General features: G+C 44.0%; 55 protein-coding genes and 1 pseudogene (1 of these 56 running past the window's edge). 37 read left to right on the forward strand and 19 right to left on the reverse strand.

The window, feature by feature from the left end; genetic code table 11:
- Positions 1-78: 78 nt before the first annotated feature.
- Together BCT11_RS17030 and BCT11_RS17035 are read right to left on the reverse strand one after the other, a co-directional pair.
- Positions 79-1,272 (reverse strand): class I SAM-dependent methyltransferase, encoded by a 1,194-nt coding sequence (locus BCT11_RS17030; RefSeq protein ID WP_042605434.1) that lies wholly within the window; start codon positions 1,270-1,272, stop codon positions 79-81.
- Between the two features lie 186 nt (positions 1,273-1,458).
- On the reverse strand, positions 1,459-2,862 hold the full coding sequence (locus BCT11_RS17035) for a methyl-accepting chemotaxis protein (RefSeq protein WP_039976836.1): 1,404 nt from the start codon (positions 2,860-2,862) through the stop codon (positions 1,459-1,461).
- A gap of 90 nt (positions 2,863-2,952) precedes the next feature.
- On the opposite strand from BCT11_RS17035, the gene yccX reads away from it, so the two are divergent.
- The gene (gene yccX / locus BCT11_RS17040; protein WP_038881962.1) at positions 2,953-3,225 is read left to right on the forward strand and encodes an acylphosphatase; all 273 of its coding nucleotides are present in this window, start codon (positions 2,953-2,955) and stop codon (positions 3,223-3,225) included.
- Positions 3,226-3,272: 47 nt separating this feature from the next.
- On the opposite strand, the gene BCT11_RS17045 is transcribed toward yccX, so the two are convergent.
- Positions 3,273-3,602 (reverse strand): TusE/DsrC/DsvC family sulfur relay protein, encoded by a 330-nt coding sequence (locus BCT11_RS17045; protein WP_038873035.1) that lies wholly within the window; start codon positions 3,600-3,602, stop codon positions 3,273-3,275.
- Positions 3,603-4,034: 432 nt separating this feature from the next.
- On the opposite strand from BCT11_RS17045, the gene BCT11_RS17050 reads away from it, so the two are divergent.
- Positions 4,035-4,391: an antibiotic biosynthesis monooxygenase gene (locus BCT11_RS17050; RefSeq protein ID WP_038873032.1), complete on the forward strand. Its 357-nt coding sequence runs from the start codon at positions 4,035-4,037 to the stop codon at positions 4,389-4,391.
- Between the two features lie 75 nt (positions 4,392-4,466).
- On the opposite strand, the gene BCT11_RS17055 is transcribed toward BCT11_RS17050, so the two are convergent.
- The 5 genes from BCT11_RS17055 to BCT11_RS17075 all read right to left on the reverse strand — a co-directional run bounded on the left by BCT11_RS17055 (position 4,467) and on the right by BCT11_RS17075 (position 9,660).
- Positions 4,467-5,129 carry a Bax inhibitor-1/YccA family protein gene (locus BCT11_RS17055; protein ID WP_005446774.1) on the reverse strand — a complete coding sequence of 221 codons (663 nt, stop codon included), beginning with the start codon at positions 5,127-5,129 and terminating at the stop codon, positions 4,467-4,469.
- 342 nt (positions 5,130-5,471) lie between these two features.
- A complete protein-coding gene (locus BCT11_RS17060; protein WP_038873031.1) occupies positions 5,472-6,221 on the reverse strand; it encodes an amino acid ABC transporter ATP-binding protein in 750 nt (249 codons plus the stop codon).
- Between the two features lie 23 nt (positions 6,222-6,244).
- Complete coding sequence (locus BCT11_RS17065; RefSeq protein ID WP_038881964.1) at positions 6,245-7,342, reverse strand: amino acid ABC transporter permease; 1,098 nt, start codon at positions 7,340-7,342, stop codon at positions 6,245-6,247.
- 1 nt (position 7,343) lies between these two features.
- On the reverse strand, positions 7,344-8,549 hold the full coding sequence (locus BCT11_RS17070) for an amino acid ABC transporter permease (protein WP_042605435.1): 1,206 nt from the start codon (positions 8,547-8,549) through the stop codon (positions 7,344-7,346).
- An 82-nt stretch (positions 8,550-8,631) separates the two neighbouring features.
- Positions 8,632-9,660, reverse strand: coding sequence for an amino acid ABC transporter substrate-binding protein (locus tag BCT11_RS17075; protein WP_038873022.1), 1,029 nt, complete (start codon positions 9,658-9,660; stop codon positions 8,632-8,634).
- Positions 9,661-10,121: 461 nt separating this feature from the next.
- Between BCT11_RS17075 and BCT11_RS17080 the strand changes: the two genes are divergently transcribed.
- Positions 10,122-11,042, forward strand: a complete 921-nt coding sequence (locus BCT11_RS17080; RefSeq protein WP_042605436.1) for an NAD(P)-dependent oxidoreductase — start codon at positions 10,122-10,124, stop codon at positions 11,040-11,042.
- A 105-nt stretch (positions 11,043-11,147) separates the two neighbouring features.
- Here the strand turns inward: BCT11_RS17080 and BCT11_RS17085 are convergent, their stop codons facing one another.
- Both BCT11_RS17085 and BCT11_RS17090 read right to left on the reverse strand, forming a co-directional pair.
- Positions 11,148-11,630, reverse strand: a complete 483-nt coding sequence (locus BCT11_RS17085) for a YajQ family cyclic di-GMP-binding protein (protein ID WP_042605437.1) — start codon at positions 11,628-11,630, stop codon at positions 11,148-11,150.
- Between the two features lie 32 nt (positions 11,631-11,662).
- Positions 11,663-12,715: a 3-deoxy-7-phosphoheptulonate synthase gene (locus BCT11_RS17090; protein WP_038873016.1), complete on the reverse strand. Its 1,053-nt coding sequence runs from the start codon at positions 12,713-12,715 to the stop codon at positions 11,663-11,665.
- Positions 12,716-13,111: 396 nt separating this feature from the next.
- Between BCT11_RS17090 and BCT11_RS17095 the strand changes: the two genes are divergently transcribed.
- Positions 13,112-13,603, forward strand: a complete 492-nt coding sequence (locus BCT11_RS17095) for a DUF4442 domain-containing protein (protein WP_102388814.1) — start codon at positions 13,112-13,114, stop codon at positions 13,601-13,603.
- 25 nt (positions 13,604-13,628) lie between these two features.
- Here BCT11_RS17095 and BCT11_RS17100 read toward each other — a convergent pair whose 3' ends face one another.
- A complete protein-coding gene (locus BCT11_RS17100; protein ID WP_038873010.1) occupies positions 13,629-14,981 on the reverse strand; it encodes a hypothetical protein in 1,353 nt (450 codons plus the stop codon).
- A 182-nt stretch (positions 14,982-15,163) separates the two neighbouring features.
- On the opposite strand from BCT11_RS17100, the gene BCT11_RS17105 reads away from it, so the two are divergent.
- A complete protein-coding gene (locus BCT11_RS17105; protein ID WP_038873007.1) occupies positions 15,164-16,000 on the forward strand; it encodes a S1-like domain-containing RNA-binding protein in 837 nt (278 codons plus the stop codon).
- Positions 16,001-16,324: 324 nt separating this feature from the next.
- Here the strand turns inward: BCT11_RS17105 and rsmF are convergent, their stop codons facing one another.
- The 4 genes from rsmF to BCT11_RS17130 form a co-directional block, all read right to left on the reverse strand.
- The gene (gene rsmF / locus BCT11_RS17110) at positions 16,325-17,761 is read right to left on the reverse strand and encodes a 16S rRNA (cytosine(1407)-C(5))-methyltransferase RsmF (protein ID WP_102388815.1); all 1,437 of its coding nucleotides are present in this window, start codon (positions 17,759-17,761) and stop codon (positions 16,325-16,327) included.
- A gap of 132 nt (positions 17,762-17,893) precedes the next feature.
- Positions 17,894-20,548 (reverse strand): MlaD family protein, encoded by a 2,655-nt coding sequence (locus BCT11_RS17120; protein ID WP_102388816.1) that lies wholly within the window; start codon positions 20,546-20,548, stop codon positions 17,894-17,896.
- On the reverse strand, positions 20,541-21,788 hold the full coding sequence (locus BCT11_RS17125; RefSeq protein WP_102388817.1) for a paraquat-inducible protein A: 1,248 nt from the start codon (positions 21,786-21,788) through the stop codon (positions 20,541-20,543). The genes BCT11_RS17120 and BCT11_RS17125 overlap by 8 nt, the downstream gene beginning before the upstream one ends.
- 24 nt (positions 21,789-21,812) lie before the next feature.
- Positions 21,813-23,609 carry an ABC transporter ATP-binding protein gene (locus tag BCT11_RS17130; protein WP_102388818.1) on the reverse strand — a complete coding sequence of 599 codons (1,797 nt, stop codon included), beginning with the start codon at positions 23,607-23,609 and terminating at the stop codon, positions 21,813-21,815.
- Positions 23,610-23,701: 92 nt separating this feature from the next.
- Between BCT11_RS17130 and BCT11_RS17135 the strand changes: the two genes are divergently transcribed.
- From BCT11_RS17135 to rmf, 14 genes are all read left to right on the forward strand, one after another.
- Positions 23,702-24,175 (forward strand): GAF domain-containing protein, encoded by a 474-nt coding sequence (locus BCT11_RS17135; protein ID WP_038881975.1) that lies wholly within the window; start codon positions 23,702-23,704, stop codon positions 24,173-24,175.
- 98 nt (positions 24,176-24,273) lie between these two features.
- Complete coding sequence (gene proQ, locus BCT11_RS17140; RefSeq protein WP_038872990.1) at positions 24,274-24,900, forward strand: RNA chaperone ProQ; 627 nt, start codon at positions 24,274-24,276, stop codon at positions 24,898-24,900.
- Positions 24,901-24,917: 17 nt separating this feature from the next.
- Positions 24,918-26,912: a carboxy terminal-processing peptidase gene (gene prc, locus BCT11_RS17145; protein WP_038872987.1), complete on the forward strand. Its 1,995-nt coding sequence runs from the start codon at positions 24,918-24,920 to the stop codon at positions 26,910-26,912.
- Positions 26,913-27,122: 210 nt separating this feature from the next.
- Complete coding sequence (locus BCT11_RS17150) at positions 27,123-27,788, forward strand: hypothetical protein (RefSeq protein WP_038872985.1); 666 nt, start codon at positions 27,123-27,125, stop codon at positions 27,786-27,788.
- Between the two features lie 232 nt (positions 27,789-28,020).
- The gene (pepN, locus tag BCT11_RS17155) at positions 28,021-30,627 is read left to right on the forward strand and encodes an aminopeptidase N (protein WP_102388819.1); all 2,607 of its coding nucleotides are present in this window, start codon (positions 28,021-28,023) and stop codon (positions 30,625-30,627) included.
- A 66-nt stretch (positions 30,628-30,693) separates the two neighbouring features.
- Positions 30,694-30,912, forward strand: coding sequence for a DUF2835 domain-containing protein (locus BCT11_RS17160; protein ID WP_078607003.1), 219 nt, complete (start codon positions 30,694-30,696; stop codon positions 30,910-30,912).
- 197 nt (positions 30,913-31,109) lie between these two features.
- Positions 31,110-35,951, forward strand: a complete 4,842-nt coding sequence (locus BCT11_RS17165; RefSeq protein WP_102388820.1) for an NAD-glutamate dehydrogenase — start codon at positions 31,110-31,112, stop codon at positions 35,949-35,951.
- A gap of 305 nt (positions 35,952-36,256) precedes the next feature.
- Entirely contained in the window at positions 36,257-37,267 is a 1,011-nt protein-coding gene (pyrD, locus tag BCT11_RS17170) for a quinone-dependent dihydroorotate dehydrogenase (protein WP_102388821.1), read from the forward strand.
- Between the two features lie 164 nt (positions 37,268-37,431).
- The gene (locus tag BCT11_RS17175) at positions 37,432-37,974 is read left to right on the forward strand and encodes a cell division protein ZapC (RefSeq protein WP_042603386.1); all 543 of its coding nucleotides are present in this window, start codon (positions 37,432-37,434) and stop codon (positions 37,972-37,974) included.
- Between the two features lie 512 nt (positions 37,975-38,486).
- Positions 38,487-40,613 carry a bifunctional 23S rRNA (guanine(2069)-N(7))-methyltransferase RlmK/23S rRNA (guanine(2445)-N(2))-methyltransferase RlmL gene (rlmKL, locus tag BCT11_RS17180; RefSeq protein WP_102388822.1) on the forward strand — a complete coding sequence of 709 codons (2,127 nt, stop codon included), beginning with the start codon at positions 38,487-38,489 and terminating at the stop codon, positions 40,611-40,613.
- A gap of 22 nt (positions 40,614-40,635) precedes the next feature.
- Positions 40,636-40,887: a glutaredoxin family protein gene (locus tag BCT11_RS17185; protein WP_102388823.1), complete on the forward strand. Its 252-nt coding sequence runs from the start codon at positions 40,636-40,638 to the stop codon at positions 40,885-40,887.
- Entirely contained in the window at positions 40,865-42,784 is a 1,920-nt protein-coding gene (locus tag BCT11_RS17190) for an ABC transporter ATP-binding protein (protein WP_038881986.1), read from the forward strand. Before BCT11_RS17185 ends, BCT11_RS17190 begins: the two co-directional genes overlap by 23 nt.
- Before the next feature lie 7 nt (positions 42,785-42,791).
- Complete coding sequence (locus BCT11_RS17195) at positions 42,792-44,525, forward strand: DUF3466 family protein (protein ID WP_102388824.1); 1,734 nt, start codon at positions 42,792-42,794, stop codon at positions 44,523-44,525.
- Between the two features lie 170 nt (positions 44,526-44,695).
- Positions 44,696-44,869: a ribosome modulation factor gene (gene rmf / locus BCT11_RS17200; RefSeq protein WP_005532367.1), complete on the forward strand. Its 174-nt coding sequence runs from the start codon at positions 44,696-44,698 to the stop codon at positions 44,867-44,869.
- A gap of 129 nt (positions 44,870-44,998) precedes the next feature.
- Here rmf and fabA read toward each other — a convergent pair whose 3' ends face one another.
- Both fabA and BCT11_RS17210 read right to left on the reverse strand, forming a co-directional pair.
- Positions 44,999-45,517 (reverse strand): bifunctional 3-hydroxydecanoyl-ACP dehydratase/trans-2-decenoyl-ACP isomerase, encoded by a 519-nt coding sequence (fabA, locus tag BCT11_RS17205; protein WP_038872958.1) that lies wholly within the window; start codon positions 45,515-45,517, stop codon positions 44,999-45,001.
- Positions 45,518-45,587: 70 nt separating this feature from the next.
- Positions 45,588-47,228: a Lon protease family protein gene (locus tag BCT11_RS17210; RefSeq protein ID WP_102388825.1), complete on the reverse strand. Its 1,641-nt coding sequence runs from the start codon at positions 47,226-47,228 to the stop codon at positions 45,588-45,590.
- A 211-nt stretch (positions 47,229-47,439) separates the two neighbouring features.
- Here BCT11_RS17210 and matP point away from each other — a divergent pair, with 211 nt between their 5' ends.
- From matP to BCT11_RS17230, 4 genes are all read left to right on the forward strand, one after another.
- On the forward strand, positions 47,440-47,889 hold the full coding sequence (gene matP, locus BCT11_RS17215) for a macrodomain Ter protein MatP (protein ID WP_038872954.1): 450 nt from the start codon (positions 47,440-47,442) through the stop codon (positions 47,887-47,889).
- 11 nt (positions 47,890-47,900) lie between these two features.
- The gene (locus tag BCT11_RS17220) at positions 47,901-48,212 is read left to right on the forward strand and encodes a DUF3634 family protein (RefSeq protein ID WP_038872952.1); all 312 of its coding nucleotides are present in this window, start codon (positions 47,901-47,903) and stop codon (positions 48,210-48,212) included.
- 113 nt (positions 48,213-48,325) lie between these two features.
- Positions 48,326-48,649 carry a hypothetical protein gene (locus tag BCT11_RS17225; RefSeq protein WP_038872950.1) on the forward strand — a complete coding sequence of 108 codons (324 nt, stop codon included), beginning with the start codon at positions 48,326-48,328 and terminating at the stop codon, positions 48,647-48,649.
- A 131-nt stretch (positions 48,650-48,780) separates the two neighbouring features.
- On the forward strand, positions 48,781-49,995 hold the full coding sequence (locus tag BCT11_RS17230) for an HDOD domain-containing protein (protein WP_102388826.1): 1,215 nt from the start codon (positions 48,781-48,783) through the stop codon (positions 49,993-49,995).
- 102 nt (positions 49,996-50,097) lie between these two features.
- On the opposite strand, the pseudogene BCT11_RS17235 reads toward BCT11_RS17230, so the two are convergent.
- Positions 50,098-50,550, reverse strand: a pseudogene (locus BCT11_RS17235) (helix-turn-helix domain-containing protein); the annotation flags it as partial.
- A 141-nt stretch (positions 50,551-50,691) separates the two neighbouring features.
- Entirely contained in the window at positions 50,692-50,958 is a 267-nt protein-coding gene (locus BCT11_RS17240; protein WP_102388827.1) for a helix-turn-helix transcriptional regulator, read from the reverse strand.
- 142 nt (positions 50,959-51,100) lie between these two features.
- On the opposite strand from BCT11_RS17240, the gene BCT11_RS17245 reads away from it, so the two are divergent.
- From BCT11_RS17245 to BCT11_RS17305, 14 genes are all read left to right on the forward strand, one after another.
- Positions 51,101-51,292, forward strand: coding sequence for a hypothetical protein (locus BCT11_RS17245; RefSeq protein ID WP_042602297.1), 192 nt, complete (start codon positions 51,101-51,103; stop codon positions 51,290-51,292).
- Positions 51,289-51,549 (forward strand): hypothetical protein, encoded by a 261-nt coding sequence (locus BCT11_RS17250; RefSeq protein WP_102388828.1) that lies wholly within the window; start codon positions 51,289-51,291, stop codon positions 51,547-51,549. Before BCT11_RS17245 ends, BCT11_RS17250 begins: the two co-directional genes overlap by 4 nt.
- Before the next feature lie 2 nt (positions 51,550-51,551).
- Positions 51,552-51,914, forward strand: coding sequence for a hypothetical protein (locus BCT11_RS17255; RefSeq protein WP_102388829.1), 363 nt, complete (start codon positions 51,552-51,554; stop codon positions 51,912-51,914).
- A gap of 2 nt (positions 51,915-51,916) precedes the next feature.
- Positions 51,917-53,773 (forward strand): hypothetical protein, encoded by a 1,857-nt coding sequence (locus BCT11_RS17260; RefSeq protein ID WP_102388830.1) that lies wholly within the window; start codon positions 51,917-51,919, stop codon positions 53,771-53,773.
- A 56-nt stretch (positions 53,774-53,829) separates the two neighbouring features.
- Complete coding sequence (locus BCT11_RS28150) at positions 53,830-53,988, forward strand: hypothetical protein (RefSeq protein WP_167371695.1); 159 nt, start codon at positions 53,830-53,832, stop codon at positions 53,986-53,988.
- Positions 53,989-54,300 carry a hypothetical protein gene (locus BCT11_RS17265; RefSeq protein ID WP_038889635.1) on the forward strand — a complete coding sequence of 104 codons (312 nt, stop codon included), beginning with the start codon at positions 53,989-53,991 and terminating at the stop codon, positions 54,298-54,300.
- Entirely contained in the window at positions 54,293-54,826 is a 534-nt protein-coding gene (locus BCT11_RS17270; protein ID WP_102388831.1) for a hypothetical protein, read from the forward strand. Before BCT11_RS17265 ends, BCT11_RS17270 begins: the two co-directional genes overlap by 8 nt.
- Positions 54,816-55,265, forward strand: coding sequence for a hypothetical protein (locus BCT11_RS17275; RefSeq protein WP_102388832.1), 450 nt, complete (start codon positions 54,816-54,818; stop codon positions 55,263-55,265). Before BCT11_RS17270 ends, BCT11_RS17275 begins: the two co-directional genes overlap by 11 nt.
- A complete protein-coding gene (locus BCT11_RS17280; protein WP_102388833.1) occupies positions 55,237-55,995 on the forward strand; it encodes a hypothetical protein in 759 nt (252 codons plus the stop codon). The genes BCT11_RS17275 and BCT11_RS17280 overlap by 29 nt, the downstream gene beginning before the upstream one ends.
- A gap of 123 nt (positions 55,996-56,118) precedes the next feature.
- Positions 56,119-56,247: a hypothetical protein gene (locus tag BCT11_RS28525; RefSeq protein ID WP_038889205.1), complete on the forward strand. Its 129-nt coding sequence runs from the start codon at positions 56,119-56,121 to the stop codon at positions 56,245-56,247.
- The gene (locus BCT11_RS17290) at positions 56,247-57,074 is read left to right on the forward strand and encodes a major capsid protein P2 (protein ID WP_198593962.1); all 828 of its coding nucleotides are present in this window, start codon (positions 56,247-56,249) and stop codon (positions 57,072-57,074) included. Before BCT11_RS28525 ends, BCT11_RS17290 begins: the two co-directional genes overlap by 1 nt.
- Positions 57,075-57,089: 15 nt before the next feature.
- Positions 57,090-57,401: a hypothetical protein gene (locus BCT11_RS17295; RefSeq protein WP_038889384.1), complete on the forward strand. Its 312-nt coding sequence runs from the start codon at positions 57,090-57,092 to the stop codon at positions 57,399-57,401.
- Entirely contained in the window at positions 57,401-57,544 is a 144-nt protein-coding gene (locus tag BCT11_RS17300) for a hypothetical protein (protein WP_102388836.1), read from the forward strand. Before BCT11_RS17295 ends, BCT11_RS17300 begins: the two co-directional genes overlap by 1 nt.
- A protein-coding gene (locus BCT11_RS17305) for a hypothetical protein (RefSeq protein ID WP_241909030.1) crosses the window boundary here: on the forward strand, positions 57,544-57,671 show its 5' portion. Its footprint extends 67 nt past the window's final position; 128 of the gene's 195 nt are visible here — the first part of the coding sequence; its start codon is at positions 57,544-57,546; the stop codon falls past the right edge of the window. The genes BCT11_RS17300 and BCT11_RS17305 overlap by 1 nt, the downstream gene beginning before the upstream one ends.

The raw sequence follows: 57,671 nt of genomic DNA on the forward strand, positions 1-57,671 counted from the left end.
GCGATGAACCATAAAAAAGGGCCAACTGGCCCTTTTTCTTTGCTTCAATTCTTTATCGTTGGCTATGACTAAGCCCGATTATAGAACCTTACACGCAAAACCTTTTAGGTAGAAACCTTCTGGGTAGGCCGTATCCGTTGGGTGATCGGCAGCTTGTTCAAAACGCTCTACAAACTTAACTTGGCGGTTTGCATCTACTGCGGCGTCAGCAATGATTTTTTGGAACAGAACTTGGTCCATTAAACCTGAGCAAGAGTAGGTCAGTAGTGTGCCACCTGGGTTTAGAATTTGCATCGCCAACATGTTGATGTCTTTGTAGCCACGACATGCACCGTTGAGCTGTGCTTTACTTTCTGCAAACTTCGGTGGGTCCATGATCACAACATCGAATTTCGTACCTTGGTCACGGTATTCGCGTAGCAGTTTGAACACATCAGCGTTTAGGAACACAGCGCGCTTTTTTGAGATATCAAACTCGTTCAGTTCTGCGTTGAACTTAGCAGTGTCTAGAGCAGGTTGTGATACGTCTGCGTTGATAACGCGTTTTGCGCCGCCTTTTAATGCGTATAGACCAAAACCGCCGGTGTAAGAGAAACAGTTTAGAACTTCTTTGTCTTTCACGTACTTCATCGCTTGTTGGCGGCTATCACGCTGGTCTAGATAGAAACCCGTTTTATGGCCACCGACGATGTCTACGCTGATTTTTACGCCGTTCTCTTCAATCACCACTGATTTTGGTGGCTCTTCACCGTGCAGAATGCCAGTGGTTTCTTTCAAACCTTCTTTCTTACGTACCGCGACATCAGAACGCTCGTAAACGTTGCAGTCAGGGAAGCACTCAACCAAAGCATCAACAATCGCTTGCTTATTGTACTCTGCGCCCGCACTTAGAAGTTGGCAAACAAAGAAGTTTTGGTAACGGTCGATGGTAACCCCAGGCATACCATCAGATTCTGCCGCGATAAGACGGTAGCCAGTTAGGCCATCGCGTTCGATAATGTCTTCACGAAGAAGCTGAGCGTTGTTGAAGCGCTTAACGAAGAAGGCTTTGTTGATTTCTTCTTTTTCAAAACTCCAGATGCGAGCACGAATTTGAGACTCTGGTGAGTACGCTGCTTTAGCTAGCCATTTTCCGTCGTGAGTGAATACATCAACGGTTTCGCCGAGCGCTGGTTCGCCCTCAACTTTACTGATGCCTCGAGAGAAGATCCAAGGGTGCTTGCGCTTAACCGATTTCTCACGACCTTTAACCAAATAGATAGCAGCTGTCATTTCTTTAGCTCTTGTTGAATTTTGAAAGGGGCGTATTGTCCGGGATGTTGCCCGCAAAAGCAATATCCATCGACAATCCAATCATTTGTAGAGGCTTTAATTATAAACTGATAAGTGGAGTAACGGATGGGTTTTCCAGACACAAAAAAGGGCCACCGAAGTGACCCTAGTTATTCGTTTTAGCGATTACGCTTTTAAGCCAGTCAGTAGCGACTCCATGGTGTCACTTTGAGCTCGAAGTTGCTCAACGTTTTGCGACGTTGTGCTGATCATCGTACATACATTGTTTGCTTGTATGCGAATCTCTTCAACGCTTGATGCGATATTGTCTGCCACGACACCTTGCTCCTCAGCTGCTGTCGCAATTTGAATGCTGCTGTCTGAGATAGTTTGGTTCTTGTCTGCTAGTGAGCCGATTTCGTGGTTCACTTCAGCCATCAGAGTTTGGCCTTCGTTCGCATTGTGAACCGTTACTTCCATCAGTTTAGTCAGTGATTGGCTGTTACGTTGTAGCGCTTCAATCATTGCTTGAATCTCAACTGTCGCTTGTTGAGTGCGGCCTGCAAGAGCACGAACTTCATCAGCAACAACCGCAAAGCCACGACCTTGTTCGCCTGCACGAGCCGCTTCAATTGCAGCGTTCAAGGCGAGTAGGTTAGTTTGCTCAGAGATACCGTTGATGGTTGTGACCACTTCATCAATCTGCGCTGCGTTTGCATCTAGCTCTTCAACCGCTTGAGATGCCGATTGGATCTCAGTAGAAAGATTCGAGATAGAGTGAAGGGTATTTTCCACTTTCACCTGACCTGATTGCGCGACGCTGCGAGCATCATCAGTTTGTGTGCTTGAGTCATGAGCCAGTGTTGCCACTTCACGAATCGTGGAAGCCATCTGCTCTGTTGCACTTGCTAGGGAGTTAAGGTGCTCTTGTTGGGTATTAGAGATCTCAGAGCTGTTGTGAATCGAAAGGTTAAGGTCAGAGCTGATTTGCTGCATCAGCGCTACGGATTCTTGAATCGACTGAACCATCTTTTGTTCGCGATCCGCTACTTTGTCGATAGTAATCGCGATTTCGCTGAACTCATCACGAACACGGAAGAAATTCATACGCGCGGTTAGATCACCATCTGCCAGCGTGTTGAGCGCTTTGTTCATCGTAAACATCGCACCACCGATGAAAGTCATGATGTAGTAAACACCAATCGCGATAATGAACAGAGTCACAAGAATAATACTGACTTGCGTTGTAGAAAGTGCGGTCCATAAAGACTGCTCATGGTTTGCTACAAGGCTAAATGCGCCATTCAGCACGGACACGGAATCTGGACCAGTACCAAAGGTAATGGTGTCTGAGCCAGCAATAAGGTTTGCAACTTGAGATTGCGAAAGGTTACCAGCCTCGATTAGCCCTTTCATCAGCATTAATTCTTCCTGATACAAACCAGAAATCATGGAGTCAGCAGCACTGTTTAAGACTAAAGTGAGAATGACCAATGCAAGAAGAGGAAGAAAGAAGAGTAAATAGAACTTTTCTTGAATTTTTAAATGGATGAGATACTTATCAATCCAACGGAAGGGAATTTCTTTCATAATTATTATAACCATATAAAAACCCACTATCCTTAGTGGGGTAAATAGACGCAAATAATATATCACTCAAATATAGGGAGCGGTATACGGATGGTACTAAAGTGTGAGAAGTTTCTGATAGTAGGACATGTTCAAGGGGTAGGATTTCGATACCACACGTCACATCAAGGTTTGAAGTTAGGTTTAACGGGGTATGCAAAGAATTTGAACAATGGTGATGTTGAGGTAATCGCTTGTGGTACAGAGGCGCAAATCGCAGCGTTTTCGGCGTGGTTGGAGGATGGACCGCGGACGGCAACAGTAGATAGCGTTACCCAAGAGAGTGTATCTTACAAACCTTTCCGCGGATTTAAGATCTTATAGTTTTATAAGCAGTGATCTTTTTAGTCGTGTTTTTGCAAACTAGAGTACTACAAGCATTTCGCTGGTTTTGGCAATCCTGCCAATTTTGTCGCTTGTTTTGCAGGGCCTTTTTTAAATAATTTGAATAGGTATTTACTGTTACCTTTTTCTGGGCCGTGCGCTTTTTCCATCGCCTTCACAAGCATTCGAACTGCTGGTGATGTATTGAACTCTTCATAAAAATTACGCACGAAGTGAACTACTTCTAAGTGAGCTTCGGTAAGTTCGATTTCTTCATCTTTTGCTAGAAGCGCAATCATACCTTCTTCCCACTGGGTGTGATCAAGTAAGTAACCTTGAGAATCGGTTTCTATTTCTTTGCCGTTGTATACGAACATCGCTTTGTATCCGCTAAGTAAACACTGGTGTGTATAGGGTAGCGTAGAGCGAAGCTTAGACTCAACAAAAGAATCTATGAAAGCTTCTGAGCGAAGTAAATTTACACAATCGAGAGCTCACGTAAAGGTAACACGTAAAGGTAAAGGCGTTGAGCCTAACTACTTTTCCATTATTCACAAAAATGTAAGTTTATTCACGTTGTTGGAAAATTATCGGGGTGAGTATTTTGGTATCTGCATTTTTATGCTGAATTTGGAATAATGTCTCTGTTTTATTAGTGGGAATAGAGCAGAGTTATCGTTATTTCACTGCCTTTTGTTTTATTCAGCTATTGCTGGCGATGTATATCGCACTTTATCGTTACTGGACGTGAACTTTTTCATTGTTCGTTTACCTTTTTGATAGCACTACTCAACAATGAAGGAAATCGAATGACAAGCCGTGTCTATGTTTTAGCTCAATTTAAACCAAAAGAAGGAAAAGAAGCCGAGTTATTTGAAGTACTCAAAGCACTAGAGCCAGATTCCTATCGAGAAGAGGGATGCATCCAATATATGCTCACTCGGCAAATTGATCACCCCAGTGCGATGAGAAATGACTATCCGATTGTGTTTAATGAAATTTGGGAAGATGCAGAATCTTGGGCAGCGCATGGGCGAAGAAAGCAGATTCAACATTTCTTTGAAACTCAAGTGAAAGCAGAGACAGGATTAGTTGAAGACGCGATGGTTACGGCATACAGCGATGAAGGGTATGACTACGATGCGCCCATCTATGAACCAGAATAGACACTGCTAAAAAGTGAAAAGAAAAAGCCCGAAGTATAACTTCGGGCTTTTGAGTCTTGGATTCAATCTAACGAATTAGTCGTCGTTCATGATGCCTAGAATGCTTAGTAGGCTGATGAAGATATTGTAGATTGAAACATATAGCGTAATCGTTGCAGAGATGTAGTTTGTTTCACCGCCACGGATGATGCCTTGCGTAGTCATCAAAATAGCCATGGTAGAGAAAACAATAAACAAGCTGCTCATTGCTAGATGCAGGATAGTTGATTGGATGAAGATGCTCGCAATCATGCCCACTACTAGAACAACGAATAGAGACAACATCAGGCCACCCATCATAGATAGGTCGCGTTTGGTCGTTAGAGCGTAAGCAGAAGCTGCCATGAATGACAGTGCGGTACCGCCAAGTGCAGTAAGAACCACATCGCCCATACCAGCACCGATGTACATGTTTAGAATTGGACCGATGGTGTAACCCAAGAAACCAGTAAATAGGAATGTGAACACCAAACCCATGCTGTTGTTACGGTTTTTTTCAGTCAAGAATAGTAAGCCGTAGAAACCAACCAACATCAGGATAATGCCCGGACGTGGCAAGTTAAACGCCATTGAAACGCCAGCAACCAGTGCTGACCATAGTAAAGTCATTGAAAGTAGTGCATATGTATTACGCAATACTTTGTTGGTTTGTAGAGCACTCTCTTGAGTAGTAGTGCGTGAAAACATAGGACTGTTCATAATCTTCCTCTATAAGGGACCGTCTTATCTTTGATATATAGACATATATGGGCCCGAAAGTTCAAAAAATCAAGCCCGACACGTCTATCTCTAGAACAAAATAATAATAGAAATAGTGTGTTATGTATGTGGCAACTTGTAACACAATATTACTGCCTTGCATAGTTAGGAAGGGCTTGGCAATCAAAGGGATGAAGGTTACCTCACGAACTTTTTTGTAAAATCGAACAAATTTACAACGTATTGAATCAACTGGATTTTAGTAACATCGACCTGAGGCAAACAAAAAGCGCCGATTTTTTCGAATCGACGCTTCACTTTTTTAGCGTTTTTTGCGACTAATTAATGATGAAGAATTTGCGCGAGGAAGTTCTGGGTTCGATCCGATTGCGGATTCTCGAAGAAATCGACAGGGTTATTCTCTTCGATAATTTCACCTGCATCCATGAAGATAACTCGATCCGCAACTTCTTTCGCGAAACCCATTTCGTGTGTTACACAAAGCATGGTCATGCCTTCTTCCGCCAGTTCAACCATTACATCAAGAACCTCGCGTACCATTTCTGGATCGAGCGCTGATGTCGGTTCATCAAACAACATTACCTTTGGGCTCATGCAAAGAGAGCGTGCAATCGCTACACGTTGTTGTTGACCTCCTGAAAGCTGACCTGGATACTTATCTGCTTGATCTGGGATCTTAACACGCTCTAGGTACTGCATCGCGATGGCTTCCGCTTCTTCCTTTGGCATCTTCTTCACCCAAATTGGGGCAAGTGTACAGTTCTCGAGGACCGTTAGGTGAGGGAAGAGATTAAAGTGTTGGAAACACATGCCGACTTCGCGACGAACGGCTTCGATGTTCTTTAGGTCTTCGGTTAATTCGGTGCCTGACACATAGATGTTGCCTGCTTGATGTTCTTCCAAGCGGTTGATACAACGAATCATGGTCGATTTGCCAGAGCCAGAAGGACCACAGATAACAATCTTTTCGCCTTTCTTTACATCGAGGTTGATGTTCTTTAGTACGTGAAACTCACCATACCACTTATTCATGTCCTTCAGCTGGATCATATAGTCTTGTTGTTGCGTCATAATACGTCCTTGATCTTGATGAGTTATCGTTTGTGACCGGTATGAAGTCTATTTTCGAGCCATATCGAGTAGCGTGACATGCCAAAACAGAATACCCAAAACACTAACGCGACAAATACATAACTTTCTGTAGCGAAGCCTAACCATTCAGGGTCAGTGTTCGCTGCTTGTCCTATACCCAGTACATCAAACATACCGATAATAAGCACAAGGCTGGTGTCTTTGAACAAACCAATAAAGGTGTTCACGATAGAAGGGATAGTAATTTTAAGAGCTTGAGGCAAGATGATCAGTCCCATCTTTTTCCAATAGCTTAAACCCAACGCATCGGCGGCTTCGTACTGGCCCTTTGGAATAGCTTGTAAGCCACCACGAACCACTTCTGCCATATAAGCGGCACTAAACATCACAACACCAATTAGGGCGCGAATGAGCTTATCTGTTTCTGAGCCTTGGGCAAGAAAGAGCGGGAGCATGACGGACGCCATGAAGAGTACTGTAATTAAAGGTACCCCACGCCATACCTCAATATAGATAGTACAAATACTGCGGATGATCGGCATATCGGAACGACGGCCTAACGCTAACGCCACACCAATAGGTAAGGAGACAACGATACCGACTAAGGCGATGATCAGAGTAACCAGCAAGCCGCCCCATTTGTGTGTTTCAACCACTTCTAAGCCAAATACCCCGCCATACAACAATGCTGCGATAATGAACGGATAAATGTTCACAAAGAACAACCAAATCCAAATACGTTTTGGAGTCTTTTCGTAAGCAAGGAGTACTGTGAATATCGCCAAGGTAATGTAGAACAAACGTGGTCGCCACAGTTCAGCTTCTGGATAGAAACCGTACATAAACTGTTCCCAGCGTACACTGATAAATACCCAACATGCGCCTTCACGGGAACAGTCATCTCTCGTTGTGCCAACCCAATCGGCATTAATGAATGCCCAATCCGCAATGTTCCAAAGTGCAGAAAACACGATGTAGGCAAGGATGATGGTAACAACCGAGTTAACTGGGCCATTGAATAGGTTTTTGCGCAGCCATCCCACAATACCGACGGTATTGGACGGAGGTGGGAGATCAGGCTGAAATTGATGTGTGCTCATATTATCTCTCCACCAGCGCTACTTTTCGGTTGTACAAGTTCATCAACGCCGACGTTATCAAGCTCAATGTTAGGTATACACCCATCGTCATTGCGATGATTTCGATCGCTTGTCCAGTCTGGTTCAGCGTTGTACCGGCAAAGACCGAAACAAGGTCTGGGTAGCCGATTGCCATTGCCAACGAAGAGTTCTTCGTCAAGTTCAAGTATTGGCTTGTTAGAGGAGGGATAATGATTCGCAATGCTTGCGGAATCACCACCAGTTTCAATGTTTTTGCTCTTGGTAAGCCCAGCGACATAGCGGCTTCGGTCTGACCATGATTCACTGCATTAATACCAGATCGAACAATCTCAGCAATAAACGATGCAGTGTAAACACTTAGCGCTAACAGAAGGGCTGCGAGCTCCGGAATAATGCTGATACCACCGCGGAAGTTGAAGCCTTTTAATTCTGGGTACTCCAAAGAGATCGGCATGCCTGTTACAAAATAAACGACCAAAGGCAGACCAATCACTAGACCGAACACAACTCGTCCCATTGGTGTTTGTTGGCCTGTTAATCGCTGTTTGTTTTTAGCCCAACGATTGATTAAGAAACTTGCAATGACACCTATGATGAGTGCTGCAACCACAAGACCACCGCCAGCTTCAATTACCGGTGAAGGGAAGTAAAGACCGCGCACATTCAGGAAAACGGATTCGCCAAGACTTAAGCTTTGTCTTGGAGATGGAAGGGCTTGTAGAACCGCGAAATACCAAAAAAAGATCTGTAAAAGTAGAGGGATATTTCGGAACGTTTCAATGTAAACAGCCGCCAAACGACTGACCAGCCAGTTAGAAGAAAGGCGTGCAATCCCCATAACGAAACCTATGACGGTTGCGAGGATAATACCCAACACAGACACGAGTGCAGTATTAAGTAAGCCAATGACAAACGTACGCCCATAAGAGAACGTTTCGTCATATTCGATGAGTGTGAGTCCAATACCAAAGCCCGCTTCTTGATTAAGGAAACCAAAGCCGGTGGCGATACCACGAGCGTCGAGATTGGTTAGTGCATTGTTGATGATTGTGTAAAAGAAAAATACCAGTGCGGCGATGGCAATGATCTGGAAAATAGCAGAACGAAAAGCTGGGTTATAAATCAGACTCTTGCTTCCGCTTGGTTTGGACATCGTACTTTGCGATGCATTATTCGTCGGTTTCATACAGCGATAACCTCAAACCCTTATATAGAATAGATTCAGCCAAGAAAAAGGGCGGCATGCACCGCCCTAATTTACCTCGTTTCTATCGGATAGGTGGTGCGTACATAAAGCCGCCTGCATTCCACAGTGCATTTACGCCGCGAGAAATCTTAAGAGGCGAACCAGTACCTACCGTACGCTCAAAGCTCTCACCATAGTTACCGACTTGCTTGATAACTTGGTAACCCCAATCGTCACGGATACCTAGACCTTTACCTTTAGGGCCGTCAACACCAAGAATACGTTTGATGTTTGGATCTTTCGATTTCAACATTTCATCGGCGTTCTTAGAACTGATGCCATATTCTTCCGCATTCACCATTGCAAATAGCGTCCATTTAGCGATGTTGAACCATTGATCATCACCTTGACGAACAACAGGACCTAGTGGTTCTTTTGAAATGATTTCTGGAAGTACGGTTGCTGAAGAAGGGTCTTTAAGGTTTAAGCGAAGGGCATAAAGGCCAGATTGGTCAGTAGTAAGAACATCACATCGACCAGCATCGAAACCTTTAGAGGTTTGCGCGGCGGTATCAAATACCACTGGCTTGTAAGCCATACCTTGGTTACGGAAGTAATCTGCTAGGTTAAGCTCTGTGGTTGTACCTGATTGAACACATACAGAAGCGCCATCAAGTTCTTTTGCACTCGAGATACCAAGATCTTTCTTCACCATAAAGCCTTGACCATCGTAGTAGTTAACGCCTACGAAGTTCAAACCAAGAGCAGTGTCGCGATGAAGTGTCCAGGTGGTGTTACGTGAAAGCACATCGATTTCACCCGATTGTAAAGCTGTGAAACGTTCTTTCGCGGTTAGGGGTACATATTTAACTTTCGTTTTATCCCCAAGAACGGCTGCGGCCAGTGCTTGGCAATATTCTACGTCGATACCTTCCCATTCGCCTTTAGAGTTAGGGTTTGAGAAACCAGGTAGACCGGTACTTACGCCACAAGTGATAAAACCTTGTTTTGTGACTTTGTCCAGAGTCGTGTCTGCTGCTTGCGCTGATGTCGCCATCATGGCAGTAGAAGCCGCTACGACGGAAGCAAGAACTGTGAGTTTATTTGCCATTTGTATCCTTCCTGTATGATCCATGTTTAATCAGGAGCGACCTGATACAACGTGTCCAATTTATTTGTGTTATCGTCCTATCTGGTTGATTTTCAATGAAACGGTAATCGACAAATCAACCAGTTATAAGCGTAGGTAAGGATCTGCTAATTCTCAAATATATAATTTAAAAAGAGTTTTGGAGAGAACTTACAAAGAACCTTGCGATTTAGAATGGCGAAATGTTAAATGTTTGTAAATAGTGCAACTGGTTGTCAAATTAGTGCATCAGAACAATCACTAAAAGAGTGTCAAAAACAAAAGGATAATAATTTGTTATTAAAAGTATCATTAGTAGAGGCGGGCTGAGTAAGCCGAAAATTTGAACAAAAATTATTTGTGACATCGAAACTAGGTGAACAGGTTGCCCTGTTTTTGGTAGCATGAATTTCGACAGTTATTTGAAGTAATCATGGATTGAAATGCGATATTTTCCTCTGTTCTTAGATTTAGTAGATAAACCCGTGCTGGTTGTAGGCGGTGGTGAAGTAGCAAGCCGTAAAGTAGAAGCCCTACTTAAAGCTGGCGCGGACGTTACGATTGTCTCCCCAAGCCTTGTCGACTTTCTTGATAAGCTTGCGCAAGAGCAACAAGTGCGATGGATTCAACGTTTTTATTCTAGTGACATTGTCACGAAATCGTTCATTCAAGTTTGGGCAACCACGGATAATCCAGAGTTAAACCATCAGGTTTACAAAGACGCTAAAGAGCTTGGCATATTAGTTAACGTTGTTGATGACAAGCCGTACTGTGATTTTATTACGCCTTCAATGATTAATCGTGGTCGCATTCAAATTGCCATTTCAAGTGGTGGCGCGTCTCCTGTTTTGATTCGAAATATTCGTGAAAAGCTTGAAGCTATTCTTCCGCAAAATATGGGATTGATGGCGGAGTTCGCTAACTCCAAACGCAATTCGATTAAAGAGGCACTACCGAGCGTCGACTTACGCAGGAAATTTTGGGAAAGTTATTTCTCTCATCCAGAAGTAGAGAACGCTCGCGATAATCGCGAATTGGAAATTATTTATCAACAAACCATGGCAAAACCTTTGGACGAGGAGGGAAGCTGTACCTGGATTCAAGTTGGGCAAGATGTCGAAATGCTGCCTATCAAAGCAGTCCGTTACATGCAGCAAGCCGAACTTGCCTTGTATTCGACGATGTGCGAAGTGGACGTCATGGAGTTGGTAAGAAGGGATGCTGAACGTGAACCTTTTAAAAGTGCCACCGAACTTTCTGATATGTTGACTAAAGCGAGAAAAGAAAACTTACGTGTGTGCGTGTTTGTACCTTCAGGGACGAGTGAATTCTCTTTATTGCAAGGGCAAGACCTAGTTATCTGATTATTTTGCATATAGTTTACGGACATAAAAAACGCCGACGAATAACTCGTCGGCGTTTTCAATTCTCGGTTTCCTCAATCGACAGGTGTTAATTGAGTAACCGAATTAATCACGGAAGTTGTTGTACTGAAATGGGATACCCATATCTGCTTCACGGATCGCTGCAATCGTCGCTTGGAGATCATCGCGCTTCTTACCTGTTACGCGAACTTTGTCGCCTTGGATAGAAGCTTGAACTTTAAGCTTTGCGTCTTTGATTAGCTTAACCACTTTCTTTGCGGTTGGTGTATCAATGCCTTGGCGGAAAGCAACGTTTTGGTGCCAGTTTTTACCTGTTGCTTCTGGATTTTTTGCGTCCATAGCATTTGCATCAATGTTGCGTTTAGCCAAGTGGCTACGCAGAATGTCACGCATTTGCTTGAGCTGAAACTCGCCTTCTGCTGACATTTTTACATTTTCTTCTACTAGCTCAAAGCTCGCATTCACATTGCGGAAATCGAAACGAGTAGACAGTTCACGGTTAGCGTTATCAACCGCGTTACGTAGTTCGACGGTATCGATTTCTGAAACAATATCAAACGATGGCATGAAGATTCCTTGATTATCTTGTTATAGGGAAATTACTTACTGGATTTAACTGCGGCTGCCAGCATATCTAGCATGGTTACAGTATCATCCCAACCTAGACATGGGTCAGTGATCGATTGACCGTAAGTTAGGTTGTTAATATCAGTCATTGGCTGATTGCCTTCAATAATGAAGCTCTCTGCCATAATACCAGCAATACGTGTGCTGCCTGACTTAATTTGGTCGCAAATGTCTTGAGCAACATCGATTTGTTTACGGTGTTGTTTTTGGCAGTTTGCGTGACTGAAATCGACGATCAAACGCTGCGGCAAATCGAACTCTGCTAGCGCGTCACAAGCTTGCTTAACAGAAGCTTCGTCAAAGTTAGGGCCTTTCTCACCACCACGAAGAATAATGTGACCGTAAGGGTTGCCGCTAGTGCGGTACACCGTCATACGCCCATTCTTGTCTGGGGAGTAGAAGTAATGTGATGCTTTAGACGCACGAATCGCATCAATGGCAATTTTCACGTTGCCGTTAGTACCGTTCTTGAAGCCAACTGGGCAAGATAGGGCAGACGCCATTTCACGGTGAATTTGCGATTCAGTCGTACGAGCACCAATTGCGCCCCATGTGATCAAATCAGCAATGTACTGGCCTGTAATCATATCAAGAAACTCAGTAGCAGTCGCAAGACCAAGCTTGTTGATATCCAGTAGCAGTTTACGCGCTTTGTGAAGACCGGCTTCAAGCGCATAAGAACCATCTAGGTTAGGGTCAGTAATCAAACCTTTCCAACCAACTACTGTACGCGGCTTTTCAAAGTATGTACGCATAACGATGAACAGTTCGTCTTTGTACTGATCTTGAATTTCGCTAAGACGCGTCGCGTAGTCAATTGCCGCTTCAGTGTCATGCACTGAACATGGGCCAACGATAGCGAGGATACGGTCATCCTCACCAGTTAAAATCTTTTCAATTTGTCGACGAGATTGAGCGATACGGTCAGCTACATCATCAGTGATTGGATGTACACTACCTAGCTCTGCGGGTGTCGGCATTGGACCCAAAGGTTGGGTTCTCAATTCATCTGTTTTTATAGGCATGTTATAGCTTTATTCTCTATTGCGAAGCGGTAAAGATAACGGAATTATAGTTAGGAATAAACCGTTTCACGGGATTCTTATCTAGTAAATACCGAATTGTATGTACTGCTGTTGGTATTCATTGGTGTTGCTTATATATAAATGACAAAACATGCTCTGGATATCAATACATAGTTGTTTGAATTTATAACCGTTTTTTCTATTTGCTAACAGAATAATTGTGCCAAATCGTAAGCAAAGCGTTGTAGGTTGGGAGTTTCATATATTGTGACCATGTCACGCGAAAATGCGCAAACGATTTGTTTTTTAACCAAGATCGATTTCTCGTTAACATTTCTTTGACATCTTTGAAGTTTGTTGATTGACTGGTCAGACTAGTTTAAGGGGAGTTTCAAAATGTTTTCAGCGGTTCGTCGTGCAAACCTTTACCTCAATCTGTTTGGCTTTTCAAAAGTGCCTTTAATTTGGCTATGTCGACCGAAGATCCTTGCGATTGATGATCAGCATGTCGAAGTAAGAATCCCGCTCAAGCGAAGAACCAAGAATCATCTTAATAGTATGTATTTTGGCGCATTGGCTGTTGGGGCAGATGTTGCTGGTGGCTTTCTTGCTATGAGTAAAGCACAAGAGCAAGGAGAGAAGATTTCACTCGCGTTTAAAGGAGTAAGTGCTGAATTCTTAAAACGTCCTGAGGATGACGTACACTTTGTCTGTCATGATGGCCCTGTGATTGATGAAATGCTCAAAATCACGCTAGAAACCGGTGAACGCGTTAATCGAGATGTGAAGATCACCGCATTGTGTCCAAAGATTAATGGTGATGAACCAATGGCCGAGTTCTCTTTAACGCTCTCCATCAAAAAAGCAGCCCAAAAGCAGGCTGCTTAACTTAAGAATGGTGACTGACGTTAGTTTAATTCAACTCTATTTTCTCAATAGACACGATTTTCGAACGGTTTAACACGACTTTCCAACGATAGAAGACAGGCTCGTCAGTGTGGTTGTCTTCTTTCACAATCACGTTGACCAAGTGTCGCTTCTCTACAGACTCTTTACTCACTTGCCCTTCGTTCAGGCGATATACGCGGTTAGAGCTTTTGTCCATCAAACGGATAATTGGGCGCAAACTGATGTTTAGCGTTTCACGAGTTTGTTCATAGCCACTCAAAAATAACGACGTCGCCATCTCAGTTTTTGCGTGGTAATGAAGAATTTGTTCTTCACGCTGGACGACGCGTTTCTTACGAATGTTCTGAATGCGATCAGGCAAGCTCGAAAGGGAGCGATAGTCCAACCATTCCAATTTTCGACCCACCACTTTCTTTGTTGTCGGGTCCATGTACTTCTTACGCCACTTCGGTTTGCCTTTGCGGATCCAACGCCACATCGCGTCGCGTAGGTCATCTTTAAAGATTTCACGTAGAGCATAGATAAACGACATCGCAATGATAAAAGATGCAGAAATCTCTCCTAAGTAATCTCGGGCAAGAATAACGGTACTTGTGACCACGACCATCACCAAGCCGGTGGCTATGCCTTTAATCGCACGCTTGATGTTGTTTCCCATCGACATCGTTTTTTCGCTTAAAACGATAGGGTGCTCAATCAAACGTCTCAGCAAACGCATTTTATTCGACAAACGAGTTACATCTTCAACGACACTCGGCGAGTTATAGTTGTTGAGTTTACGGTGGGCTTGCTCTTTCTCACATAAAGTAATCAGACGATCTTTAATTGTGCTGTAATCGCCTTCGCGAGGAAGGTGCGCGACAAGAGACAAAAATTTTTGCTCTGTGTACCAAGACAAGTAGTTATCAATGTTCACGTAATAACGCTTGAGATTTTCTTCGTAAGGAATGGAACGTCTCAAGCGCTTAAGAATGTCGATAGTCAATTCGATGACCTCATCCACTTCTTCTGCGGTAACACTGTCGTTGTCATGCTTATTCAATGCTGCAACGGCTTTATCCAGAGCCGTGACGTATTGATACGCAAACAAACTCAAACTTACGCGATACTGTCGATTAGATAAGCGCCCTCGTTTGGCCAAGCGGCTATGCACGAGAGGAAGTAGCACTTCTGTACTGTAGTAAGAACGCTTTTGCGTGATGGAAGTGTAATAGAACTCAGACTCGCTGATGATGTCGGAGTTTAAACCTAATTCACCAGGCACAAAAATATAGATATCAAGATCAAGCGTTTTGCTCTTTGCCAATGCATGGCTAATTTTTAAGGTTATCGAATCCTGTTTGTCGACGGTGACCAAGGAAGGCTCCTGATTTTGCTAAAGCATCCTATACCCATAAGCGTCCATTAAGCACAATAACTTAAGGTCGACTAGGATAAGTAGTTGAACGACGACAGCATAGCAGAGAGGATGGTATTTCTCTCTGATTTTCTTGTCAGTTTGGGTATAATTCCCAGTAAATTTAAAAAGAGACAAATTCAATGATTAAAATTGGTCAAATTAACAGCTTAGAAGTCACTAAAACGGCTGATTTTGGCGTATTTTTGGATGGTGATGATTACGGTTCAGTCATGCTGCCTAATAAATATGTACCAGAAGGTACGAATGTAGGCGATCATATTGACGTATTTCTTTACTTTGATTCAGAAAGTCAGCTAGCTGCGACCATTGATAAACCCATTGCTCAGGTTGGCGAGTGGGGCCTAATGCAAGTCGAAGGTGTCAGTAGCACTGGTGCTTTCGTAAATTGGGGCATCAAAGAAAAAGATCTTCTTATCCCGTTTAGTGAGCAACGTGCGCGCTTTACCGCTGGTCAAAACATTCTGGTTTACGTGTACACAGATAAAGCATCTGGTCGTATTGTCGGTACAACTAAGTTCAATAAGTGGCTGGATAAAACGCCAGCAAACTATGAAGTGAACGAAGAAGTTAACCTAATCATCGCAGAACGTAGCCAACTTGGTTATAAAGCGATTGTGAACGGCGAGCATTGGGGAATGATCTTCCCATCGGATGTGTTCGGTAAGCTGTTTATTGGTAAAAAGCTGAAAGGCTACATTAAGCAAATTCGCGAAGACGGCAAAATCGACCTTGCGCTACAAAAAGTAGGCGTGGCGAAAATGGATGATCTTTCGAGTAAAATCCTAGAGCTTTTAGAGAAGAAGGGTGGTTTTCTACCTCTAAACGATAAATCTACGCCAGAAGCGATTTTTGCAGCTTTCCGTACAAGTAAAGGCACGTTCAAAAAAACCATCGGCGGTTTGTACAAGCAAGGTAAGCTCGTGATTGAAAAAGACGGTATTCGTCTCGCTGAATAAAGCTTTAAGTTGCTGGTGGCGGAGGTTCATCAAGTTCAAACTCGATTTGGACGAAAATAGCAGTCAAAAAAATGGCCCAAACTCGTCCTTATTTTGGGCCTAGGGGAAACGGCTCCTTTCATAGAGCCTGCGCTAAACTTTTGACCAACACATATTGTTGGTGAACATAGAGAGAAATGCCGTTTCAAAGCGATGCTTTGATATCTTCAGTTTAGTACAGGGGACTCGAATCGCTAGTGAACCCAGTTCCGATCATGCTTTAGAACCAAAAAGCCATCGTAAATACGATGGCTTTTCATTTATTTATAGCATTTCACTTTGCTACTAAAATAAGTTCTTATCTCGCACTAATTCTCGTGGAAGGCCGTTTTTAATGCGGTTACTTACCCATTTACCAAGGCCAATGATCGCGCCTTCGTACTTCACTAATATTTCGCCTTTGCCGGTTTTCATCTCAGCTGGAATGTTTTGAGGGCGAACGTCTCGGCCCATATACCATTCACGAGCTTCGTCGATCGTAAGCTCAATCGCATTTTTCTCTAAACCTGTCGCCAGCGCCGTTGCTACTTGATGTTGCCAACGGTAGCCATTCTTATGCGCTTCGGCAATCTTGATACCCATGCGAGAGAAACGCAGTTCGCCAATCATCGACTCTAGTGCGTCTGGGAAAAGCCACACATCTTTATCACGAATCCAAACCGTACTGTCTTCAGGTAACTTGATTTCCATTGCGCTTTGAAGCTGGTTAGCGATATCAGTGGATTCTTTGTTAGACGCTTTAACAAATGGGAATTTACCCATGCGTTTTTTGACTTTTGGTGCTTCTACGGCAGCAAGCTTACGTATACGTGCAACAAAGAAACCCTCACAGTCATACACTTGAGGGAAGATGTGCAAGAAGCCTTCTTCAGTCAACGCCGCCTCGGCATTATTAAACAGATCTTTTAAGCTCTCGAATTCAACCGCGTCACCAAATGTTTCTTTAAGATGGTGGCAAACTTGTTGGTTTTCTTCCGTGCTCAACGTGCAGGTTGAATAAACCATCACGCCGCCAGGTTTAAGGGCGTGGAACGCACTTTCGATCAAATCTTTTTGAGTGTCTGCAATTTCAATGACTGATGTTTGCGTCCAGTTCTTCATTGCATCTTCATCTTTACGCACTGTGCCTTCACCGGAACATGGTGCGTCTAACAGAACGGCATCAAATTGTTCTGGTAGCCAGCCACCAAACACACGACCGTCGAAGTTACTTAGTGCTGCGTTACGCACACCACAACGTTCGATGTTTGCGTGTAGCACTTTTACACGACTTGCCGCGTATTCATTCGCGACCAAAACGCCTTCATTGTTCATTAAGGCAGCTATTTGAGTTGTTTTAGAACCCGGAGCCGCAGCGGTATCGAGCACTGCGTCATACGATTCGTCATTCATGAATAAGGCGGATACCGGCATCATTGAGCTGGCTTCTTGAATATAAAACAACCCAGACATGTGTTCTGCGGTATTGCCTAATGGTACGAGCGATTCATCTGCTTCGATCCAAAAACCAGTCTCACACCAGGGTACAGGAGATAACTTCCAACCTTTTGCCTTTGCTCGCTCTAAAAACGCCTCTAAGCTAACTTTCAACGTATTAACGCGAATACTCTTGCGCAACGGCTTTTGGCACGACGCTAGGAAGTCATCCATGTTGAGGTGAGCAGGAAGAATAGTTTTGATTTTTTCCAGAAATGCTTCTGGGATGTAAACATTAGGATGCAAAGTGGAATCTCGATTGCAGAATTTGCTGCAAATGATATACGAAACTGGGTTAGAAACGAATAGCCACAAAGGCTACGGTAATAAAAAAGAGCAGCGATTGCTGCTCTTTAGTCTATCTTGGTTATCTATGAATCATGGTTTGGGGATTGCTGTGCGCCATTCCAACCAACTCTCTTCAGCTTGAGGGTACAAGTAGAAAGAGTGACCTTTTTTTGCTGCTGGTGGAATTTGAGATTGCTCTGGTGTTGAGAAAGCGATACCACCACGTACAAGGCTATCAATTGTACCTGCTTTAATGTTTGCTCCACCTAAACCAATCGAAACATCAACGCCAGACACGTTCCAGAATACACTGTTCTGACGAACTAGGTAGGCATATTCTGGCTGAATTTCAATCTGGGTAATCACACGATCAGCGAATTCTCCTAAATGGACATCCGTTACCTGACCAACCTCCATTTGACGGTATAGGATAGGGGTGCCAATCTGCACTGAGCCACGCTGTTCACTTTGTAAGGTAAAACGCATCCCTTGTGAGCGCGCATTACCTTTCTCTAGATCAAATTTGAATGCCGCGGCACCTTGGCCCGGTTCCACGCTAATGGATTTAGACACTAATGCGCCTAGGTTTTTAACGCCGCCTAAGCCAATTTCTGGCTCAGTTAGCCAAAAGTGTGACCCGGTAACGGCAATATCTTCCACATATTCAGGCAAAATACGGGCAGTCACTTCAACCATTTCTCGGCGGAAGTTAGGGACAACTAAAGTGACTTCACCGACTTTGACACCTTGGTATTTGATTGGCATCCCTTTGCTAACTTCCTGAGAACCGTCTGTTTCCAAAGCGATGACACGTCCAAACTTACGCGCTTGCTTTTGATCTTGATAGAGCTTCCAGCGTTGGCCAATTTTGTTCTCAATACCTGGAATTGAATCGAACGCGATACCACCTTTAATTAAGGATTTAAGCGGGTGTGCCTTAACGGTGATTCCAGCAAGTGAAGCCTCGACCTCAACGCCTGAGCGATTCCAAAATACGGTTTGAGCCGTAATCAGATGTGCGTAGCGGTTTTCAATCGTGGCTTTTACGATGACGCCACCATCGACTAAATTGAAATCAGACACGCTGCCCACGGGCAGATTTCGGTAGAGCAGAGGACTGCCTTTCGAAATCGGAGGCAACTCAGAAGCAAATAAGTTAAGCGTTTTCGAACCACTCTGGTTGTATTGCGCTAATTCAGCTAAAGATTCACTTTGGAATAGTTGGTACTCTTTTTGAACCTTTTCCGCGCCTTGGCTAACAAAGCTGATTGAACCTGCTAACAGTTGTTTGGCCGGTGGGACCGTCACACTGAGGCCCGATTCGGTGAGCTCGGCCGATGCACTGCCTGTTACATAGAAGCGGTTGTTGGATTTGATGAGGTGTTTGTATTCTTGATCAATCAACACATCCATGAAAACTTCATGATTCGCTTGCTGAGCTTTCTCTTCATCGAGTAGCCCTACTTTAATGATTGAACCCACAACAATGCCTTTGTAGAGGACGTTTGCACCGCTATCTAAGCCGAATGAGTTATCCGAAACAAGGCGAATCGCTATCGATTTCTCCTGCTGCTGATTAAAGACGTTTTTACGAATAGCAGTAAACTGACGTGCACGTTCACCTTCACCTGGAACGATGGTTAAGAAATTGCCACGAACAAGGTTAGCGATATTTTCGACACCAGAAAGTGATACTTTTGCTTCTTCAAGAACAAAACGTGTACCAGAGGTAAGCATGTCACTGAATGCGGGTTGGATTGCAGCAGAAGCAAGAATGACCTCACGACCTTCAGATAGGTTTAAATCCGTGACTTGGCCGACTTCAATCCCACGATACATGATCGGAGCACCTTCAGCGCTGATTTTGTTGTCATCTGGAAGGGCAATTTTGATTGCGATACCACGGCCTGCGGTTTTAAGGTCTTTATATAAACGAAATTCTTTATAATCTTCGACTGGCTCACCATCGTCTGGTGAGTCGACCGCGATCGCACCACCAAGTAGGGCGCTCATGCTTTCTAGGCGGACATCAACGCCTTCAAAACCGATGCTTGCACCAATACCACTCACATTCCAAAAACGACTGCGGTTGTTGATGATGTGTCGGTATTGATCCTGAATGTTGGCTTGGATCGTAATGGATTTCGCATCTTCGTTTAATTGGTAGCTGTAAACTTCACCAATAGGGATTTTTTTGTAAACAATCTGAGAACCAATGGAAACGCCGCCTAAGTCACGACTTTTTAGTTTGATATTGAGCCCTTGAGTGACACGAAGATCAGTCGGTGCGGAGTCAAGTGCGTGGAACGACGTTTCAAACTCTTTACTGTCACCAGGTTGGATAGAAATATAGTTACCGGAGACAAGAGCATCTAACCCAGATACACCAGTTAAACTTGCGGTCGGTTTAACGAGCCAAAAGCGTGTTTTCTCATTAAGCAATTTGGTTGCTTCTGGGTAAATGTCTGCATCGACATAAATGCTGCCTAAATCCTCAGACAAGTTGATGTCGCGTACCATACCCACTTCCAAGCCTTGATAGCGAATCGTCGTACGGCCAGCAATTAAACCGGCTGCATCAGAGAAGTGGATTTGTACCCGCTGTCCAGCGTCATGAATGGACTTAACGACTAGCCAACCGGCTAAAATCATCGTCAAGATCGGCAGGAGCCAAAGGGGAGAAATGCCTTTACTCCTCTTTATCTCTGGCTCGTATGACGTTTGAGAACTGTTCTGATCACTCATTAATTGACTCTTTTTCTGATTGTTTTGGGGCTTGGTCCCAGATAAGCCTTGGATCAATGCTCTCCGCGGCGAGCATTGTAAGAACGACAACCACACCAAACGCTACCGCACCGTAGCCTGGTGTGAAATCGAGAATTTGTCCACGATCGACCAATGTCATCATGATAGAGATAACAAACAAATCCATCACGGACCATTTACCGATCCACTTTACTGCAAAGTAAACCATCATTCGCTGTCTTCGAAACACCGAACGTTTAAATTTTATACATAGCAAGATGTAGGTGAGACCAAGGATTTTTGCCACAGGTACGACAATACTGGCAACAAAAATGATCACTGCGATACCGTACATCCCATTTTTGACTAAACCAGCAACGCCCGAAAATATCGTATCTTCTAAACGTTTGCCGTTCGTAAGCAAGATAGAGATAGGGATTAGGTTCGCCGGAAAAATAGCGATGGTTGCTGCGATTAGGTAAGCCCAAGTTTTTTGGATTGAATTTGGCTTACGATGGTAAAGCGCATGATTACAACGGCGGCATTTATCACCTTCTGGTTGAGAAAGGTGACACTCGTGACAATGTACGTCCTTGTGTTTAAAGTCATAGCTCGTCTCAGACTGCCATGACTCCCAGTAGCGACGGACGCTAATACGAGAAATCAACAAAACAGTGAAGATTTGCAGTAGTACGAGGCCGATTAATCCTGGTCCGACGAAAATGTCAGAGTAGTCCTGAAGCTTGAAACAGGAGATTGCGATACTGACCAAAAATACATCCAGCATGACCCAATGTTTAAGGTGTTGGATTAGCCACAGTGAAACCCCTAGTCCTTTAAACCAACGCTTGTGTAATGACCAATGTGCGGTTACGACAGAGCTGCATACGATGAGTGGGGCGAGGGAGCTGCAAAACAGAATTAAGATAGAAAGAAGGACAAAGCCTTCTTGAAACAGCGTAATCATCCCAGATGGCAGTGTTGCCGGTATCATTACACCGAACAGACGAATGCTGATGAAATTAAAAAAATGTGAAGGGATGAACAGGAGAATGCAGGTAACCGCGATAGCAAGATTACCAGACAAGCTTGGACTGCCACCTCGATACAACTCAGTACCGCAGCGTGGGCAGTGCGCATTTCTTCGATTAGGTAAATCGACAATATCGACAGGTAACTCGCAACCTTGGCATAAGCGAACATTATTGGGTTGCGACGCATGTTTAGACAGAGAGGTCACAACGACCTCTCCACTAAGAATGGTTTAAGCGTGGGACTGAATGCCCCCGTATAGGGTTTGATATAAGCCTTCTTGCTCAACAAGCTCACCATGGGTTCCTGTTTGCGTCACTCTTCCGTCCTCAAGCACATAAATCAAATCAGCTTGCTTAACGGCAGATAAGCGGTGCGCGACGATTAGTGTCGTTCTACCACGTAAGAATTCAGTTAACGCCTTATGAAGAGCCGCTTCAGTTGCGGTATCCAATGCAGACGTTGCTTCATCTAGGATAACAAATTGTGGATTACTCAACACCATTCGTGCAATAGCTAAACGTTGACGTTGGCCCCCAGATAGGCGAATACCATTGCGTCCGATTTGCGTATCCAAACCGTGGTTTAGTTGAGAAATTACATCTTGCAACTGCGCAACTTCTAGAGCGCGCCACAATGACATTTCGTCAAAATCCCCACCGAGGGTCAGATTATGCCTCAACGAGTCATTAAATAGTATAGGTTGTTGTAAAACCACGGCAATTTTGTCGCGTATCACTTCAAAGCTAATGTCGTCTGTCAGTTCATCATTAAAACGGATTGAACCTGCGTTTTGTCTGTATACGCCAATCAACAGCTGAATCAGCGTCGATTTACCACCACCACTTGCACCGACCAAGGCTACTTTCTTACCAGCTGGGATGTGTAACGAGAGATCGTCCAACACTTTGTTTTCATTATTGTATGAAAAATCAACATGTTCGATTTTTACATCAACTTCTTTATTTTCTTTGAAAGGATTTACCTTAGAGACAGGTCTATGTTCTTCTTCCAATTCTAATAGGTCGTTAATGCGTTTTAGTGCGGCTTTTGCGCTATACCAAGAGAATTGGATACCCAGTAGTTCCTGGACAGGAGAGAGCATAAACCAAAGGTAACCGAATACTGCGAAGATTTGACCAATGGTGAGGTCACTGAACATCACCATTAACATCGCAACAGCACGGAACAGCTCAAAGCCAATTAAAAATAAGAGGAAAGAAACTCGGCCCGCGGCTTCGGATTGCCATGCATACTTGTCCGCATCAATACGAACTTGGTCAGCGTTGTTCTTCAATTGCTGTAGAAATTCGCGTTCTTTGTTTGCTGCGCGTAATTGATAGATACCATCTAGCGTTTCGACTAATCGATTCTGGAAGATTTCGAATGAATGGTTTTCCTTACGTTTTAGGTGTTTAACCATGCTCCCCAGTTTGCGAGAGAAGTAGATAACGATAGGGTTAACCAAAAGAATAAAGAGGCCGAGACGCCAGTCGAGCCATAGAAGGACAATGGCGGTACCAATCACCGCTAGAAAACTGATAACAAATTTAGCTAACGTAGAACCAATGAATTTATCAATGGTCTCAATGTCGGTGATAAGGTGAGCATTGATGCCACCGCTACCTTTTGTCTCGTATTGTCGAATACTGATGCGACCGAGTTTGTCGATCATTTTACTTCGCATTTCAAACGTGATGGTTTTGGAGACTAAAGTAAATTGTCGGCTCTGAAGAATATTGAACGCTTGGCTGCCTGCCCGCATGAGCACGACCAAAAAGAGAGTAAAGAAAATATATCCCGTAGGTGTATGCCACGTTTCAGGTAAGACTGCATTCATTGCCGCAAGGCCTGATGCCGGTTTGTCCAATAAGACTTCATCCACCATTAAAGGCATAAGAAGAGGGATTGGAACACTAATCAAGGTTGCAAGAACAGCAATCAAGTTCGCCACAATCAACTTGGACTTGTGCTTTTTGACTTGTGTTATCAACCAAGAACGGCTAATAGTGTCGTTTTTCGGATTCATTGTAATTGAGAATAAGTCCTATTAAAAAGTAGGGCTGCATTGTAGCGCCATACTGTAAGAATGGAAGCCTAAATAAAAAGTAGGAAGTTAATATGAACATAGAACAATACCAAAGACTTACCAAACAAGCCGTAGCGCTGATCGAGTCAGAAAAAGACTACGTCGCGAACCTAGCCAACATCAGCTCACTACTATTTATGGAGCTTGACGAGCTCAACTGGGCGGGTTTTTACCTTAAAAAAGGAAATGAACTGGTACTTGGGCCATTTCAAGGCAAACCTGCTTGCGTTCGTATCCCAATGGGGCGTGGTGTTTGTGGTACAGCTGCTCAAACTAATACCGTACAAAGAGTATACGACGTTCATGAGTTTGAAGGTCACATTGCCTGTGATGCTGCGAGTAATTCGGAAATTGTTATTCCTTTTACTATCAATGGAGAAGTGGCTGGCGTATTGGATATTGATAGCCCAAATATCGGCCGATTCGATGAAACAGACGAAGAAGGACTCACTCATTTTATGTCAGAAGTAGAAAAGCTGCTTAATTCGCACGCTAACGACGCATAAATTCGTCCTCTAGTGTGGTTTTTCCTTGGCATGTCACTATAATACGAGAATATTTTTTCTTAATGCTTCGCGGAAATCCGCTCAAACCAGGAACCCTCATGACTGAAAAGTTAAAAAACAGCAAAGAAGTTATCGCATACATTGCTGAATGTTTCCCTAAGTGCTTTACTTTAGAAGGTGAAGCAAAGCCTCTGAAAATTGGTATTTTTCAAGATCTTGCGGAACGTCTAAATGAAGACGAAAAAGTAAGCAAAACTCAGCTTCGTGCAGCGTTAAGACAGTACACTTCATCATGGCGTTACCTACACGGTGTAAAACCAGGTGCAGTACGTGTTGATCTAGATGGCAACCCATGTGGTGAGCTAGAGGAAGAACACGTAGAACACGCAAAAGCAACACTAGCTGAAAGCAAAGCGAAAGTTCAGGCTCGTCGTAAAGAACAAGCACAAAAAGCTCGTGAAGAGGGTAAGGCGAAAGCGAAACCTGCGGCTAAAAAGCCACAACAGCCTCGTCGTACTAACAAACCAAAAGTACAAAAAGAAAGTAAGCCTGTTGAAACACGCGCGCTAAACGCTGATGAAATCACAATCGGCAACGCAGTAAACGTGAACATGGGTAAAGGAAACATGGCAGCGACCATTGTTGAAGTCAATAAGGAAGATGTACGTGTTCAACTTGCTAACGGCCTGCAAATGGTTGTGAAAGCGGAGCACTTGCGCGCATAAGGGAGATACTCCTACGCATGAATTGCCGTTCAAAAGTGACACTGATTGCTGCTAGCTTCTGGCTAGCAGCATCAGCTCAGGCTCTCGAAGCCAAACTAAACAAAGATGACTTGCCGGTTCTTGCTCCTGAAGTTCAGCATGAAACAGCCAGCAAACGAGTAACTTCTCGATTTACCCGCTCTCATTATAAGCACTTCAATCTGAATGATGATTTCTCTAAAGCGATCTTTGAACGCTACGTAGAAATGCTTGATTACAATAGAAATATTTTTACTCAAGCGGACATTGATTCTTTTAAAGATTGGTCGATCAGTCTTGATGATCAGCTAAAAGCTGGTAACAACAAGATTGCATTTGATGTTTATAACCTTTCGATGCAAAAACGTTTCGAACGTTTTGCCTATGCGTTGACTCTGCTTGATAAAGAAATCAAATTCGATACTGAAGACTTTATTGAACTGGATCGTTCTGAAGCGACTTGGCCTAAAGACGAAGCAGAGTTAAATGAGCTTTGGCGTAAACGCGTTAAGTACGACGCTCTAAACCTAAAACTGACTGGTAAAGACTGGCCAGAAATTAAAGAGGTTTTAGAGAAGCGTTACAATAACGCAATGAAGCGAATCACTCAGACTCGTAACGAAGATGCCTTCCAGCTGTACATGAATGCATTCGCTCGAGAAGTAGACCCGCATACTAGCTACTTATCACCTCGCAACGCTGAACAATTCCAATCAGAGATGAACCTCTCTCTTGAAGGTATTGGTGCGGTGCTCCAAATGACGGATGACTACACAGTGATTCGTTCACTTGTTGCAGGTGGTCCGGCATCTAAAAGTAAGCAGTTAGGTGAGGGTGACCGCATCATCGGTGTTGGGCAAGATGGTGAAGATGTTGTTGACGTAATTGGTTGGCGTTTAGATGACGTTGTTCAGTTAATTAAAGGCCCTAAGGGGACTAAAGTTAACCTAGAAATCTTGCCGGATGGTAAAGAAGCTAAGAGTTACGTTGTCACTATTGTGCGTGACAAAGTTCGTTTAGAAGACAGGGCAGTCAAATCTGAAATAATAGAGAAAGACGGTAAGAAAATTGGTGTACTAGAGGTACCAAGTTTCTATGTTGGTCTCTCGAAAGACACAGATAAACTGATTTCTGAACTCAAAACGAAAAACGTTGATGGCATTATCGTCGATTTGCGTAACAACGGCGGCGGTGCTCTAACCGAAGCAACGGCACTGACTGGTCTATTCATCAAAGAAGGCCCTGTTGTTCAAGTTCGTGATAGTTATGGTCGCATCAAAGTTAACGCGGATACTGATGGTCAAGTCAGCTATGATGGACCACTGACGGTATTGATTAACCGTTATAGTGCCTCTGCTTCTGAGATCTTTGCCGCAGCACTGCAAGATTACGATCGTGCCGTGATTTTGGGTGAAAACTCATTCGGTAAAGGGACGGTTCAGCAACATCGTTCATTGAATCATATTTATGATCTTTTCGATAAAGAACTCGGGTATGTTCAGTACACGATTCAAAAGTTCTACCGTATTGATGGCGGAAGTACTCAGAACCGTGGTGTTGCTCCAGATATTGCTTATCCAACGCCTGTGGAACCAAGTGAAACTGGAGAGAGTGTTGAGGACAATGCACTACCATGGGACAGCATTGATAAAGCGAAATATCAGATGTTCCCAAGTAATGACGCTTTGGTTACCAAACTAACAGAACTTCACAACAAACGTATCGCTGATGAAATGGAGTTCCGTTTTATCAATGAAGATATCGAAAAGTATCGTAAAGAGAAGGATGATAACTTATTGTCTCTTAACGAAAAAGTTCGTGAAGAAGAATCTGATGAAGCAGAAGCATTACGTTTGAAGCGCATCAACGAACGCCAAGTTGCAATGGGCAAAAAACCATTTAAGACTTTGGATGACGTGCCGAAAGACTACGAAGCACCAGACGTATACCTGGACGAATCAGTAGCGGTCATGGTTGATATGTTGAAAGGCTAAAAATTTAGTCATAACAACTAGCAATTCTGTTGTTTAAGAGCGAGTCATAGTGATTCGCTCTTTTTTTATGCGCTTTTCGCTAGGAGTATTCACTGCAAATGAGTTAATTCTGCGCTTAATTTTCTTAAACAATTTACGTGATGTAGATCAAATATTTCGCGAAAGTGAGATCTAAAGCCTAAGCTAAAAGAAAACGATAAGGATACCGTTATGAAATGGTTCATTATTTTACTTAGCTTTTGCTGCTTTAGCGTTTCTAGCGCGGAAACCAACAAAGAAGACGAACTCAGTCACTTTGATACTCCTTTTCTCATAGGGGATTGGTACTTAATGAACCCAAACCCTGAGGATTCAGCGGAGAATTTTCGCGCAATCAAACTGACACTTGGTTCTAATTATACTTTCTCAATAGATATCCAAAAGAAAGACTATTCTATCGATCATTGGGAAGGACTATATAACGCTAATGAGGACACCATTGTTCTTGGGTTAAACACAGATGAACCTCAAATCTACGCCTATCAAAACAACCACAACACACTTGACCTAAACGGTGTGACTTTTACCAAAGGACTCTCCAACGCACTAGCTGGTATTTGGTCAAGCTCTCATGTTGCAGGAGACGGTATGTTGGCGAACAACATCAACCAAATGGACCTTATCCTCCAGCCTGATTTTGTCTTTATGTTCCGTGTCGCTAATGAATCCGGAGAAGAATCAGTGAAACAGGGTGTCTTTTATACCGAGGGTGAACACCTAGTCCTTTTGTACGAAAACGGTGAGCATGGCACGCGCTATAAGCTGAACCAAAACGAGCTTACTATTGAGGATTCTAGTGGAGAGATGTACGCGGTACTCAATCGAGTCACACCCTAAATGATTCATTTCCATTATTTCACGCTGGTTTATTAATAGTGAAATATTCTGATGTTGATTAAATGTTAAACAGAAAGCGGAGCTAAGCCACTAAAAGCTCCGTTTTTTTATAGAAAGACTTGTATTCTGATACCACAACCCCTACAAATAGCTTATATCGTGATACCAGTGTGAGGTGTTTGAGCCTCCGGTCCTGGTATTTTTGTGGTTCTATATACAAGGATTTATGGACATGTCTCAAGCTCCCCAAGCAAAATATCGCAAAGACTATCAAGCGCCTTCGCATGCGATTATTGATATCGATTTAACGTTTGATCTTTACGATAACGACACTATCGTGACCGCAGTATCAAAAGTAGTTCAAAAGGGCGAATCAACAACTTTAGAATTAGACGGTGAAGGGCTAGAGCTTCGCTCCGTAAAAGTGAATGGTGAAGATTGGGCTCACCATGAAGTAAAAGAAGCCTCTTTAGTGCTTACCGATTTGCCTGCGGAATTTGATTTAGAAATCGTTACTAAGATCGACCCGGAAGCAAACACAGCACTTGAAGGTCTTTACAAATCAGGTGGTGCGTTTTGTACGCAGTGTGAAGCAGAAGGCTTCCGTCGTATTACTTACTACCTCGACCGTCCAGATGTTCTCGCTAAATACACAACAAAAGTGATTGCAGACAAAGCTATTTATCCGTTCCTACTTAGCAACGGTAACCGCGTTGCAGAAGGCGAAGCAGAAAACGGTCGTCATTGGGTTCAATGGCAAGACCCTCATCCAAAGCCTGCTTATTTGTTTGCACTAGTTGCAGGTGATTTTGATGTTCTACGTGATAAATACACTACGACATCTGGCCGTAAAGTTGACCTAGAAATCTTTGTCGACAAAGGCAACCTTGATCGCGCGGGTCATGCGATGACTTCACTTATCAACTCGATGAAGTGGGATGAAGACCGCTTTGGTCTTGAGTACGACCTAGATATTTACATGATCGTGGCCGTTGATTTCTTCAACATGGGTGCGATGGAAAACAAAGGTCTAAACATCTTCAACTCGAAGTTTGTCCTTGCGAATGAAAAAACCGCGACTGACCGTGAATACCTTGGTATTGAGGCGGTAATCGGTCACGAATACTTCCACAACTGGACGGGTAACCGTGTTACTTGTCGTGACTGGTTCCAGCTGAGTTTGAAAGAGGGCCTAACCGTGTTCCGCGATCAAGAGTTCTCATCTGATCTTGGTTCACGTGCAGTAAACCGCATCGACAACGTTCGCATTATCCGCGGTCCTCAATTCGCGGAAGATTCAAGCCCAATGTCGCATCCAATTCGTCCGGATAAAGTTATTGAAATGAATAACTTCTACACGCTAACCGTGTACGAAAAGGGCAGCGAAGTGATCCGCATGTATCATACGCTACTTGGCGAAGAAGGTTTCCAAAAAGGCATGAAACTGTACTTCGACCGTCATGATGGTACTGCAGCAACGTGTGAAGATTTCGTTTCTGCAATGGAAGACGCAACGGGCGTTGACCTTAAGCAATTCCGTTTATGGTACAGCCAGTCTGGCACGCCAACACTTCGTGTAAACAGTGAATTCAATGCGGAAGCAAAAACTTACGCACTAACGGTTGAGCAATTTACTGAAGCAACGCACGACCAATCAGAAAAACAATCGCTACATATTCCATTCGATATTGAGCTATACGCGCAAAACGGTGACGTGATTCCACTGGTTATCAACGGTGAATCAGTACACAACGTGCTGGACGTGAAGCAAGACAAACAGACTTTCGTATTCGAAAACGTCGCAGAACAACCAGTGCCATCATTGCTTCGTGAGTTCTCTGCACCGGTTAAATTGGAATACGATTACAGCGATGATGAACTGATCTTCTTAATGAAGCACGCAACAAACGATTTTGCTCGTTGGGATGCAAGCCAAATGCTGCTAGCGAAGTACATTCGTCAAAACGTAACTAACGTTCAAGCGGGTGATGAGGTTAAGCTATCAGGAGACTTAATCGATGCATTCCGTGGCGTGTTACTTGATGCGAATCTTGAGCCAGCGTTTATCGCACAAGTTCTGTCTTTACCTTCAATTAACGAAATCACCGGTTGGTATAAGCAGATTGATATTGATGCGGTAGATACGGTACTGAATAACATTACAGTGTCACTTTCTAAAGAACTAGAAGATGAACTGAGTGCTACTTACCATGCATTGAACCAAGCAGAGTACAGCATTGATCACGACGCTATTGGTAAACGAGCTTTGCGTAACCAATGTCTGCAGTTCCTAGCTCACACTGAAAAGGGCAATGAACTAGCTAAAGCGCAATACGAGTCATCAAACAACATGACAGACACGATCGCGGCAATGAGTGCAGCGAACAATGCACAACTTGCATGTCGTGAAGCCCTAATGGCGGACTACAGTGACAAGTGGAAGCACGATGGTCTGGTTATGGACAAATGGTTTGTTCTTCAGGGCAGCAACCCGGTTGAAAACGCACTTGAGAAAGTGAAAGAAACCATGAGCCACGAAGCATTTAGCTTGAAGAACCCGAACCGTACGCGTAGCTTGATTGGTTCTTTCTTAAACGCAAACCCTGTGCGCTTCCATGATAAATCAGGCTCTGGCTACCAGTTTGCTGGTGAGATCCTTCGTCAGTTGAACGATACCAACCCACAAGTGGCGTCTCGTATGATCGATCCTCTATTGAAGTTCCGTAAATACGATGAAGGCCGCCAAGCGCTTATCCGTGCAGAGCTTGAAAAGCTTAAAGCGATGGACAATTTAGCAAAAGACCTATTCGAAAAAGTGACTAAAGCACTAGACGAATAATCTACAAAAGAATAGGGTGGTCGTTAAGGTCACCCTAGTTTTTTGTTCTGACAATAATCCATTCTAATGAACCAGTATTACTTCTCTCTCAATATCTCTTATCAAACATTTCTTTCACACTATTCCGGTGCCGCTAGTTCGGTACAAGTCATCACTGACAATGGTTTGAGAGTGCAACTAGATGCATCAAAATTTAGACCATTTCTTAGTCAATTAGGCGTTAGAGGTCGTTTTAGACTCACAACTGACCAAAATAATAAGTTTCTAAAGTTAGAAACTCTGTGATGCCTGATATTCCTAGTGAGTTAAACAGGAATCTTAGTCACATAATCAAACATTTCACCTCTTACCACTGCGAATTTTTGTTAAACATTTGTGATTATGCTTTTACAATAAGTGTATGCATTACCTATGCTTAGTTTCGGGGTAAACCCCAAACTAAGTCCCCCTACAAAACAACAATTCTAATGTGGAGTGTGAATATGACCGCGCGTGAAAATGTAGTGCCGGTTCTGCTTGAAAAGGTATACCAACTAATTCAAGACAAACTCGAGCTTTCTCACCAACCGCTTGTAACTAAACTTGCTCAACACTTATTTAGTAACATTGCTGATGATGACTTGATTCAGCGAAACGAATCCGACCTTTATGGTGCCGTGGTTAGTCTGTGGCATCACGTCAATGAAAAGAAACCAGAAGACATCTCTGTAAGGGTATTTAACCCAGCAGTCAGCCGCCAAGGTTGGCAATCGACTCACACTATTGTTGAAATTGTTGTTCCAGATAGCCCATTTTTGGTGGATTCCATCAAGATGGCGCTAACGCGACTCGATCTTGTCTCTCACTTAATGCTTAACAACCCAACGCAACTAGAACGCGATAAGAAAGGGCAAGTGACAGACATTAATGGTGAAGGCGGCGTCCTTCAATCTCTATTCCACATCGAAGTTGATCGCTTAACCAGTAAAGATGAAATGCAAGCGTTAAAAAATGAGCTGCTCACTATCTTGTCTGACACGCGCTTAGTCGTTGATGACTGGAAGCAAATGGTTGAAAAACTTAAGATCGTCACCAACGACCTTGAGAAGAATAAAGATCGTGTTTCAATGAAAACAGATCGTTTAGATGAAACGATCGAATACCTACGCTGGTTAGGGGATCATAACTTCACCTTCATGGGGTATAAGGAATATGATCTTGTCAGTGTCAATGGTGATACTGAGCTTCAGCCGGTGAAAGAGAAAGGCCTTGGCATGTTTGCTGATGACAGTCGCGTTCGCAGCATCAAGCTTTCTGAGCTGTCAGACTCTGCGCGCCTTGAAGCGAAAAAACCTTACGCGCTGATCATCACTAAGGGCAATCAAGCATCACGTATTCACCGTCCAGCATACACTGACTACATTGGTGTTAAAAAATTCGATGAGAACGGCAAAGTAGTCGGTGAGCATCGCTTTACTGGTCTATACACTTCTGCGGTATACAATCAAGCCGTACAAAGCATTCCCCTGATTCGCGAGAAAGTGGATCGTATTCTAGAAGCGAGTGGATATCGCAATGGATCGTACTCGTACAAAGCGCTGCACAACATCCTAGAAAACTACCCTCGTGATGAACTGCTTCAAGCTCGTGAAGAAGAGTTATTAGAAGTGGGGATGGGCGTCGTGCAAATGCAAGACCGTGACTTGTTACGTCTATTTGTTCGTAAAGACCCGTTTGGTCGTTTCTTTAGCTGCATGGTTTATGTGACAAAAGACCGTTACAACACCGAGCTTCGCCGTCAAACTCAACGCATTCTTAAGCAGTACTTTGGTTGCGAGCAAGAGGTTGAATTTACGACCTTCTTCTCTGAAAGTCCGTTGGCAAGAACCCATTACATTGTTCGTGTAGACAACAACAACATTGATGTAGACGTGAAAAAGATTGAGCAGAACTTAATGGAAGTATCGACTTCATGGGATGACCGCCTAAAAGAATCCATCATTGCTAACTTCGGTGAGAGTAAAGGTCTTCCTCTTTCAAAAGAATACATGAGCGCGTTCCCTCGTTCATACAAAGAAGACATGATGCCTGGTTCTGCGGTTGCAGACATCGAACGTCTAGAAGCGTTAAGCGATGACAACAAACTGGGCATGCTGTTCTACCGTCCGCAAGAAGAAGCGGCAGAATCTAAAGCGGTTCGCTTAAAGCTTTACCACCGCAACGAGCCAATTCACCTATCTGACGTTATGCCAATGTTGGAAAACCTAGGCCTACGTGTGATCGGCGAATCTCCATATGAGATCGAAACCAACAACGGTCAAACGTTCTGGATCCTTGATTTCTCAATGCTACATAAGAGCGACAAGACCGTTGATCTTCGTGAAGCTCGAGATCGTTTCCAGCAAGCATTCGCGGCGATTTGGGCAGGTAATTTAGAGAGTGATGGTTTCAACCGTTTGTTGCTAGGCGCTTCACTGTCTGGTCGTGAAATTTCTATTCTTCGTGCATACGCTCGCTACATGCGCCAAGTTGGCTTCCCATTCAGTCAACAATATATTGAAGATACCCTGAGCCATTACCCTGATTTAGCAACAGGTCTGGTGAATCTATTTGCTAAGCGATTCGATCCAAAACACAAGGGCAGTGAGAAAGGTCAGAACGATCTTATCAAGAAAATAACCGAGCAATTGGATCGCGTTGAAAGCCTAGATGATGATCGTATTATCCGTCGTTATATGGAAATGATCACAGCAACGCTACGTACGAACTACTACCAGTTAGACGAAGATAAGCAGCCAAAACCTTGGTTATCATTGAAGATGAAGCCAAGCGAAATCCCTGACATTCCTCAGCCAGTGCCTGCGTTTGAAATCTTCGTGTACGCACCGGATATCGAGGGTGTTCACCTACGTGGCGGTAAAGTCGCGCGTGGTGGTCTACGTTGGTCAGACCGTCAAGAAGACTTCCGTACTGAGATTCTTGGCCTAGTTAAAGCGCAGCAAGTTAAGAACACAGTGATTGTTCCTGTGGGTGCTAAAGGTGGCTTCGTATGTAAACGTCAGCACACTCTAACTAACCGTGATGAAATTTTTGCCGAAGGTCAGCGTTGTTATAAACGCTTCATCCGCGCACTATTGGATGTTTCCGATAACATCATCGAAGGTGAAGTCATTCCGCCGAAGAGTGTCGTGCGTCATGATGAGGACGACCCATACTTGGTTGTTGCAGCCGATAAAGGCACTGCAACTTTCTCTGACTTGGCAAACTCTGTATCTAACGAGTATAACTTCTGGCTAGGTGATGCGTTTGCATCAGGTGGCTCTAATGGTTACGACCACAAAGCAATGGGTATCACTGCGAAAGGTGGTTGGGAGTCGGTAAAACGTCACTTCCGTGAAATGGGTATCAACTGTCAAACCACTGATTTCACGGCTATTGGTGTCGGTGATATGGCTGGGGACGTATTTGGTAACGGCATGTTGCTATCTAAGCACATTCGCTTACAAGCTGCGTTTAACCACATGCACATTTTCATTGACCCGAACCCTGACTCTGCTACCAGTTGGGTAGAGCGTGATCGCTTATTCAACCTACCTCGATCAAGCTGGGAAGACTACAACACGGATTTGATCTCGAAGGGCGGTGGTATTTTCTCTCGTCGCTCTAAATCGATCCAATTAACACCAGAAATCCAAAAGATGTTGGGCACTAAGAAAGCATCTTTGCCGCCAAACGATCTGATTAAGATGATCCTACAAATGGAAGTGGATCTACTTTGGAATGGTGGTATCGGTACTTACGTTAAAGCATCTAGCGAAACGCATACCGATGTTGGTGACCGTGCAAACGACGTGCTCCGTATCGACGGACGTGATTTAAAAGCGAAAGTCGTTGGTGAAGGCGGTAACTTAGGTATGACTCAGCTTGGTCGTATCGAGTACGCAACCACAGGTGGACGTGTAAATACCGACTTTGTGGATAACGTTGGTGGTGTAGATTGTTCAGACAACGAAGTGAACATTAAGATCTTCTTGAACGGCCTTGTATCAAATGGCGATCTAACGGTTAAACAACGCAACCTGATTCTTGAATCAATGGAAGACGAAGTCGGCGAAATTGTTTTGGACGATGCTTACCGTCAATCTGAATCGATTTCAGTGACTGAACAGCAAGGTGTTGGCATTGTTAAAGAGCAAATCCGCTTTATCCATACGATGGAAAAAGCTGGGTACTTGGATCGTGCGCTTGAATACATTCCTGACGACGAAACACTGATTGAACGCGAAAAACAAGGCCTTGGTCTGACGCGTCCCGAGCTTTCAGTGTTGGTTGCTTACGGCAAGATGGTTCTAAAAGAGCAACTCGTTGCTGACGAGATTGCGAATGATGAATTCCATGGAAAACAATTAGTTGCTTACTTCCCAAGTGAGTTACGCCGTAACTACAAAGATCAAATGGTGAACCACCCGCTGCGTGCAGAAATCATCGCGACGGCGTTAGCTAACCAAATGGTTAATGAAATGGGCTGTAATTTCGTGACTCGTCTTCAAGAAGAAACGGGCGCGAGTGTAGTTGATATCGCAAATGCTTACAGTGCAACCCGTGAAATCTTCGGATTGGAAGATATCCTCAAGCAAACCCGTGCTCTAGATAACGTTGCAACAGCGGAAGCACAGTACGAAATCATGTTCTACGTACGCCGTGCACTGCGTCGTATCTCTCGCTGGTTACTACGTAATCGTAGCAGTAAGAGCACAGTGACTGAGTTGGTTGCTTTGTATAAAGACGATGTTCACACTATCACTGAAACACTAGACACCATGCTAGTTGAGTCTGAAGTAGAAGAGCACAATGAACTTGCGAAGAAGTGGGTTGAACGCGGAGTAGAAGAGAAGCTAGCACATCATGTTGCTCGTCTATCAAGCTTACAATCAGCACTGGATATTTCAACAGTAGCAAGCGAAACAGGTAAAACAGTAGAGCAAGCTTCGAAGTTGTACTTTAACTTGGGTGACCGTTTATCACTTCACTGGTTCTTGAAGCAAATCAATAGCCAAGCCGTTGATAATAATTGGCAGGCATTGGCGCGAGCGGCATTCCGTGAAGATCTAGACTGGCAACAACGTCAGTTGACGGCTCAAGTGTTGACTTGTGGTTGTTCAAGCGAAGATCTTGATGTGATTCAAGCGTTAGAGGATTGGATGTCAACGAATGAGCTGTCTTTACATCGTTGGGAGAGTATTCTAAACGAATTTAAAGTCGGTTCAGTTCATGAGTTTGCGAAGTTCTCAGTAGCACTTCGAGAGTTGGTTTTGCTTAACCTAAATTGTTCCTCGAACGAATAGGGTAAGTTGACTCAGATAAAGGCCTCGCAAATGCGAGGCTTTTTAATGCTTAAAGCAATCTAAACCACAAACCTTAGTGACAATGTAACGTAGAGTTTAAGTTTTCATGGCGTGAAATCGTTTGCTTTTAACGTAAAAGCCATCAGTTTTGTATAGGTAATAGCGCTATAATAGACTGTTTTTATAAGAAAAATTTAAATAAGAAGTACAATTTTGCTGAATTCATTCATTTTCATTGAATTGAGACGAAAAACAGTAAATAATATTGTCCCGTTTACACGGGGCTTTTTTCTTTCGGAGGCACAATGCTTTACCGTCTAGCCAGAACTGGCTTTTTTCAACTTGATGCCGAAAAGGCACATGATCTTGCAATCAAAAACTTCCAACGTTTCAACGGCACTCCTCTCGATCTTTTCTATCGTCAACAATTACCGAACCGTCCAGTAGAATGCATGGGACTTACATTCCGTAACCCAGTTGGTCTTGCTGCTGGCTTGGATAAAAACGGCGAATGTATCGAAGCATTTGACGCTATGGGCTTTGGTTTTGTCGAAGTTGGTACTGTTACTCCTCGTCCGCAACCAGGTAATGACAAGCCACGCTTGTTCCGCCTAGTTGAAGCGGAAGGTATCATCAACCGTATGGGCTTTAACAACCTAGGTGTGGATCATCTAGTTGAGAATGTGAGAAAGGCAAAATACAACTGCGTTCTTGGTATTAACATTGGTAAGAATAAAGACACACCAATTGAGAACGGGGCAGAGGACTACCTGATTTGTATGGAAAAAGTGTACGAGTACGCAGGTTACATCGCTGTGAATATCTCGTCACCAAATACACCAGGACTTCGTTCACTTCAGTACGGTGAAGCGTTAGACGAATTACTGTCTGAACTTAAAGAAAAACAGTCAGAACTTGCAGAAAAGCATGCCAAGTACGTACCACTTGCTCTGAAAATTGCACCAGATTTGAGCGATGACGAAATCAGCCAGATTTGTGAGTCTCTGATCAAGAACAACATTGACGGCGTTATAGCAACAAACACAACGCTGGATCGTACTGTTGTTGAAGGCATGAAACATGCAAACGAAGCGGGTGGTCTAAGCGGACGTCCAGTTCAATCACGTTCAACAGAAGTTGTGCGTAAACTTCATGAAGAACTTTGCGACAAACTTCCGATCATCGGTGTGGGCGGTGTTGACTCATACGTTGCCGCAAAAGAGAAAATGATGGCAGGTGCGCAACTTGTTCAAGTTTACACAGGCTTTATCTACCACGGACCTGGTCTCGTACGCGATATTGTTAAAAATCTATAAGATCAATCGCTAAATCGTTGAGAAATCGACGCTTGTTACTAAAAAAGAGGAATTCGTTTCCTCTTTTTTTTTGTCCGTTCGTTTGTAAAATTTAAAAATCATGAGTAGGTAATTAAGCGTCTTACCTCTTATTGCTGTTTAATTAGTCACAAGAGAACGGAATAATGCTTAAACCCAGCGACAAATGGAATTGGTATTTTGACGAGCACAAAGCTTGCTTAATGCTGGATTTAGGGGAGGAAATGATTTTCCAAACCAATCTATGCCGTAAGCTGTTGGTCAATTGCGCCTTCTCAGAAAATGAATTCACAGTTGATGATGCAAGCGCGTTTCAAACATACAACGAACGAATTCGCTGTCTCGACATAAACGAATACCGCCAAGCAGAGTTAACACTTTATTGTGTAGCCGCCAAACGCTTCCACAAACCTGTACAGCCTAAGAGCTGGTTCTTCGATGCTCAAGCATGCGATCACGAACCGGAAGAAGGGGATATGGTTTTCTTAACGAATCAACACTCCGAAGGTGTGTTCATTGTCCTTGAGGCAGGTGATACTTCTAGCCTTTGTGCTTATGTAGGGCAAGAAGAGTTCTTGCTCAATGGAAGTAAAGCACTTGGTTTCGGCCAGCCTATCAAAGTCATGCATGACAGAATGTCATGTGCTAATCACTTATTTATAATGACACCAATGGCAATGGTAGGGTAGTTTCCTTTTTGATTTTCTTTGTATTTCGTTCCTTTGTTTGCATTAATCGACCGTACTAGGTCGATTTTTTTTGCCTAGAATTTTCTAAATCTCTCCTAGTACATACTCCAAACTCACCCCTAGGTGAGGGGGACTTCGTATCTCATATATGAAGCAGCTCACTTTTATTTCACTTTTTTCATTTTAGCGTTTCCTTAAATTAGACAACTTGGCGCCTAATATTTCACCTTTTATTCCCCTATACGCTCACTTTGTAAGTAAATTACACGCTCAACTCGATACTGGTATAGACCAAATTTAGGGTAAATAAGTATTCACTCCTTCTGGAGGGCTTGTTCTTATTAGGTAGTGAAAAAGAGACTTATTTCTTGATGACAGGTGTTGTGTTTTGACTTTCAGCAGGAAGGGTTGGTGATGGATTGCGCTAACAAATCGAAAAAGCCTTTAAAAACGAGGCATTGATCGTAAAGTCAGGTATAATCAAAGCCATTTTTTATCGACGAAAGAACACTATGAATCAATATCTCGCGGTAACTTCAAATGGCATGGAAAACTTGCTGGTTGAAGAACTGACTAAACTAGGCATTGAAAACGCCAAACCAGTACAGGCAGGCGTAAAATTTAAAGCAACGAATGAGCAGATTTACCGTTGCTGTTTGTGGAGCCGCTTGGCGTCTCGATTTGTACGTGTTTTATCGGAGTTTACCTGTAACGACGACATGGACCTTTACCTGTCAACGTCTGCAATCAACTGGGTAAACCAATTCCATAGCTCAAAGCGTTTTGTGGTTGACTTCAACGGTACTAACCGCGAAATCCGCAACAGCCAGTATGGTGCAATGAAAGTAAAAGATGGCATCGTAGACTGCTTCGAGAAAAAAGGGCTCCCTCGTCCTAACATCAGTAAAGAGAACCCGGATATCCGTGTTCACGTCCGTCTACATAAAGACAAAGCGATTCTTGGTGTCGATATGGTGGGTAGTGGTCTTCATCAACGTGGTTACCGTCCAGAATCTGGCCGAGCTCCACTTCGTGAAACGCTAGCCGCAGCGATTATCATGCGCTGCGGTTGGGAGACTCACCAACCGCTTTTGGATCCTATGTGTGGTTCTGGTACTTTATTGATTGAAGCAGCAATGATGGCCGCTAACATGGCACCAGGTGTTAAACGTAAACAGTGGGGCTTTGAAGCGTTAGAAGACTTCGAACCTGAGCTTTGGGCAGAGATTAAATCTGAAGCTAATGTACAAGCTCGTCGTGGCGTCAAAAAAGTTGACGCTAAGTTTTTCGGCTTCGATAACGACCCAAGAGTTCTGAAAGTAGCGCAAGACAATGCTCGCAGAGCTGGTGTCGAAGAGTTGATTGAATTCGCTCAGGGTGATGCTGCAACTCTTACCCGTCCGGCTGGTTTCGAAGCGGGCGTTATCGTTTCTAACCCTCCTTATGGTGAACGTCTTGGAACTGAGCCAGGTCTAATCGCGCTATACACAGCATTTGGTGGCCAATTAAAAGCAGAATTTGGCGGTTGTAACGCGTCTATCTTCTCTAGTTCAGACGAACTATTAAGCTGTCTTCGCATGCGTGCTGATAAACAGTTTAAACTGAATAACGGTGCGTTACCGTGTCACCAGAAGAACTACAGCATTGCAGAGCGTAGCGCTGATGAAGTGAAGGGAGCGAACGGTACCACAGTTCAAATCGCACCTGACTTCTCAAACCGTTTGAAGAAAAACATTGGTAAGATTGGTAAGTGGGCTCGTAAAGAGAAGTTAGACTGTTACCGTATCTATGACGCAGACCTTCCAGAATACAACGTAGCAATCGACGTTTACGGCGACCAAATTGTGATTCAGGAATACGCAGCTCCGAAGAATATCCCAGAAGAGAAAGCGAAACGCCGTTTGACTGATATCATCCGTGCCACAATCCAGGTGACAGGTGTTGAAGCGAATAAAGTTGTTCTTAAAGTTCGTGAAAAGCAGAAAGGTCGTAGCCAGTATCAAAAATTAGGTCAGGAGTCTGAAACTCTTGAAGTGAATGAGTACGGCGTGAAGTTGATCGTAAACCTTCACGACTATCTAGACACAGGTCTGTTCTTGGATCATAAAATCACTCGTCGTCGCTTGGGTGAAATGGCTCAGGGTAAAGACTTCCTTAACTTGTTTGCTTATACAGGTAGCGCAACCGTACACGCAGCAATGGGTGGCGCACGTTCGACAACCACGGTAGATATGTCGAATACTTATCTGAACTGGGCAAAAGACAACATGCAGTTAAATGGTCGTGTTGGTCGTCAACACCGTTTTGAACAAGCAGATTGTTTGCAATGGTTAGAGAATGCGAAAGGCGAGTATGATTTGATTTTTATTGACCCACCGACATTCTCCAACTCTAAGCGTATGGAAAGTTCATTTGATGTGCAGCGTGATCACATTAAGCTGATGACCAATCTCAAGCGTTTGTTGCGTTCAGGTGGCACGATCGTTTTCTCAAACAATAAACGCCACTTTAAAATGGATGAAGCTGCGTTGGCAGAGTTAGGGCTAAAAGCGCAGAATATTTCTTCGCAAACATTGCCACTAGACTTCTCTCGCAATAAACATATTCACAACTGTTGGTTAGTGTCTCACGTAGAATAAACAAAGGATTAAAGATAAAAGGATGTTACAAACGTTCACACTATACAGTACTGAAGGATGCCATCTCTGTGAGATGGCATATGACCTTATGGGTCAGGCAAGTCTCGCCGAACACACAAACATTGTCGATATTGCACTAGATGACGAACTCTTCTCGCATTACGGCGTCACAATTCCTGTGTTAAAATATCAAAATTCTGAGTTGAACTGGCCGTTTGACTTGGAACAACTCAAAAATTGGTTGGAAAATAATGGCATTACTTACCATTCATAATGCACAACTTGCATTTGGGGACCATCCACTGCTTGATAAAGCAGAATTTGCTCTACAAGAAAACGAACGGGTTTGTTTAGTAGGGCGAAATGGTGCTGGTAAATCAACTTTGATGAAAGTACTCGCTGGAGACATTTTGCTTGATGATGGCAAAATTCAAGTGACTCAAGATGTGGTGGTTTCGCGTTTAGAACAGGATCCCCCTCGTAACCAAGAGGGCACGGTTTACGAATTTGTGTCTGGCGGGTTGGCAGAAGTCGGCGATTTACTCAAGATCTACCATGATCTTCTTGATCTTGTCACGCATGACCCGAGCGAAAAGAACATTAATCGTCTTGCAAAAGTGCAAGAGCAACTCGACCACTTGAACGCTTGGCGTTTTGATGACCGCGTTAATAACGTTTTGGGCGCTCTCAAGCTGAGTCCCGAAACAAAATTGACGGATTTGTCCGGTGGTTGGCAACGTAAAGCAGCACTCGCGCGTGCGCTTGTATGCGATCCAGATGTATTGCTTTTGGACGAACCGACGAACCACCTTGATGTGACCACCATTGAGTGGTTAGAAGGCTTCCTCAAAGACTTTAAAGGTTCGATCATCTTTATTTCGCACGACCGCACGTTTATCAAGTCAATGGCAACGCGTATTGTCGATCTCGACCGTGGTCAATTAGCATCATTCCCTGGAGATTACGAGAACTACCTTGTAGAGAAGGAAGAGATGCTTCGTGTTGAAGAAATGCAAAATGCAGAATTCGACAAAAAACTTGCTCAAGAAGAAGTGTGGATTCGACAGGGCATTAAAGCACGTCGAACTCGTAACGAAGGCCGAGTAAGAGCCCTAAAAAAATTACGAGAAGAACGCAGTGACCGCCGTGAAGTTCAGGGTAAGGTAAACTTAAACATCGATGATGCCTCTCGTTCAGGCAAGATTGTCTTTGAAGCAGAGAATATCTCTTTTGCTTTTGACGGTAAAAATATCGTTGATAACTTCAGCTTCAACATTATGCGCGGCGATCGTATTGCACTAATTGGTCCTAACGGCTGCGGTAAAAGTACCGTGCTCAAGCTGCTATTAGGTCAGTTAGAAACTCAAGGCGGCCGTTTACATTGCGGTACAAAACTCGAAGTGGCTTACTTCGACCAGTACCGAGAAATTCTCGATCCTGAAAAAACGGTTATCGATAACCTAGCAGACGGCAAACAAGAAGTGATGGTTGGTGGTCGCCAGCGTCACGCATTGAGTTATTTACAGGATTTCTTGTTTGCTCCGAAGCGTGCTAGAACGCCAGTTAAAGCACTTTCAGGTGGTGAAAAGAACCGTTTGTTACTTGCTCGTATATTGTTGAAACCAAACAATTTACTTATTCTTGATGAACCTACTAACGATTTGGATATCGAAACGTTGGAACTTTTAGAAGAAATGCTTGCCAATTATCAGGGTACGTTACTATTAGTTAGCCACGATCGTGAGTTCGTCGACAACACAGTAACGACCAGTTGGATTTTTGAAGGTAACGGTATAATTGAGGAATTTGTTGGTGGTTATCACGATGCAAGACAGCAACGTGAACAAGCTCTTGCTTCGCGCAGCTCGGTTGAAAAAACAGCGAAGAAAGAGAAAGTGGTTGAGGAAACTCCCAAAACTACGCAACCTAAGAACAACTCGAAGAAGTTATCGTATAAGCTGCAAAGAGAATTAGAAGCTCTTCCAGCTAAACTAGAACAATTAGAGTCGGATATTGAGGCACTACAAGAACAGGTGAATGACCCATCGTTTTTTGCCAAATCTGTAGAAGAAACTCAACCGGTATTGGAACAGCTCGCTGCTGTAGAGCAGGAGTTGGAAATCGCATTCGAGAGATGGGAAGAACTCGAAGCAATGCAACAGGACAGTTAAGAATTCGATGAATTGTAGTAACAAATTCAAATTGACCGCCGTCGCGATGATGGTTGGTACGGCAATGAATGCGAATGCAGCATTGTATCAAGTGGTTGAGGTGGATCCTGGAGTCAACGGGGACAATATTGATTACTTAACAGCTTATGGTGTCGCGATCCAACAGGGGGATGTAGAAAACCCTGGTACAGATGCTCCGTATGCCTTAGGTTGTTTCAACGATTCAGCAGGGTGTACGCCAGAACAATTCAAGCTTGCTCTCGAGACTCGTACAACACCGTTATCTGCAAGTGAAGCCGTTGATGGTGTTAGCTACCGAGAGGAAGTGCCTTTTGCGATGGACTCTGGCTTCTATTATGTACAAGAATATGACGACTTCGAACGCTATTGTTACAACGAACGTCGTTATTCAACATGTGAGTCCTGGGCATCAGTTCATTGGCAGCCATGGAGTAAAGAGCTAAGTAAAGACTTTACAACAAATGCTTTTGCATTCGTCGAAGGCGATGAAAACGCTTACGAAAACAAATACAACAATGTCATTAACAGCCTTACCGAGGACGGAGAGGCTGTTGGTAACCAAAGTATTGTGAGTAGCTCTGATTCTTCTGAATTGGAAACTCGAAACACAGTAGTAGCTCCTGTTCTTCCAACAATAGTCCCAAGCGATGAAGATGCAACTGTCGTCGCTAGCCGTGCATGGCGTACTGATGGCAAGTTTACGGTAGGTAGTATCTCAGAGAAAGCCTCAAACGATAACGGGACCCATCACACATCAAAAGCAGCGATTTGGGATCAAACTGGAGCCGTCAGTCAGGTTGAATGGCCAAGCGGAACTGCGAAAGATGGTGAGCGTTTAGCGCAAGGCAGCATGCGTGGTATCGCTGAAAGTGGTAACAAGGTGTATGGCGTAGGTTACAACACTTACAAAGATGACAACTACATGAATGCGACTGTTTTTGTTGGTACATTGCCGACAGTAGGTTCTATCGCAGGCGTTACTTGGGAAAATAAACAAGTTAGTGGTGCACAGCAACGTATAGATGGTGATACAGTCCATTCAAACTCTCGCTTAACCGACGTCAATGACAATTTTGTCGCCATTGGTGAAGCAAAACGTTCCGGTGGTTATTTAATGCCAACAGGCTCTGCTCCTAATCGATTGTTTATCGTTGATAACGTGAGTGCAGAGTCTGTTAGTGCGTTTTATCCAACAACAGGGATTTTCTTCAGTGGCGCCGGTGGTCACATGGGTGGTATTAACGCTTACAATGAAATTGTGGGTCAGTTAGATGCAGAGGCCACTCGTGAAGATGATGGTAAACCTCGCCGTAAACGTGGTTTCATTTATCCGTATACCCAAGATGGACAGCTGACAAGTGATCGTTCTACAACACTATTTGATGGTAAGCCATGGTTCTTAGATAACTTAACGAATGGTGGTGATCACTCTGATGAGAACAATGCATTCCGTATCATTAATGCTACGGACATCAACGATGCAGGCGTAATTTCCGGTACAGCGATGATGTGTAGTGGTGGCTATAAAACGACCTCGCATAACTCGTCATGTGATGGTGAAGAGAAGATCGTTGCCGTTAAGCTAGTCCCAATTGCTGGGGCAACGGCTGCTGATATCGAAACGCGTAGCGTTGAAGAAGATTCGGCAGAACGACAAGGTGCGGGTCTAGGTTGGTTGGCTTTGACCATGCTAGGTTTGTTCGGGTTCCGTAGAAAATAGTCAGTATTTTTTAAATCAAGCAGAGGCTCACAGAAATGAGCCTCTGTTTTTTTATGCCTTGAGAAAATCCTCAAATTGATCGATTCTTATAAGTGGAGTCATAAAAGCTCCATCAAAGTTTCACAATATCAGCTGTACGTTAGTAAATGGACCTGTATGAGGAATTAACTATGAAGAGACAAAAGCGTGATCGCCTAGAACGAGCTCAATCTCAAGGCTATAAAGCTGGGTTGAATGGGAGGTCTCAAGAGGCTTGTCCGTATCAACAAATTGATGCTCGGTCATATTGGTTAGGTGGTTGGCGTGATGCCAGAGATGAAAAACAATCTGGTCTCTACAAATAACTCTCCACATACAAACAGAAGGATTTGAAAAGGCTCTTTAAGAGCCTTTTCTACATTTGTAACGAGGATGAATGTAGAAATGAAAAAGGCCCCAAAAAGGAGCCTTAAGAATAATCTGTAAGCAGGAGATTAAAAGCTAGAAGTATCTTGGAATAAACCAACTTTCAAATCTTTCGCAACGTAGATCTCTTTACCATCAACACATACACGACCATCAGCTAAGCCCATTACAAGCTTGCGGTTAACAACGCGTTTCATGTGGATTTCGTACGTTACTTTTTTCGCTGTTGGTAGGATTTGGCCAGTAAATTTAACTTCGCCGACACCTAGAGCACGACCTTTACCTTTGCCGCCAACCCAACCGAGGAAGAAACCAACCAGTTGCCACATTGCATCTAGACCAAGACAGCCTGGCATTACTGGGTCGCCAGGGAAGTGGCAATCAAAGAACCAAAGATCCGGAGTAATGTCCAACTCTGCAAGGATCAAACCCTTACCGAAATCCCCTTCAGTTTCAGACATTTTACTGATGCGATCCATCATTAGCATGTTCGGCGCAGGAAGCTGCGGATAACCAGGACCAAACAGCTCTCCTTGGCTAGAGGCTAAAAGATCATCACGGTTATAAGAATCACGTTTGTTTTGCATTATCAATTACTCCAATTTTTGATAGCTGCATCTTAGTGAACACGTGTACGCTAAACAACTCCGATCAGTACTAGACAAACCAGTTTTTGATGCGCTCCACAATTCCTAAAGGATGCTCATGTCTTTCAAAGTTTTCAATACGTTCGGCGATCTTGCCAATGATGCTGTCATCTTCACCACGGAATGGCTTCGACATCAGAATTGGGATAGCTTCATCTACCGTAGAAACCGACCAAATATGGAACTCGCCATTTTTAATGCTTTCTATTACATCTTTATGTAGCGCAAGGTGTTTAAGGTTTGACTTAGGTAAAATAACCCCTTGCTCCCCGGTAAAGCCTTGGTGCTTACAGACTTGGTAAAAACCTTCGATTTTTTCATTTAAGCCGCCAACGGCTTGGACACGGCCAAATTGGTCAACCGCGCCAGTAACCGCAATTTGTTGGTCAACGGGAAACTCAGACAGGGCACTCACCAAACAGCACAATTCCGCTAATGAGGCGCTATCGCCATCAACCTCACTGTAAGATTGCTCAAATACAATAGATGCAGAATATGGCAGAGGCTCATCAAGGTTTAACGCCGAGCTTAGGAATGCTTGCATGATCATCATACCTTTGGCGTGCAAGTTACCGCCTAATTCCGCTTTTCGTTCAACGTCGGAGATGTCACCATCACCAAAATGAATCACACAAGAAATGCGAGCGGGCTCTCCGTAAGAAACAGGGTGTCCGGCCATATCAATAACGGTTAGGCCATTGATCTGCCCAACTTGTTCACCGGTAGTTTCAATGATCACTTGCCCATCAAGAATGTCGTCAACGGCGCGCTGTGGTAGATATGACTCACGATAGTATTTGTCATCAATGGCAGCATCAATCGATGTAAAATTGATAGTGTTACATTCAGTATATTGACTGGCTAAACTAATCAATTGATTGTGCCAAAGAACACCAAGAGGTAGGTAATGTTGATCTTCCGTATAACGCATACCGGCAAGCATTAAGCGTTTAAATGCCGAATCGTCCAAACTAGGGTGCTGATATTTTTTACATATCCAATTCACTAAGCCGAAATAAAGAGCGAGGCTACGCTCAGAGATGTGAATATCTTCTTCTACTTCGGTGTACATAGTCATTCCCGTAGAAAAATCGTCATCTACAAACTCAATCTCTGCCAATTGAGTTCGGTCACCTGTGATGATCAACTTAACGTCATAATGCTGAGCTACAAAAGGAGAGGATGCAATACGATTCGGGGTTAAGTTAATCGGAGCAAAAGCTTCCCCTTGTATCGCAGCTTTCACACTCGGCCATCTTACTGCGTTTGCCAAAATGAGGTTAGCAGGGACGATTAGATAGCCACCATGAGCCTTCGATAATAAGCCATTCTCGAAAGTTGATTGACCTTCAGTATTGACGCTATATCGATCAAATAGATCTTTTGCGTCTAGAGACTCTGTTGAAACCACTGGCAAAGACGCAATATCGATTACAGCTTCTCGAACGAATTCACGGTAAATTGCATTATCTGCGCAGTTTACGAGTAGGACTCTTGTGAGGCCATTTACCCGAGCAAATCGACTCAACGTTGCCGTCAAGCGAGGTTGTAGGTCAGTAAACGTCTTTGCAGGGAGAAATGGGGCGGTTTCTAATAGTGCTTCATATGGCTTAAATGAAGGAGTTACGTCTTGCCAGTCAAGTTGGTTCATTAATAATCGTCTTAATTCAATGTTGAGTTCATTATAACGAAACGTCCTATAACTCCATAGCGAGAATTTGAGCAATATAAAAATACTGAATATTCATATGATTAAACCTTCGACAAATGAGTGATCAACATCGATACTTTATGGAGTTTTAATTGCTGTATAGCAACATCTGGGTTACGCTGTCACCAGATGTGTTTTAAGGGTCGAAAGGATGAAATATCAGCAGCTTGAAAATCTAGAGTGTGGTTGGAAATGGAAATATCTGATCAAAAAATGGAAAGATGGTGAGTCGATCACCAAGTATATTGATACCAGTGAAGCGGATGCTGCCGTTGCAGAACTACGAAAATTAGAACATGAACCAACTTTAGTGCTTGCTTGGATTGAAAATCATATGTCTGAAGAGTTAGAGAATAAACTCAAACAGGCAATTCGTGCCAAGCGTAAGCGCCATTTCAATGCTGAACAAGTTCATACCAAAAAGAAATCGATTGATCTTGACTATCGAGTTTGGGAGAAACTGTCAAATCGTGCGAACGAGTTAGGTTGTACACTCTCTGACGCAATTGAATATTTACTCTCAGAAGCTTCTCGCAGTGAGAAGGCCAGTCAAAAAGTAACCTCGATTAAAGAAGATTTAAATAAACTATTGTCTAGTTAATGGAGTATCAAATGCTTTATGTAATCTTGATTGCTGCTGTTGTTATTTTTTGGCTTATCGCTGTAGATAGACCTGTCTTAAAAATATCGTTTGAGAAAGGGCACATTACAAAAGTGAAAGGTCATATTCCTCCTTCCTTTAAACACAACTTGCAAGACATTGCTGAGCATGACCCTTTTGATGGTGAGATGAAAGTTTATAATCAGCGAACAGGAATGCGTTTGACCTTTTCGAAACAAGTTCCGAAGAAAGTGCAGCAGCGAATTCGTAACGTCTTCCCTCATCAAGGCTTTAAGTCAAGCAAAGGGAAAAAAAGAGCTTAAGAAAACTATCAGTTACTTATTCTTGTTAAATGGGGCGCATTAATTGCGCCCCGTTTTATATCTATTAAGTCAGTAAGTTAGAGTTTTTCTTTTATGAATCATAAGGAAGCTCCATGCGATACACTGTCACTTTAATCTGTTTTTTAATTGGGGTATCAGCCGCGAAAGCCGATGATTCAGAGACGAACCCCATTGCAAAGAAAATTAAAACAGAATTGCAAAAGAAGACCAATAGACGATTTGATAGCTATGAAGGTTATTGTGACCTAATGATTGAGATGGAGCATAAAGGTAAGACTGCGAAGATTAAAAAAGTAAAGGGAAGTGGTGATAAAAGCGTTTGTAAATTTGCAAAATCAAACTTAAAAATTGGTAAACGATATCGTTATAAGTTTGCGGAAAAATACATACGACTTCACATAACAACGGGTGATTAGCATTCACTAATAATATTTCGATAACTTGGATATATTTATAAGTGGAATTAATGTCACATTCCATTTACTGCTTGTGTCTTTATAGATAAACTTGCCAACAGGAAAATAAAAACAACGTTAGGAATAGCAGTTTGTTGCTCACGCAGAAAAACTATACACCAGAAGCAATGGACATCGCAGTCAAGGTATCGAAAGAAGTCGAACTTAGACATGCCAAGTGGCTAGCTAGTATGAATCACCAAGTGGATCAGTCACAAGTGGATAAGCTTCTTAGTTTACAGGGGCGATATTGTGACGACGTGATCTTTAGTGAAGAAGACAGAATCACGCGCAACCAAAGAATACTTCTCATGTGCGAACAAGAGCGAGTAAAAGAAAAGCGCCAAATCGTGGAAGACAAGCAGAAAACACTGCAAAAAGTCATCAGCGATGTATCGAAAGTCGCCGATCGAATGTTAATGAAAAAACTTGAAACGCTTCCAATTGATAAATTATCGAGCATTATACCCGCATTTGAGCTGTTCGCATCGTTTGCCTATTCTCCATCTCTAAGCTTTTCAAAACTGACAGATTTGGCTAACAATAGCCATCAGCTAAGCTCAACGATTATAGACCTGATTGAAAACTCAAGACTGCGTGAGCGAGGAAGTGCTGCTAAAACTAGTTCAGATGCAAGAGTCGCGATTGGTCGCCTTGGAATTGAAAATTGCCGCAAACTATTCCCAGTTTTAATGGCGCGCCCAATGATGAGATGGTCAGATAGTAATACTAAAATCCTGACTCCCAAGTTTTGGCAACAATTGGTTTTGACTGCCAACGTCACCAAAATGCGATTGGAATCGGCAGATGTCCATGATTCTGATTGTGGTGTTTTAATCGGAACGCTTCGTAGCTTAGGTAGCATCGTATTGATTAATCACTTCACAGATACGTTTGAAGACGCACTCATTGAAGTCATGCTGAACTATAGAAAAACGAACAGGAAAGATGAGTATTATGCCTGTGCAGATGTCCGACCAAATTCCGCTTTTTTGCCTAAAGTCATTGTCGATATGGAAGCTCTGGTGACAAAAAGACTTTTAGAAAACTTTCAATGGCCGAAGAATGTAGAGCATATAAAAGTTGCCGTTCTTGAAGACATAGAAAGCAAACCCATCTTAGAGCGTAGTGTCTATGGCGCAGCATTAGCGCAGGCTAGGGCATATGCAATCTATGATGGATTATCAAGAAGTGCAGTATTTGCAGAAAAGCACAAACCATTTTGGTTTGCTAACGTCCAGATATCGGCGGAAGCATTATCATCAATTAGAATGAGTGCTCCAGGGAAGATGACGCTCATGATATAAAGAAGCGACAGTGTCACATAAAGTTTAAAGCGACTATATCAAGTCGCTTTTTTTAATGTCGCAATAAATAGAACTGAATAACACAAGGTTACGTCGTCACGGTCCTTCAAACCAATCATGGTGAGAGCCATCAATTTGAATGAGTTCGCCTAAACAATCACGTCGGTAGCGAGGTTGGTAAACTCGGGGCTTGCGTTTAGAGTGTGGGACCCAAAGTCCGTCGGCGATCATCCATTGACGTAGAGTCTCTTTAGATACAGCGATGTTGTGTTGCTCTGAGAGTTTTTCTAGAGCGAGCGTTGGTGAGAAATCAGAATAATACTTGTGAATGATCTTAAGTATTTCAACTTTAAAATCTTCAGAGTAACGTCGGTTACTTGGACGACCACGAGCTGCGTGCGCGAGACTTTGAGCTCCTAAAGTGGAGAGTCGATTGAGTAAACGCCGGATATGACGAGCAGACACATTTAAAATAACTGCAGCATCAACTTGACGTAATCGCTTTTCACGGACGTCAGACAGAACCTTAAATCGATAAATATCTTTTTCACTCATCGTAATCAACATCGGTTAAAGCCTCAAAAGCAAACAATGTTGTTAATCTTAGGAGGACATTTTAAAGTGGCTAAAACCGGACATTACTAAATTGCTCCAACAGACTCAGTGCGCATTATGTATAAAAGGGTTAATAGGGGGTTAGACTGGTGCGCGTGACTGTAAAGCATTGATTAGGCGAGGGTTTATGGTCTTTTCATCAAGTAAACCGTATACAACATCTTGATCATCGAGTTCTAATAAGTCGGCAATTTTAAACGCCATTTCCCAATCAAGTACACTGCGTCCATTGCGGTAGTTACTAATTCTACTAGACCCAACGTCCAAAAACTTAGCCAACTGATAGTCAGAGGTAAGCTCTAACTGGACTTTCAGTTGGTCTAAAAGCACGTTTGTATAATTAGTCATATTCCCGCATCCCTTCACTGTATTGTTAAATTTTAGTGGATAGTATCGCGTCTTTCACTAACGCAAGCGACTTGCGCGGCTAAAAAGATTTCCTTAACGTTATTTTTGAGACAGGAAATCAACAGCTTGCGGAGGCTAGAACATGGAACGTATCGTTACCAACCCCATTCACTTACCTTGCCCAGATATGGCAGGGTGCAAAAACCCAGACCCAAATAAAACGGCTAATTCTTTGCGTAAAGTTGCAGAGTTACGCCAGAAGTTTGCAGAGCATTTTCCAAAGAAAGAGCAAACCTACATTCCAGCACGTTTTCGTCAGGGAGTAGTAGCATGAATATTAGTATCTGGAAATCTCGCCGCAACAAAAACCAGCTTGTTGCATCGCAAAGCAACGGAATTCATATCTACTTCGACAGTTTTGAACTGGAAATCGTCGAAGCATCATTATGGCTTTACCAAGGCAGCACTTTGGTAGCGTGTTTTGAAGCAAACACCGATACGCTTCCACGCCTTCGCCAAGTAGCGAAACACATGGCAACGTTAGGTGCGCAAAATCATGGCGAACCACTGACACAAGTTAAGGTGGCGTAATCATGAAAAAGTTAAACGCTCGTGAAGCCTTTTCTTACATGTGGGGCGCACGTCGCTCTAATAGTATCCCTGCAATTCACTATGCTTTTGGTCGTTTGGTCGACACATTCGGCGCGCCAGAAGCAACTAAACTTGCGCTTTATATTGATAACGTTAAGTTTCACTCTTTTCATTCGCGTGAATATAAACAGGTTGATACAAACAGCTTAACAAACTTTGAATTCAACACTACAGCACCATCTGGTTTAAGGTCTTACGCCCTATATCAAGCAATTAAGCGTAATAATGCGCAAGCTACAAACGAAATCCGCAAGCAAGATGAAGCGCCCCAAGTGGGCGCGGATTCTTCCTTTGTGGAGGCGTAACCGTGAAACATCTTTATGAGGCGCACGAACCGCGCCCATTCACCAATCAACTAAGCCCACAAGATGTGGGCTTTATAACGGCGTTAGCTCAAGACGTCACCATCACTGAGAAAAACATTACCGCTATCGAAAGCGGTTTTTTTAATGCTGAAAATACCCAGTGTCTCGATTCAGAGTTGCAAAAGCTTAAAGCTTTAGAGCAAATCCACTTCATTCGCACACAACAAAGTGCTCAACTTGGGCGCGAAGCGCTGGACGAAGTCCAGAAAAGACTAGGCTCGTCAAAGGGCGCAAAAGTCGGACACGGAAAACGAAAGCAGATAGACCGCTTAATTACCCGTTCCAGACGCTTGCCGCCGCGCCACAAAACGCAGTCGTTTTGTGGCGACAACGTGACCGATGAATATCGAGCACGCCCAGAATCGCAAACAGGTTGGATTCTGAACGAAAACAAACGCTTGGAATGGCAGCCAATTGGCAAAAGTCGCGCTTATTTGATGCGTAGAAGCTGGGCAAAACAAACCAAGATGCAAGTGAAGTTTCACCCAAGCCCATCTGACGCGCCAGCGCCGCAAAGTGGTGAGCGATTCACGGAAAAACTCACACCTCGCGCTGTAAAGAAAATCTTTGAAGCGGGCGCATATGTCGCAGCGTGTCACGGTGGATTCAGCACATTTCTCACTTTGACGTTTTCCCCAAAACAGCGCGAGCGCATCTTTGGCGGTGAAGCTGTGACGGATGAAGGTTTGCCATATTGCCCAATCCAGACCACGATTGGCGCGGAGGTTTCCCGCTTCTTAGATGGTTTAAAGAAGATGTACCAGCGCGGCTTTGAATATTCAGCAACAGACGCCAATCAACTTGGGCTTGATGGTAACAAAATCAAAGTGTCGGGCAGGTTGGGACGTCCATTAAAAGCCGCTTGGAAAGATGACGACGGCATCAAGCACGTGAAAGAGATTCACGGCGCAACGAAAAAGCCTTTTGACTTCCACTATATCTGGGTTGCCGAGTCGCCAGCCAATGAAGACGGTGAACCAAACCCGCATGTGCATGTACTTTTGAACTGGCGTGTGGAAAACCATCACTTTGCTGGCTGGGCTAAACGCATCGAGCAGCTTTGGGGTAATGGCATGGCGCACCTAGAGAAAATCAAATTCAGTGAAGCCGCCGCCGGATATCTGATTAAAGCCGTGGGTTATGCCGCCAAGGGTGATAACGCCGACCAAGGACTAATCAAAGGCAACCGTTACAACATTTCACGCTGTAGCCGCGCACCGGATTGGGATGTTTTAGCTTCGTTCGAGGTGGACAACATGACGGGCATCATTAAAGAGTGTGGCTACATGTTGGAGCAATGGCGCAAGCCAATGCAGCGCGAAATCAAGCGCAAACAAATCAAGAAAGATGAAGCAATTAAAGCCATCGACATCAATAAAAAGCAAGGCAAAGTCAGCGCGGTGGTGAAACTTAATCACCTGATCAAACGACTCGATAACGAAGCGCGTGAACTGCGCCAAGAAATCAAGCAGCGCGGCACGTTCGCCAGCAGTCAAAACCAATTTTCTATCGTCTTCGAAGGTGATGACGCGCAAGGCAAAGCTGATGAGTTCCTTTACTGGGCACACGGTGCGCGTGGCTGGTCAATGAAGTGCTCGAAAGAAGTCGCGGGCGATGATATTGAACTTTACCGCGCCAGTGCAAAGCACCTCTATGGCGAACAGTTTGAACAATTCCAGCTACGCCAAGCCAACTGGAAAAGCCAGTTACATCAACCAATGCCACCTGAGCCCGATTTCAACATCATAAAGAGCAATGACATGGACATTTACTTTGATTATTGCCGCTTAACTGATTAGCCCGTTTGGGTACTTGCTTGCGAAACGATTTCAGCAAACTAGGAAAGGAAACCGCAATGAGCAACATCGACAAAATCACCGATGCGATGGAAAAGGAAGTAAAACGCAGCAAGGGAGGCGTTTTCTGGCGTCTTTTGCTGGTCTGGATGAAAGAAGTAAACAAACAAATCCAGAAGAAACCCGATACCGACGAACTACCAGCCGAGGCTAACTAAATGAAAATGCTATCTCTTAATGAATGTCACCAAGCAATTGCAGCTTTGGACGCAGCCGACAAACTTAACGCCAGTGTTGAACAGGAACTGAGCCAGTTTAAAAAAATGGACATGAACGACATCATGAAGCGCGCCAGTAAGATGATTTTCTCGCAGAACATCTCGCTTGAAGCGTTTGGCTTGTCGCCAACTTTGTTCCAACAAATTGAGCAGTTAACTGCATTGAACAACAAAGCGCGTGAGAAGTACCGCGCTTGTGTTGAATCGAACATCGAGCAGCTTTCTGATGTTGAGGCCGTTGCCGATGAGTAAACACCCAAACCCAATTCGTGGGCACGTTTCGTGCCCAGTTTGTAGCAGCCACGCCACCGTTCACCGTGTCGGCGAAGGCAAGTTAATTGCTGAAGGTGAGCCAACCAAAAACGGGCGTAATTTGGGGCTGCTTTATTACAAGTGTCCAAGCTGCGGAAACAGTCCAATGAGCAAAAGCATTAACTCGTTTGTTGAATCCAACATGGTTGAATCGGTTGAACAACTGAGCACGCCAGAATCGAGTGACGCCGTCACTAATGAGAGTAACATTCCAACGGTTGAGCCAGTGGTTGAAACCGTTGAAAGCACTGATACGCCTAGCTTAGAGCAAAATGAAGTGGTAACGGTTGAAGTACAAGAAAGCGAATCACCAATGCCCGTTAAAAAGCTCGTTTTTCCGGTTAAAAAGGTATTGGCCGGACTCGCTATTGTGGCGCTTTTGCTGTGGGCAGTACGTCAACTGATACCAGCCAAGAAAGCAACCGACGAACCAACCGAACAGGGAGAGCCAGCCAATGCAGGGTGAACTTGAAAACCAACCAGAAACCGACGATTGGGGCGACTTTTCAGCGGTCATTAGTGGTCTTGAGCAAAGCGAATCAACGGCTGTAATTGATGCGCCAACCGAAGCGGCCAACGATGAAAAGCCAGCAGGTGAAATGTTCGAAGGGGCGCTGTCTGTCCTGTTCACTATTGCCGAGCAAGCAACCAGCATCATTTCGGGCGTGGACTTTGAGTTTGATGAAAAAGGCAAAGCGGCGGTGATTGATGCGGCCTTGCCAGTGCTTGAAAAGCATGGTGACGCGGTCACTTCCTTGTTCGGTAATTACATGGAAGAAGCCGTGTTAGGCTTGGCGGTCTTGTCTCTGGTCTACAGCGCTAAGAAAACCATGACGTACCAGAAAGAACTATTAGCTGTAGAGGAGAAAAAAGAGCGTGAGCAAAAACAAAAAGACGCCGCTTAAGTTCCCCAATCCGGTGAATTCGAACCCGTCACACGATGCAGAGCATGTGATTTATGTGGCGGGTACTGGCGGGGGTAAAACCTCCGCCGTTAAGCACTTGGGTTTAGTACCGAAAGCCGCGCAAGCGGTTTTTTTTGACCCATATCGAAACTATTCGGGTGCGAAGTATCGCGGGCAAATGTGCCTTGAAACCTCATCGCGTGTCGCGTTCGTCAAAGCTTTGGTGTTGGCTCGAAAGCGTGGCAAGTCGTTTAAGTTGGCGTATGTACCCAGTGAGGGGGCGTGCGGTGATGAGTTGGAGTTTTTCAGTTCTGCGGTGTGGGCGGTCGGTAATGGTGATGTTGACCGATTGCATGTGGTGATTGAAGAACTCGCCAGTTGTGTGGAGACGTCCGGCAAACTCAAAGGCAAAGCGGGTGAACTGTGGCGAGGTGGTCGTCAGTATGGTCTGGTGCTGCATTCGATTTTCCAACGTGGTCAGGAAGTACCGAAAACCGTCACCGAGCAATCACCCGTTTGGTGGATTGGTGCGGTTAACTCGATGGCAGACGCACGCTGGCTTGCTGATAAAAAGGGCTTATGCGTCGATACGTTAGCAGGGCTGAAATCCGCCAAGCACAACAAAGCCGCCATGGGCAAACCCGTTGCCGAATATTTATTGGTTCGCGATGGTATCGGCAACGTCGAAAAGTCCTCGTTTAACTGCCTGACGGGTAAGATTCACGGCTAATTTCAACGCTCATTCAACCTATAGGTTAACCGCTCAACCTATAGGTTTCTCCAACTTCCAACCCTTATCAATTCGCTGTTTCATGGAATCACTTTTTAACCGTGTACAACCGAAAGGAACAGCATGAAACAACAACACAAAAACCTACTTGTAGCGCTTATTATCACGCTTATCGTGATTGCAGCGATTAACAACATTGGGTTTCTAGACCCAGCTCGCCGTGTAATCAATGGTGATATGGGGTGGTTTTAATGGAAGCACTAAAACAACCTTTTAACCCTCGTCCTCGTGAACTTGATCCAGTGGAAGGCGTGAACTGGGGCAACCAAGCAACATTGCGTTTGGTGTCTGGTCCTACGTACCAAAACATTGAATTGGTCACGGACATTACTGACCCGTCAGACATTGAGCGCATTACCATCAAAGTGAATGGCCGTGAAATCGTTAACGTGACGGCGCAAGACCTTATCGACTTGCAAGAGCACAAAAAAGAGTACGTGCAAGCAGGTCGTTACGTTCTGAACTTCTCAGATATGACGATGCGTACCAAACTGGGTATCCGTACAGGTGAGCTAGTCACCCTACAAGGCGAAATCTGGTTTATGTACATCCAGCTAAAAGCCAAGTCTGGTCAAGCTGCGCCAATGATTCGCGCTCGTGCTCATACGACAGCGGCTCAATCACAACGCATCTACATGCCTCGAATCTACTCACAAACATGGTATGCAGCCTCTAGCGGTCGCACGCCGTTTGACTTTGCCGAGCGTAGCGCAGCGCTGTCTCTAAAGCGTGTTCATTTTAAAGATGCCAGCATCGAACGTGTGCGTGTTCTGCGTGACGAACGCGAAGAAATCAACGTCAACAAAGTGGATAACGCCTTTGATTTGGCCTCCGCTGGCCGTGAGCAGAATGCGGGTTTCTTCTCGATTGATTTCACGCGCTGCGGCTTTGGCAGTGAAGCACGCTTGCCAACGGCAGCCATGAAGCAACTGGCATTTGAAGTGGAAAAGACCGCTGCGGGCAGTATTCCGGTACTGATTGAAGCCATCGAACAAGTGTCTGTGCCTAAAGTGCAGTAAGGGGGCGTTATGGTGATGGCGCAACCAAATACCACTTGGGGCGGCGTCTGGGATGGCGTGTTAGAAGCGGGCGGCGAATTACTGACTGACGTGACTGACATTGGTAAAGACTGGCTCGGCATTAAGTTGCAAAACGAAGCGCAGCGTGTCGAGTCCAGTAACCCAGACGAACAGCGCAAGCACAATAACGACTACCAGCAACCCTCCGGTGAGCCTGTGAATACCTCCGCATTTGCGGGGGTAAACCCGACTTATCTCGCGATGGGTGGCGCGCTGTTATTGGTGCTGTTACTTGTGGTGTTTTTTGCCGCGAAGGGAGCGAAGTAATGCCGTTTATTCCATACCTAATTGCAGGCGCAGTGGGTGCATGGGCAGGCATCAAGGTAACGGGCGGTTTCGACCGCATCGGCTTGGTGCTCGGCTTACTTCTCGTGTGTTACATCCTCTATAAACGAGGCTTCAAATTATGATGGGTTTTCCACTCACAAACTCCGGCTCAATGCCTATCAGTGCGGGGGCGTCAGCCAGCAGTGACGCAACAGGCCAATCCAGCGGCAACCTTTCAATGGGGAATATCAACATGGGCAGCGGCATCGA

Source organism: Vibrio sp. 10N.222.52.B12, from assembly GCF_002875385.1.
In the GTDB taxonomy this organism is placed as follows: Bacteria; Pseudomonadota; Gammaproteobacteria; order Enterobacterales; family Vibrionaceae; genus Vibrio; species Vibrio jasicida.

Excerpts from the sequence above, each read along its gene's own strand:
- BCT11_RS17030 (WP_042605434.1), bottom strand. The coding sequence starts at position 1,272 with ATGACAGCTGCTATCTATTTGGTTAAAGGTCGTGAGAAATCGGTTAAG.
- BCT11_RS17035 (WP_039976836.1), bottom strand. The coding sequence starts at position 2,862 with ATGAAAGAAATTCCCTTCCGTTGGATTGATAAGTATCTCATCCATTTA.
- yccX (WP_038881962.1), top strand. The coding sequence starts at position 2,953 with ATGGTACTAAAGTGTGAGAAGTTTCTGATAGTAGGACATGTTCAAGGG.
- BCT11_RS17045 (WP_038873035.1), bottom strand. The coding sequence starts at position 3,602 with ATGTTCGTATACAACGGCAAAGAAATAGAAACCGATTCTCAAGGTTAC.
- BCT11_RS17050 (WP_038873032.1), top strand. The coding sequence starts at position 4,035 with ATGACAAGCCGTGTCTATGTTTTAGCTCAATTTAAACCAAAAGAAGGA.
- BCT11_RS17055 (WP_005446774.1), bottom strand. The coding sequence starts at position 5,129 with ATGAACAGTCCTATGTTTTCACGCACTACTACTCAAGAGAGTGCTCTA.
- BCT11_RS17060 (WP_038873031.1), bottom strand. The coding sequence starts at position 6,221 with ATGACGCAACAACAAGACTATATGATCCAGCTGAAGGACATGAATAAG.
- BCT11_RS17065 (WP_038881964.1), bottom strand. The coding sequence starts at position 7,342 with ATGAGCACACATCAATTTCAGCCTGATCTCCCACCTCCGTCCAATACC.
- BCT11_RS17070 (WP_042605435.1), bottom strand. The coding sequence starts at position 8,549 with ATGAAACCGACGAATAATGCATCGCAAAGTACGATGTCCAAACCAAGC.
- BCT11_RS17075 (WP_038873022.1), bottom strand. The coding sequence starts at position 9,660 with ATGGCAAATAAACTCACAGTTCTTGCTTCCGTCGTAGCGGCTTCTACT.
- BCT11_RS17080 (WP_042605436.1), top strand. The coding sequence starts at position 10,122 with ATGCGATATTTTCCTCTGTTCTTAGATTTAGTAGATAAACCCGTGCTG.
- BCT11_RS17085 (WP_042605437.1), bottom strand. The coding sequence starts at position 11,630 with ATGCCATCGTTTGATATTGTTTCAGAAATCGATACCGTCGAACTACGT.
- BCT11_RS17090 (WP_038873016.1), bottom strand. The coding sequence starts at position 12,715 with ATGCCTATAAAAACAGATGAATTGAGAACCCAACCTTTGGGTCCAATG.
- BCT11_RS17095 (WP_102388814.1), top strand. The coding sequence starts at position 13,112 with ATGTTTTCAGCGGTTCGTCGTGCAAACCTTTACCTCAATCTGTTTGGC.
- BCT11_RS17105 (WP_038873007.1), top strand. The coding sequence starts at position 15,164 with ATGATTAAAATTGGTCAAATTAACAGCTTAGAAGTCACTAAAACGGCT.
- BCT11_RS17120 (WP_102388816.1), bottom strand. The coding sequence starts at position 20,548 with ATGAGTGATCAGAACAGTTCTCAAACGTCATACGAGCCAGAGATAAAG.
- BCT11_RS17130 (WP_102388818.1), bottom strand. The coding sequence starts at position 23,609 with ATGAATCCGAAAAACGACACTATTAGCCGTTCTTGGTTGATAACACAA.
- BCT11_RS17135 (WP_038881975.1), top strand. The coding sequence starts at position 23,702 with ATGAACATAGAACAATACCAAAGACTTACCAAACAAGCCGTAGCGCTG.
- proQ (WP_038872990.1), top strand. The coding sequence starts at position 24,274 with ATGACTGAAAAGTTAAAAAACAGCAAAGAAGTTATCGCATACATTGCT.
- prc (WP_038872987.1), top strand. The coding sequence starts at position 24,918 with ATGAATTGCCGTTCAAAAGTGACACTGATTGCTGCTAGCTTCTGGCTA.
- BCT11_RS17150 (WP_038872985.1), top strand. The coding sequence starts at position 27,123 with ATGAAATGGTTCATTATTTTACTTAGCTTTTGCTGCTTTAGCGTTTCT.
- pepN (WP_102388819.1), top strand. The coding sequence starts at position 28,021 with ATGTCTCAAGCTCCCCAAGCAAAATATCGCAAAGACTATCAAGCGCCT.
- BCT11_RS17160 (WP_078607003.1), top strand. The coding sequence starts at position 30,694 with ATGAACCAGTATTACTTCTCTCTCAATATCTCTTATCAAACATTTCTT.
- BCT11_RS17165 (WP_102388820.1), top strand. The coding sequence starts at position 31,110 with ATGACCGCGCGTGAAAATGTAGTGCCGGTTCTGCTTGAAAAGGTATAC.
- pyrD (WP_102388821.1), top strand. The coding sequence starts at position 36,257 with ATGCTTTACCGTCTAGCCAGAACTGGCTTTTTTCAACTTGATGCCGAA.
- BCT11_RS17175 (WP_042603386.1), top strand. The coding sequence starts at position 37,432 with ATGCTTAAACCCAGCGACAAATGGAATTGGTATTTTGACGAGCACAAA.
- rlmKL (WP_102388822.1), top strand. The coding sequence starts at position 38,487 with ATGAATCAATATCTCGCGGTAACTTCAAATGGCATGGAAAACTTGCTG.
- BCT11_RS17185 (WP_102388823.1), top strand. The coding sequence starts at position 40,636 with ATGTTACAAACGTTCACACTATACAGTACTGAAGGATGCCATCTCTGT.
- BCT11_RS17190 (WP_038881986.1), top strand. The coding sequence starts at position 40,865 with ATGGCATTACTTACCATTCATAATGCACAACTTGCATTTGGGGACCAT.
- BCT11_RS17195 (WP_102388824.1), top strand. The coding sequence starts at position 42,792 with ATGAATTGTAGTAACAAATTCAAATTGACCGCCGTCGCGATGATGGTT.
- rmf (WP_005532367.1), top strand. The coding sequence starts at position 44,696 with ATGAAGAGACAAAAGCGTGATCGCCTAGAACGAGCTCAATCTCAAGGC.
- fabA (WP_038872958.1), bottom strand. The coding sequence starts at position 45,517 with ATGCAAAACAAACGTGATTCTTATAACCGTGATGATCTTTTAGCCTCT.
- BCT11_RS17210 (WP_102388825.1), bottom strand. The coding sequence starts at position 47,228 with ATGAACCAACTTGACTGGCAAGACGTAACTCCTTCATTTAAGCCATAT.
- matP (WP_038872954.1), top strand. The coding sequence starts at position 47,440 with ATGAAATATCAGCAGCTTGAAAATCTAGAGTGTGGTTGGAAATGGAAA.
- BCT11_RS17220 (WP_038872952.1), top strand. The coding sequence starts at position 47,901 with ATGCTTTATGTAATCTTGATTGCTGCTGTTGTTATTTTTTGGCTTATC.
- BCT11_RS17225 (WP_038872950.1), top strand. The coding sequence starts at position 48,326 with ATGCGATACACTGTCACTTTAATCTGTTTTTTAATTGGGGTATCAGCC.
- BCT11_RS17240 (WP_102388827.1), bottom strand. The coding sequence starts at position 50,958 with ATGACTAATTATACAAACGTGCTTTTAGACCAACTGAAAGTCCAGTTA.
- BCT11_RS17245 (WP_042602297.1), top strand. The coding sequence starts at position 51,101 with ATGGAACGTATCGTTACCAACCCCATTCACTTACCTTGCCCAGATATG.
- BCT11_RS17250 (WP_102388828.1), top strand. The coding sequence starts at position 51,289 with ATGAATATTAGTATCTGGAAATCTCGCCGCAACAAAAACCAGCTTGTT.
- BCT11_RS17255 (WP_102388829.1), top strand. The coding sequence starts at position 51,552 with ATGAAAAAGTTAAACGCTCGTGAAGCCTTTTCTTACATGTGGGGCGCA.
- BCT11_RS28150 (WP_167371695.1), top strand. The coding sequence starts at position 53,830 with ATGAGCAACATCGACAAAATCACCGATGCGATGGAAAAGGAAGTAAAA.
- BCT11_RS17265 (WP_038889635.1), top strand. The coding sequence starts at position 53,989 with ATGAAAATGCTATCTCTTAATGAATGTCACCAAGCAATTGCAGCTTTG.
- BCT11_RS17270 (WP_102388831.1), top strand. The coding sequence starts at position 54,293 with ATGAGTAAACACCCAAACCCAATTCGTGGGCACGTTTCGTGCCCAGTT.
- BCT11_RS17275 (WP_102388832.1), top strand. The coding sequence starts at position 54,816 with ATGCAGGGTGAACTTGAAAACCAACCAGAAACCGACGATTGGGGCGAC.
- BCT11_RS28525 (WP_038889205.1), top strand. The coding sequence starts at position 56,119 with ATGAAACAACAACACAAAAACCTACTTGTAGCGCTTATTATCACGCTT.
- BCT11_RS17290 (WP_198593962.1), top strand. The coding sequence starts at position 56,247 with ATGGAAGCACTAAAACAACCTTTTAACCCTCGTCCTCGTGAACTTGAT.
- BCT11_RS17295 (WP_038889384.1), top strand. The coding sequence starts at position 57,090 with ATGGCGCAACCAAATACCACTTGGGGCGGCGTCTGGGATGGCGTGTTA.
- BCT11_RS17300 (WP_102388836.1), top strand. The coding sequence starts at position 57,401 with ATGCCGTTTATTCCATACCTAATTGCAGGCGCAGTGGGTGCATGGGCA.